The organism is Microbacterium sp. YJN-G, from assembly GCF_015040615.1.
Taxonomy (GTDB): domain Bacteria; phylum Actinomycetota; class Actinomycetes; order Actinomycetales; family Microbacteriaceae; genus Microbacterium.
On sequence record NZ_CP060402.1, the window covers coordinates 1,149,765 to 1,207,047 of the forward strand.

Here is a 57,283-nt window from a genome sequence, read left to right on the forward strand (position 1 = left end):
GTTCGCCGGTGCCGAGATCGCCGGCTGGGTGCCGCTGCTGCTGGCACCGGTCGCACTGCTCGCGCTGCTGTCCGCGGTCTCTCCGCGCTGGCGCGCAGGGTTCGCGCTGCTGGCCACAGCCCTTGCCGGACTTGCGACGGCGATGTTCGCCGTCGGGATCGTCGTCGCATTCTCCGACGGCGTCGGCGTGGCGATCTGGCCCGGCACGGGCCTCAGCCTCGCCTGGCTCGGCACCGTCGGTGCGGCGCTCGTGGCGCTCGACACCCTCGTCGGCCTGTCGTCCCTGCGTGCGGCCGCTGCCGTGCTCGCGGGCGCCGCGATCGCCGTGTGCGCGGTGCCGTCGCTGATCTCGGTGCACGCCGGGCAGGCCGAGGTCCGCAACGGGCCCCGCAGCACACTCCCCGCGCTCGTCGCGGCGCAGCCCGAGGGAGAGGCCGATCGCGGGACGCTGGTGCTGACGGCCCTGAACGACGGCTCGCTGTCGGTGGAGTCGGTGTGGGGCGCGAGCTCCACTCTCAACGGGCAGAGCACGTTGGCGTCGACCGCGACCAGTCCCCGCGGCAAGGACATCTCCGCCACGGCTGTCGACCTCATCTCGGGTCGTGACTTCGACGCGGCGGCCGCGCTGGCGGGTGACGGCATCGGCTTCGTGCTGGTCTCGCAGACACCGCAGGAGAAGGACCGCGCACGCACGCTGCGCGACGAGGCGCTCACCGCCATCGATCAGCGCACCGGCTTCGTCAAGGCGGGAGAGACCAGCCGCGGGATGCTGTGGCGCGTCGAGGGCGACATCACCGCACGAGACCGCCTCTCGTCGAACCAGGCCGCGATCGCGCAGCTGGTCGCCGTCGGACAGCTGGTGATCCTCATCGCCGCGCTGCTGCTGGCGATCCCGACCCGCGCGTCGCGCCGCGCCGCACGCGCACGCTCGCGCATCGTGGGACGCAGCCTGGACGATCCCGTCGCATCGCATCGGCGTCACGACGACGATGACCCGGCGGATGCCGTCGGCGCGCCCGCAGCACCGGCCGCACCCGCGTCCGGGCAGGAGGGCCGTGCTGAACCGGAGGCGTCACCGCCCGAGGGGGAGCGCGAGTCAGGTCCGGACCGCGAGTCAGGCCGGGCGCACGAGTCGGCGCCGGCGGCACGGGCTGCGCGTGAAGCATCCGATGAGACGGGAGCCGCACTCGCAGACGAATCCGCCCGGCCGGAGGTCCCGGAGTCGGGGGATGCATCCCAGGTCACCACCGTCGCGGAGGAGGAACGATGAGGCAGCGGACGATCCGGCTCGCCGCCACCGGCGCGCGCATCGCCACCGGAGCGATCGTGGCAACGGCGTGCGTGCTCGGCGTGATCGCCGGGACCGCGGCATCCTGGCCGGAGATCCGCAACGAGGCGGGCGGGACCACCGTCGCCCCGGTCCCGGGCGATGCGGTGCTGGTCTGCAACGGCTCGTTCCGCGCTCTCGGAAGAGACGCGACGCAGGCAGGGCTGATGGTGTCGGCATCCATCCCCGCACTGCGCGTCGACGGCGCGTCCGACCTGATCGAAGCGGCGTCGCTGGCCATGCCGGATGTCCTGGGCGGGTCGGGTGCGCAGTCGCTCACCGGCCGGGTGCAGGACCGGGAAGCGCCGCTGGTCGCGGCGTCCGAGTCCGTGCGCATCTCCGACGAGGATCTGCGCGGCTTCGCGGCCGCGCCGTGCCGGGAGCCCGCCCTGAGCACCTGGCTCGTCGGCGGCGACGTGTCCACCGGCGCCTCCGACATCATCGTGCTCTCCAATCCGGGAGCGGTGACGGCGACCGTCGAACTCGACGTGTACGGCGAATCGCGCCGGGCATCCACGGTCGTCGTGCCCGCTGCGACGCAGCTGGGCGTGCCGCTGGCGTCCGTCGCGGCGGGCGAACGCAGCCCCGTGGTCCACGTCACCGCGTCGGGGACCCCGATCCGCGCAGCCCTCCAGTCGGCGCTGGTGAGAACGCTCGACCCCGTCGGCATCGACGTGCAGGACGGCGTGGGCGGAGCGCAGACCGAACTGCTCATGCTGGGCGTGCGCTCCTCACCGGTGGCGGAGGGCGACGACTCGACGGGAATCGTGGTGCGGATGCTGGCGCCCGCTGACGATGCGACCGCCACGGTGCGGGTGCGTGCGATCGGTTCGGGGCAGGTCGTCGACGAGTACACGATCGACCTGGCAACGGCCGCACCCGCCGAGATCGCGCTGACCGGTGTCCCCGAGGGCTCGTACGACATCGACATCGAATCCAGTGCGCCGATCGTCGCGGGTGCGCGGCAGACCGTGCGCGCCGCCGCGCAGGAGGATTTCGCGTGGGCGCTGCCCTCGCCCGAGCTGGCTTCCGGAGCCCAGACGATGATCTCCGTGCCCGGTGGCGCCCCGGCCACGCTGTTCCTGCGCAGCGGTGCCGACGAGGAGGTCGTCGTGTCTCTCGGCGGCGCCGCGGAGCAGGAGGTGCGGCTCGCGCCCGGCGCGTCCGCCGTGGTCTCGGTGCGGGCCGGCGCCTACACGCTCACGTCCGACGGTCGCGTGCACGCGGCCGTCGGGATGAACGGCGGCGACGGGGCGGCGGTCATCGCGAGCTGGCCGGTGTGGGCGGGGTCCGCCACGCACCAGCCGATCGTGGTGCGCACCGACGGTCAGTAGTCGCGGCCCTCGGGGCCGAGCTCCCACGGCTCGCGGCCGACGTACTCGGCCGCGGCATGGAACACGGCGCTCTCGATGGCCGCGCGGCGGTGCAGGGCGTCGTCGTGCCCCTTGGGCAGCAGCCGCTCGATGGGGACCCGGTACAGCGACACCCGGCGGGTGGTGTGATCCACGCGCCAGCGCGGGATGCCGTCGTCGCGATCGTGCACGGGCATCGCCGAGATCTCGAAGCGCACGTCACGCAGCTCTTCCCAGGCGCCGCGCAGGAACTCCACCGCGCTGCCGACCGTGACCTCGAACCGGTCGAGGCGGCCGTCCAGGGGCGGGAGGGGTGGACGCACGACCTCACTGCGGCCCAGCCGGCCGTGGCGCCCGTGACGCGTGCCGCGGGTGCGACTGGGGCGATGCGGAGGGCGGCGGGTCATGGGGAGAGTCTAGGACGATTCCGGGCGCTCCCGCCGCGCGGCGCCGCGGCCGAGCCGCACACTCGTCCTAGTGTGGAGGGGATGGATGACTCACTGCGCATCGACGAGCGGCTCTGCTCCAAGGTGGCGTGTGCGCGCGAGGCCGTGGCCACGCTCACCTTCGACTACGGCGACCAGATGGCCGCCCTCGGCCCTCTCGGCCCCGGTGGGGATCCGCACGCCCACGACCTGTGTTCGCAGCACGCCGAGCGGCTGTCCGTGCCCGCCGGCTGGCTGGTCATCCGCCACGAGGCACTGCGCACCTGAGCGCGGGGCGGGCGACACGCGGATCAGGGGCATCCCTGATCCGTTCGAACGCCCCCGTGGCCTAGCCTGAGGCCGGGGGAGTCAGGGCGGCTGCCCCGGAAAGGGCAGCAGCCGTGGTCGTCTGGCGTCGCGTCATCCTCCCGCTCGTCTTCGTGATCGTGATCGGGGTCGCCGCGGCGGCGCTGGTCAAGCTCGCATTCTTCCCCGATTCGGCGGATGCCGCGCCCGCAGGCCCCGTGGCAGGGGTCGCCGAACCGCTGACCACGGTGGAGCGCGGGTCGGTCGTCAACGAGCTCGCCCTCGACGGCAGCATCGCACGCGACGACTCCTACCCGGTGCGCAGCGAGACCGACGGCACCGTGACGGCCGTGCACGTGAGCGACGGCGCCACGGTGCAGAAGGGACAGCTTCTGGTCACGATCAAGCAGGACCACCCGGTCAGGAGCATCGAGCTGCGGGCACCCGAAGCCGGCGACGTGTCGCAGATCGCGCTGGTCAAGGGGCAGATGACCAGCGTCGGCGGCGAGGCGCTGACCCTGACCCCGGCACGTCACCACGTCATGGCCACCGTGCAGCCGGCGCAGCTGTACCGCCTGGTGAACGCGCCCTCCGAGGCGACGGTCACGATCGTCGGCGGCCCCGCGCCCTTCAGTTGCACTGGTGTGCGCGTGCAGATCACCGAGGAGGGCACCGCGAGCGTGCGCTGCGCGGTTCCGGCCGATCAGACGGTGTTCGCTGGGCTCCCCGCGACGGTCGACCTCGCGCTGGGCAAGGTCGACGATGCCCTCGTGATCCCCGTCACGGCGGTCAAGGGCGGAGCGGGCAGCGGCGTCGTCTGGGTGGACGCCGGTGACGGCTCCGAGCCCGAGGAGCGCACCGTGAAGCTCGGCGTCAACGACGGCGAGATGGTCGAGGTCGTCGAAGGACTGGCCGAAGGCGACGCCATCCGGCAGTTCGTTCCCGGCTTCGCCGCCCCGGTGGAAGAGGTCTGCTACGACGACGGCATGGGCGGGGAGATGTGCGAGACGGGAATGAGCTGGTGACCCTCGTAGCCCTGCACGAGGTCACCAAGAGCGTCCTGCTGCCCGACGACACCTCACTCGAGATCCTGCGCGGGGTGACCCTCGAGGTGGACGCGGGGGATCACGTGTCCATCGTCGGTCGCTCGGGATCGGGCAAGTCGACACTGCTCAACATCCTCGGCATGCTCGATGCGCCCACCACCGGCACCGTCACCTTCTCGGGGCGCGAGGTGCGCCGGATGCGTTCGGGGCGGCTGGACCGGCTGCGCGGCGACCATGTGGGCTTCGTGTTTCAGCAGTTCAACCTGCTGCCCGGCCGCACGGCGCTCGACAACGTGATGATGCCGCTGGGCCATGCCACGGGCCGGCAGTTCTGGCGGCGCCGCAGCATCGCGGCCGAGATGCTCGAGCGGGTCGGCCTCGGTCACCGCGTCGATCAGATCGCCGATCGCCTCTCCGGTGGGGAGCAGCAGCGCGTGGCCATCGCGCGGGCGCTCGTGCGCCGCCCCGTGCTCATCCTCGCCGACGAGCCCACGGGCGCACTCGACATCGACACGGGCGCCGGAGTCATGGCGCTGCTGGACGAGGTGGCCACCGAGACGGATGCCGCACTCGTGACGATCACCCACGATCTGCACGTGGCCGCACGTGCCCGGCGTCACTACCGTCTGGACGGCGGTGTGCTCGGCGCAGCAGACCTGCGACGCGCCTTCGAGGCGTCGACGCTGCAGGGCGGCGCAGCGGGTTCGGGGCTCAGCGCGAGCGTGCCGTCCGCCCCTGAGGCGGACCTGGCGGTCGCGGCAGCGGAGGGGATCGCATGAGCGGGTTCCTGGGATCCCTCGCCGACGCCTGGGCCGAGATCCGTGTGCACAAGCTGCGGGTGCTGCTCAGCCTCATCGGCATCGCGGTGTCGGTGGGCGCGCTCACCGCGGTCGTCGCGATCTCGGAGATCGCCGCGCAGGCGCAGACGGAGGAGTCCGACCGCTACGGCGGTCGTGCCGCCACGCTCGCGGTCACACCGATGGGAGATGGCGGCCCGGTCGATGCGGAGGAGTTCCACGCCCGATTCGAGAAGGTCTCCGAGCGATACGGGTTCAGTCATGCCGCCCGCTTCGCGGAGGGGCTGATGGTGCCGGTGCAGTCGCCCGAAGGCCTGCGCGACACGTACGCCCGGCTGATGGACCCCGCGTATGCGGTCATCCATCGTGAGAAGCTGCTCACCGGCCGGGAGTTCCGTGCCGACGACGTCGAGGCCCTCGCACCGCCGGTGATCATCTCCGAGCCGCTGTGGGAGGTCCTCGGCGGTGTGCCCCTCGAGCAGCATCCGACGGTCACACTCGGCGGCGCCGCCGGCGGCATCCACCAGGTAATCGGCGTGCGGCCCCGGCAGGGTCCGTGGGACCAGGAGAAGCGCATCGACCTGCTCTTCGACGCCTACGCCGCGCGCGTGGACCGTCTGCCCGATGAGGCCGCGCTGCGGTACGACATCTGGGTGGGTGAGGAGGACCTGGCGGCAGTGGCTCCGGCCCTGGCGATGGACCTGCGCGCCGGGCTGCCTGCCGGGCAGAGCGTCATGGTCGATCGTCGCGACTGGGGCGCGTCCTCGGGGATCCGCGATGCGCAGGCGATGACCGAGCTGATCCTCGGCGGCATAGCGGGGCTGATCCTCGCGCTGGGCGCCCTGAGCCTGATCAACATCCAGCTCGTCGCCATGCGCCAGCGCGTGCGCGAGATCGGTGTGCGGCGTGCGTTCGGTGCCACCGCAGTGCGCGTCTTCACGGCCGTGCTGCTGGAGAGCCTGGTCGCCACCACCGTCGCCGGCGTGATCGGCATAGCCATCGTGGTCGCCGTGCTGCGTTCGCCGCTGCTGCTCGATTCGATGTTCCCGGCTCTCGTGGACGTGCCGCCGTTCCCGATGCGCGCGGCGATCACGGGTCTCGTCGCCGCGGTCGTCGTCGGCGCGCTCGCCGGGTTCGTCCCGGCGCTGGTGGCGCTGAGAGTCAGGGTGATCGACGCGATCAGGTTCTGAGACCGGATGCCGTCCGCCGGGCCGGTCGCCCGGCCGGGCTCAGATCCGGACGCGGCGGCCCGTGAGCTGCTCGGCGCGATCGTCCGCGAGGGTCAGGGCGCGCTGCTCGCGCTGACGGCGCAGCACGGTGACTCCGCGCAGCAGCTCCTCGGCGGGCACTGCTGGCACCGGTGACACGAAGGGACCGACCTCGGCGGCGAGCTCGTGCGCCACTCGCATGCGTGCGGTCGGAGAGAGGCGTTCCGCGTTCGCGAGGAACTGGGAGACGCGGCGCGCCAGCCGATCGGGCAGGCGGGCGACGTCCGCGACCTGCGCCCACTCGTCCAGAGCCGGCGGCAGCACGGGCGCATGCTGCTCGAGTCGCGGCGTGCGGACGCGCTGCGAATACGTGCCGGCGACCAGATCACCCAGGCGCTGCGAGCGGGCTGTCAGCGCGCCGGTGATCACCGCGCCGCCGCCGAACGTGAGGTAGATCTCGAGCACCCCGATCAGCGCGCGGATGAACGTGTGCCGGAAGGTGATCGCCCCGCCGTCGACGCGCACGATCCGCCCGCCGACCGCGAGCTTGCCGACGCTGCGCCCGCGCGTGGCCATCTCGACCGTGATCGGCAGCACCAGGAAGCTCACCACGGCGGCCCAGATCGAGATCATGGGCATCGTGTGCTGGTCGAGCAGCCCCAGGCCTGCGAGCCAGATCTGAAGGATCAGGAACGCTGTGAAGACGGCGAAGCTGATCAGCATGTCGATGAGGGCGCCGGCTGCGCGCAGGATGAAGCCCACCGGCTGCACGTCGATGGCCACCGCCTCACCGGACAGGATCTCCTGCTCATCCGCGATCGGGGTCGACATGAGTACAGTAAATCAGGTGGATGCCGATGCTCTCGCCGATGCGCGCCGTTCCGAGTGGGAGCGACTGGACGAGCTCAGCCGTAGGCGGCGCCTGAGCGGCGCCGAGGTCGACGAGCTCATCATGCGCTACCGCGCCGCCTCGGCCGATCTCGCCGAGCTGAAGACATCCGTCGGAGACTCACCGCAGGGCGCGTATCTGTCGACGATCCTCGCGGCGGCGCGGCTGCGGTTCACCGGAGCATCCGACAACATCCTCGCGCAGACGGCGCGGTTCTTCGCGCTGCAGCTGCCGGCGGCGCTGTACCGCATCCGCTGGACCACCGGGGTCATCGCCCTGGCCTTCATCGCCCTGGTCGTCATCACGGGCGCGTGGATCGTCGCCGACACGCAGCGCCTCGCGACCCTCGGCACGCCGGAGGCGCTGCGTCAGTACGCGGAGGAGGACTTCACCGGCTATTACCAGCCGATGACCTCGTTCGCCGGCATGGTCTGGACCAACAACGCCTGGATAGCCCTGCAGTGCGTGCTGTTCGGCGTCACCGGGATCTGGCCGCTGTGGATGCTGATACAGAACGCCATGGGCCTGGGGGCGGCCTCTGCGGTGATGACTGCGCATGACCAGCTCGGCACGATGCTGCTGCACATCACGCCGCATGGTCTGCTCGAGCTGACCGCGATCTTCGTTGCGGCGGCTGCGGGCCTGCACATCTTCTGGGCGTGGGCGGTGCCCGGTCATCGCACCAGGCTGGAATCGCTGGCCGCGGGCGGTCGGTCGCTGGCCACGGTCGCCATCGGGCTCGTGTTCGTGCTGCTGCTGTCGGGGCTCGTCGAAGGGTTCGTGACCGGATCGGCGCTGCCCTGGGCGGTGAAGATCGGCGTCGGTGCGCTCGCGCTGGCGGCGTTCCTCTTCTACATGCTCGTCATCGGCCGCAGGGCCGCCAGGCGCGGCGAGTCCGGCGACCTCGTCGAGTTCGAGGCGGGCACGCCCACTCTGACCGCGGGCTGACCCCGGCGAATCCCGCGCCCGCTCAGCTCGCGCGCGGGCTGTCGAAGAGTGCGCGGTAGGCGTATCCGGCGAGCATCGCACCGACGACGGGGAACACGAGGAACACCCACAGCTGCGCCAGGGCGTCGGTGCCGCCATAGATCGCCGCCGCGATGGAACGCGCCGGGTTCACCGAGGTGTTGTCCACCGGGATGGCGATGAGGTGGATGAGCGTCAGTGACAGGCCGATCGCGATGCCGGCGTGCGTGGTGCCCCGCGTCGGATGGGTCGAACCCAGGATGACGAGCAGGAAGAACCCGGTGAGGATGACCTCGATGATGATCGCCGCCATCATCCCGAATCCGCCCGGGGAGTGGGGCCCCCAGCCGTTGCTGGCGAAGCCGGAGTCCTGCGCGGTGGTGAGCCAGTTCTCCGGCCCGAACAGTCCGATGAGCGTGAGCGCGGTGGAGGCGACCACGCCGCCCACGACCTGAGCGATGATGTACGGCACCACCTCACGCCACGCGATGCGCCCGGCGGCGGCTGCGCCCAGGGTCACGGCGGGATTGAAGTGGCCGCCCGAGAGCGGGCCGAAGGCGTATACCCCGACCAGCACGGTCAGGCCGAAGGCGAGCGCGACGGCCACATAGACGCCCGAGAGTGCACCGGGTTCGGTGAAATGGTTCGAGGCGAAGATCGCCGTTCCGACCCCACCGAAGACGAGCAGGAAGGTGCCGAATCCCTCGGCGGCGAGCTTGGCGCCCAGGGATGCGGTCAGCGGGGCACCGGGGTCCGGCGCCGGTTCGATCGATGATTCGGTCATGGTCTCCCTTTCGTCGGTTCGATCGACTCCGATCGGATCCACCGCACATGCTAGTGGGGGTCGGATGCCGAAGCATCCGACCCCCACGCGCGTCGAGGTGGAATCAGACGATCACTCGCCGACGCCGACCGGCTCCTCCAGGTTGCCGGCGCCCGCGGCGACCAGGGCGCGGATGTCAGCTGCGACCTGCTGGTCGACCTGACCCCAGTACCAGAAGAACCGCTCCTGGATGGCTGGCACCGTCAGCGCCTCGTACTGGCCGGCGAGCGTCTGGATGAAGCGCTCGCGCTCCTCGGCGTTGAAGACGTCGTTGATCAGGGTGCGAGCCTGACCGAAGTCGTCGTCCTCGGAGTGCAGGGTGGCAGCCGAGCGCACGAGCTCCCCGTCGCTCTCCCAGCTCGCCTCGACACCGCGCTGCGCGTCGGCCTGCGGGCCACCGGCGACACCGTACGAGTTGGGGGTGTAGACCCGGTGCTCTGCGGTGTTGTAGTGGTACTGCATGTTGCCCTCGTGCATGTAGTTGCTCGTGTGGGCGGCGTGCGGCTGGTTGACCGGCAGCTGGTTGTAGTTCGTGCCGATGCGGTAGCGCTGCGCGTCGGGGTAGGAGAACACGCGGGCCATCAGCATCTTGTCGGGCGAGATGCCGGTGCCGGGCACCTGGTTGCCGGGCGAGAAGGCGGCCTGCTCGATCTCGGCGAAGAAGTTCTTCGGGTTGCGGTTCAGGGTGAACGTGCCCACCTTGATTCGCGGGTAGTCCTTCTTCGACCAGGTCTTGGTGAGGTCGAACGGGTTGAAGCGATAGGTCTTGGCCTCTTCATAGGGCATGACCTGGACGTACACGTCCCAGGACGGGTTCTCGCCGCGCTCGATCGCCTCATACAGGTCGCGACGGTAGTAGTCGGCGTCCTGACCGGCGAGGCGCTCGGCCTCGTCGGCGAACATCGGCTCGACGCCCTGCTGGGAGAGGAAGTGGTACTGCACCCAGAAGCGCTCGCCGGCCTCGTTCACCCACTGGTACGTGTGCGAACCGTAACCGTTCATATGACGCCACGAGCGCGGCAGGCCGCGGTCGCCCATGACGTAGGTGACCTGGTGGGCCGACTCGGGGGAGAGGGTCCAGAAGTCCCACTGCATGTCGGCGTCGCGGAGGCCGGAGCCGGTCAGGCGCTTCTGCGAGTGGATGAAGTCGGGGAACTTCATGCCGTCCCGCAGGAAGAACGTCGGGGTGTTGTTGCCGACGATGTCGAGGTTGCCCTCGGGCGTGTAGAAGCGCAGCGAGAAGCCGCGCACGTCGCGCCAGGTGTCGGGGGAGCCCTGCTCGCCCGCGACCGAGGAGAAGCGGATCAGCGTCTCGCTCTTCGCGCCGGGCTGGAACACCGCCGCGCGGGTGTACTGCGAGACGTCCTCGGTGACGACGAACTCGCCGAACGCGCCGCCGCCCTTGGCGTGCGGGTTGCGCTCCGGCACGCGCTCGCGGTTGAACGACGCGAGCTTCTCGACCAGATAGCGGTCGTGCAGGGCGGTGATGCCGTCGGGGCCGGACGTCAGCGAGTGCGCGTCGCTGGCGACCGGGGTTCCGGTCTGGGTGGTCGTGAAGGACTTGTCGGTCATATCACTTGTTCCTTTCGCAATCGGAGCAGATGGCTCGGTAGGTCACAGAGGCTTCGATGATCCGCATCCCGTGGTCGTGGGACGGATGCAGGCAGGGCGCGGCGCCGACCGCGCAGGCGACGTCTTCGACGCGGCCGCATTCGACGCACTGCAGGTGGTGATGATTGTCGAACTCGTGCTGCACCTCGTACAGCGCGCTCGGCGCGTCGGGCAGGCTCACCCTGCGGACGAGCCCCGCAGCGGTGAGGTCGCCGAGGATGCCGTGAACGGTGGGAAGCGCGACGCCGCTGAGTGTCTCGCGCAGTGCCGAGTGGACGGTGTCCGCCGAGGCGTGCGGTCGAGTGGACAAGGTGTTCAGGACGGCGACCCGCTGCACCGTGACACGAAGGCCCGCGGCGCGCAGGCGCGTGGGTGCTTCGTCGGGTGCGGCGATCGTCATGATTCGATTGTACCTTCTTCTGAATGATTTACAACACCGAATCATTCAGAAGAAATCGCTACAGCCGGCCGGCGGCCTTGAGCTCGAGGTAGCGGTCCGCGATCCGCGGCGGCAGCTCATCCGGGTCGGCGGCGATCGCCTCGCCTCCCACCCGCCGCACGGCATCCGCCACGATCTGCGCATCGCGGATGGTCTGCTCGGCCGCAGCGGCGAGGTAAACGTCCAGGCGCGAGTCGCGGCGGCGGGCGAGCTGCACGATCGAGTCGTCGGTGGCGGATCCGACCAGCAGCGTCGTGGCGCGTGAGGCGTCGGGGAAGGCGCCGAGGAACCCGCGCGCCGACTCGGCGGCATCCTGTGCGGTGAGCACGACCACGAGCGAGGGCCGCGTGGTCAGCGTGCGGACGGCGGCGAAGGCCCCCGTCCAGTCGGTGTCGACCAGACGAGCGTGCACGGGCGCCATGGCATCGGTCAGTGCGGGCAGGAGCCCGGCGCCGTCGACGCCGGTCACCCGGGCGCGGGCGACGCGGTCGTACATCAGCAGGTGCACGTGATCGCCCGCGCGCGAGGCGAGGGCCGCCAGCAGCAGTGCGGCCTCGAGCGCGGCATCCAGCCGTGTGCTGTCGCCCACGCGCGCCGCCGAGGTGCGGCCGGTGTCGATGAGGATCACGACCTGCCTGTCGCGCTCCGGGCGCCAGGTGCGCAGCATGGTCGTCCCCGCCCGCGCCGTGGCCCGCCAGTCGATCGAGCGGATGTCATCGCCGCGCACGTACTCGCGCAGCGAGTCGAACTCGGTGCCCTGGCCGCGCACCTGGATCGACGTGTTGCCGTCGAGCTCGCGCAGGCGCGCGAGCCGCGACGGGAGGTGCTTGCGCGAGGTGAAGGCGGGCAGCACGCGCAGCGCCCCGCGTACATCGTGCCTGGCCTGCCGCCCGGCGAGCCCGAGCGGCCCGCGCGAGCGGATGACCACGAACTCGCTGGAGAGCTCGCCGCGGCGCCGGGGGAGGAGCGGGGTCTGCAGCCTGCGGCGCTCGCCGGGAGGGATGCTGAGTCGCTCGCGCGTGAGGGGCGCGCCGGCGGTGGGCTGCCAGGCGTCGCGCAGCTGCCCGCGCAGCGTGCGCGAGCCGGTGTTCTGCAGCGCCACGCTGGTGACGACCGGCTCACCCAGCCGTGCCCGGGCGGGGATCGACCGGGTGACGACGACCGCGCGCGGGCTGGCCGCGAGGACGACGTCGAGGGTCACGAGCACCGTGCACAGCAGCAGCCACACCCCGAGCACCGCCCACGCCGGAAGCCCCGCCGCGCTCAGCAGCACGATCGGTGCGACGCCCAGCGCGATCAGCGGCGCCAGCAGTGCGGTGACGTACATCTCAGATCGGAACCCGGGTCTGCTGCACGACCGACTGCAGCACGGCATCCGGCGAGACGCCCTCCATCTGCGCGTCAGGACGCAGCTGCAGGCGGTGACGCCAGACCGGCATGAGCATGGTCTGCACGTGGTCGGGGGTGACCGCCGAGGAGGCGTTCAGCCAGGCCCACGCCTTGGCCGCCGCGAGCAGCGCGGTCGAGGCGCGCGGGCTCGCGCCGAGCTCGACGGAGGGCGAGAGCCGGGTGGCCCTGGCCAGGTCGACGACATAGCCGAGCACGTCGTCGGTGACCTGCACGCGGGCCGCGGCATCCTGCGCGGCGCGGATCTCGTCGCCGCCGATCACCGCCTGTACGCCGGTCAGCAGACGAGGGGAGAACCCGCCGGCATGCAGCCGCAGCACCGACACCTCGGCGTCGCGCTCGGGCATCCCGACGACGAGCTTCATCAGGAAGCGGTCGAGCTGCGCCTCGGGAAGCGTGTAGGTGCCCTCGTGCTCGATCGGGTTCTGCGTCGCGGCGACGAGGAACGGATCGGGCAGCGGACGGCTCAGCCCGTCGGCCGAGACCTGGCGCTCCTCCATCGCCTCCAGCAGGGCCGCCTGGGTCTTGGGCGGGGTGCGGTTGATCTCGTCGGCGAGCAGGATGTTCGTGAACACGGGGCCGGCGCGGAATTCGAACTCACCGGTGCGGGCGTCGTACACCAGCGATCCGGTGACATCGCCGGGCATCAGGTCGGGGGTGAACTGCACGCGCTTGGTGTCCAGCCCCACGGCGCGCGCGAAGCTGCGCACGACCAGGGTCTTGGCGACCCCGGGCACGCCCTCGAGCAGCACGTGCCCGCGCGCGAGCAGCGCGACCAGCAGCCCGGTGACGGTTCCGGCCTGACCGATCACCGCCTTGTCGACCTCGGCGCGCACGCGGTGCATCGCCTGGCGCAGCGCGTCGTCGTCGGTGGGGGCGGCAGGCGCGGCGGCGGATGCCGTGGCCGTGGAGGTGGGGGAGGCGAGGTGCTCGTCGCTCACGGGCGGTTCCTTTCGGTGCGGACGGCGTCGTCGACGGCCGTCTCGAGTTCGGAGAGTCGGCGGGCGAGCTCGACGAGCTCGTGGTCGGTGGCGGGAGTGGGGCCCCCGAGCAGGTCGTACAGCGCGGTGCGCGGCACGCGCAGCCGGTCGGATGCGGCATCCGCGACCTCGGCGGCCGACGCACGCGGGCTCAGCGCCAGACGGGCGGCGAGGCGCGTCAGCGTGCCCTCGCGGATCGCGGCACCCGCATGTGCGGCATCCGCCGCTCTGGCGGTCAGCCGTGCGCGGCCCTGCATGGTCTCGGATGCCCGCACCGTGACCGGCAGCGACTCGGCCACGAGCGGGCCGAAGCGGCGGCCGCGCCACCCGATCGCCGCGAGTCCGGCGAGCAGCAGCGTGATGATGACGGGGGTCACCCACTCGGGCGTCAGCTCGGCCAGCGTGCCCGGCTGCTCGCCCGTGATGTCGCTGTCGGCGAAGCTCGGCACGTACCAGACGATCGGCTCGCCCTGAGCGAGCAGTGCGAGGCCGAGCGCGGCGTTGCCGTTCTCGGCGAGGGCGTCGTTCGAGAGCAGGTGGGTGCCCTCGACGAGGGTGATCGTGCGATCGCCGGCTGAACCGCGCAGCACGGCGGCCGCACCGGATTCGGTGCGGAAGCAGCCGTCGACGCTCGCGGCGGGGAGGAACATCCGCTGCGCCTCGATGGTGCCGACCCGCGCGAACTCCGAGAGTGTGCATTCGGCCTCGACGACGCCCGCGTCGCCCGGTGCATCCTCGCCGAGGTCGAGCAGGCGCAGCATCCGGGCGCTGCTGCTGAGCAGCACGGTGCGGTCGGCGCGGTCGATGAGGGCGAGCGCGCCCTCATCGGTCAGGGTGAAGGGGTCGGCCATCACGAGAGTCGCACCGTCGTCGAGTGCATCGACGGTCGCCGCCCTCGTGCGGGTGGTCGTGACCTCGACCCCCTGATCGCGTACGAGCTCGGCGAGGGCCTTCGCGCCCGGCGGCCCCGGGTTCTCGGGGTTCAGGCTGCCGCTGAGATCGGGGGCGGTCACGGCGAACCGCAGTGACAGCAGGGCGATGCCGATCAGCAGCACGATGACGAACAGCCACCCCAGCAGCCGTCTGCCGCGGCCGTGCGGTCGCGGCGCGGCCGTGGACGTCGGCGCCGACACCTCTTCCGTTGTGGCGGACAGTGCCTGCGGCGCGTCGACGACGGTCATGCCGGCACCGCCTCAGCGGACTGGTGGACCTCAGCGGACTGGTGCAGGGGGGTGGTGTGCCGGACGGCATCGTCGGTCGCGGCCAGCGCTCGGTAGCGCGCCTCATCGGCGGGCTCTCGCAGGTAACGGACGGCGTCGAAGGCCGTGGCCGCGCGGTGCAGCCTGTCGTCCAGCCCCGGCAACGACGTGATCGCCTCACGCACGATGCCCTGCGCGGTGGCGCCGGGTGCCGGGTCGATGAGATCCCGTTCGATCAGTCCCCGTGCCAGTGCGCGGAACCTCAGCACGACAGCGCCGTCCCAGTCCTGCTCGCGTGCCCGCCGTTCGGCATCCGTGCGCAGCTGTGCGGCCGTGCGATCGTCGCGTTCGCCGAGCAGATCGGAGTGACCGCGCGTCGAGCGCGACGCCCGAGGGCGGCCCCACACGAGCAGCGCGACGACGAGGGCTGCGATCACCACGATCACGATCGCGACGAGGGCGACCGGCGCGGCGCCGCCCGCGCCGTCCGTCGTGAACAGCGACGTGAACCAGTTCCAGACGCCGGCGGCGAACTCATCGAACCAGGTCGGCTTCGCCGCCTGGTACTCGCGCTCGGCCAGCTCCTCCTCCGCCCGGCGTCTGGCATCGTCGCCATCAGGGATGAAGACGTCGGTGAGGGCGAGGAGCGTCATGCGTTCGAGCCGGGTGCCGTCCACGAATCCGCGGCTCCCGGCGCGCTGGAGGGCGCGGCGGAGGGGGGAGCGGCAGGCTGCGGATTCTGCGGGGCGGGCGGGTACTGACCTGCCGGATACTGGGCCGGCGGGTGCTGAGCGGGTGGATACGGTGCCGGTGGGTACTGGGCCGGCGGGTACTGTGCCGCCGGGTATTGCGCTCCGGGGTACTGACCTGCCGGGTGCTGCGCCGGCGGATAGCCGGCGGGGGCATATCCGGGCGCGTATCCGGGATGTGTGGTCGGCCGCGGAGTCTTGGACACCGCCCGGGCCGGGTCGACGGCGTACGGATCGCCGAGCTGCTCGTCCGGCGTGCCGTGCGAGGCGAGCTCGACGTGGCGGATGAGCGTCTGGTCCAGCGCCTCGTAACGCATCCGGCTGTCGAGATAGATCAGAGTTGCACCGGTGCCCTGCACGACGATGGCGATGGCCTGCACCGCCAGCAGCAGCACCTGCGGCACCACGTTCGCGGCGATGATGGCGATGACCTCGCTCGGGCCCTCGGCGCCGGTGGGCGCCACGATGCCCGTGATCATCGTCGAGACGATCGTGACGGGGAAGGCGACCACCTGCATGGCGAGCCCCATGATCAGGTTGATCAGGACCATGATTCCCAGCGCCGGCCAGAACCGTCCGCGGATCAGGCGCCACGAGCGCACCAGTGCGGCGCCCAGCGTCGCGTGCTCGAGCACGAGCACCGACGGAACCACGAGCAGCTTGGTGGTCAGCCACAGGAACAGCGGGATGCTGCCGAGCAGGAGCACCAGGCCGATGATGACCGACAGCACGATGGATCCGGTGCTGTCGAACCCGCCGAGTGCGAGGACGCCGAAGACGATCCCGAACACGATCGCCGTCCACAGCAGAGCCGCCAGCGCCTGCAGCAGCGTGTAGGAGAACAGCCGCCAGAAGGCGGGCTTGACCCGGCTCCACAGCATCCGCAGTGACGCCTTGCGTGACAGGGCGGCGTACGAGACGTCGGCGGCGACCAGGCCCTGCACCACTGCCGTCAGCGCGACGGTGACCAGCGCCATGACGATGGCGGCGAGGCCGCCGAGCGCGATCGAGCCGGCGACGATCGCGCCGAAGTCGGGCGAGGACGGCGGGACCGAGGCGATGCGCAGCGCGACGAACCAGCCGACGAGCAGCATGACGCCGGCGGTGATGATCCCGACGACGAACTGCACGACCACGGCGAACCCGAAGAGCACCTTCGGGTTGTGTCGCAGGCCCGCGAACGCGCGCCCGAGGATCATCCCGAACTGCATCGGATGCAGCGGGATCGCACCCTTCCTCGGCGCGGGCGTCCAGGTCTGTCCGGTCATTCCGCACTCCCTCCCCATGTGCCCTCTTATCGTGGCACACCGGGTGGCGAGTCCGTCGGCACGCGGCGGCATCCGGGATGACAGCCACATTCTCAAGTAGGCTGATCCGAGTCGCGGTCGCGCGGGGATCCCGCCGACCGCTTCGAAGAGAAAGATGAGGCTGGGCAGAAGATGACCTCTCGAATCCTCGTGGTCGACGACGACACGGCTCTGGCCGAGATGATCGGCATCGTGCTGCGCACCGAGGGATTCGACGTGCTGTTCTGCGCCGACGGGGCACAGGCCGTCGACGAATGGCGCTCGTCCCGGCCCGACCTCGTGCTGCTCGACCTCATGCTGCCCGGCATGGACGGCATCGAGATCTGCACGCGCATCCGCGCGGAATCCGGCGTTCCCGTCATCATGCTGACCGCACGCAGCGACACCGCCGATGTCGTGCGCGGACTCGAGGTCGGCGCCGACGACTACATGGTCAAGCCGTTCAACCCGAAGGAGCTCGTGGCGCGCATCCGCACCCGGCTCCGGCCCGCACCGCAGGCCACCGCCGAGGTGCTGCGCGTGGGCGATCTGACCATCGACGTCGACGCGCACGAGGTGCGCCGCGGCACCGCGCCCATCGCCCTGACCCCGCTGGAGTTCCAGCTGCTGGTCGCGCTGGCGTCCAAGCCGCAGCAGGTGTTCTCTCGCGAGATGCTGCTCGAGCAGGTCTGGGGCTACCACTACAAGGCCGACACCCGGCTCGTGAACGTGCACGTGCAGCGACTGCGCGCCAAGGTCGAGCTCGACCCGGACAACCCCCGGATCGTCATGACGGTGCGCGGGGTCGGGTACCGCGCAGGGAGCGTCAGCTAGGGGATCCGGTGATCGCGACAACCGCGACCCGCGTGCACGCGGGATTCTGGCGATCGCCGCGCAGCTGGCCGGACGCCGTGGTCGCCGACTGGCGGCGATCCATGCGCTTCCGCGCCACGGCCATCACGCTGGCGTTCACCTCGCTCGCCATCCTCATCACCTGCGTCATCATGGGGCTCGTCATCCGCAACGACCTGTTCGAGGCGCGCAAGGACGAGGCGCTGCTCAACGCCCGCGCCGCCGTCGCGCAGGCGCAGAAGGTGCTCGACGCCGGGCAGGCCGGCGATGACCGTGCGAAGCTGTCGAGCCTGTGGCGCGAGGCGCAGAGCGAGCTCGGCCGGGTGGCCTCGTCCGACCGGATCGCCGGCTCGCTCGCCGCGAACGAGGGCGACGGCGACGGATACACGCCGCCGGGGTTCGGCAGCCGGCTGACCGCGGCGCAGCTGAGCACCGAACTGCGCACCCGGGTCGTGCAGGTGCCGGGACGGCAGGCCTGGCAGTCGGTCGTCCTGCCGCACGACGACGGCTCGGTCACCGCGGGCATCGTCGTCGGGCAGCTGCTGACTATCCCCGAGGTCGGCACGTACGACGTGTACATCGCCTACGACCTCGCGGATGCCGATGAGACGCTGCTGTTCGTGCAGCGCACGCTGTGGATCGCCGGTCTCTCGCTGGTCGCCCTGATCGCCGGGATCTCCTGGCTCGTGCTCAGATCGGTCTCCGCGCCCATCATCGAGGCTGCCGAGACGAGCGCGCGCCTCGCATCCGGTGAACTCGGGGTGCGTCTGCCCGTGCACGGCGAAGACGAGCTGGCCAGCCTCGGCACATCGTTCAACGCCATGGCCGACTCCATCGAACGTCAGATCAAGGAGCTCGCCGAGCTCTCGCTCGTGCAGCAGCGGTTCGTCTCCGATGTGTCCCACGAGCTGCGGACGCCGCTGACGACCATCCGGCTGGCGGCCGAGATGATCAACGACCAGAAGGATGACTTCGACCCCACCACCGCCCGCACGGTCGAGCTGCTGCACACCCAGGTGCAGCGCTTCGAGACCCTGCTGGCGGATCTGCTCGAGATCAGCCGCTACGACGCCGGCTCGGTGCAGCTCGAGGTCGAGGCGACGAGCCTCGCGCAGCTGGCCGAAGAGGTCGTCGATCAGCTGCGCCCGCTCGCCGTCACCCACGACACCGAGCTGCGGCTGGTCGCCCCGGGCGGCTACTCGCCGGTCGATCTCGACCCGCGCCGCGTGCGGCGCGTGCTGCGCAACCTGATCGGCAACGCCATCGAGCACGGCGAGGGACAGCCCATCGTCGTCACCGTCGACAGCAACCAGTACGCCGTCGCCGTGGGCGTGCGCGACTTCGGCCTCGGCATGCGTCCCGAGGATGCCGAGCACGTGTTCGACAGGTTCTGGCGCGCGGACCCTTCGCGCAAGCGCACCATCGGCGGGACGGGCCTCGGGCTGTCCATCGCCCTGGGCGACGCGAAACTGCACGGCGGCACGCTGCAGGTCTGGTCAGAGCCGGGTGCGGGCACGAACTTCGTGCTCACGATCCCGCGGGACGGCCGCGATGTCGACGGTCAGGGCCCGGTGCCGCTGGAGCCGCAGGAGACGCTCACCGACCTCGGCAGCGTCACGCAGCCCATCGCGCTGCACAGAGCTTCCGAGGTCAGAGCATCCGACGGCGGGGAGGACGCATGAGATCACGTCATCGCATCCGCCTCGCCGGCCTCGCCGCGGCGATGGTCGTGCTGCTGGCCGGCTGCGCCGGCCTGCCCACGACGGGCACACCGAACGCCGGGCTCGCCGTCGGCGAGGAGAACGAGCTGCCCTCGTTCACCCCGATCGCCCGCGGGCCCGAGCCGGGTGCGAGTCCCGCCCGCCTGGTCGCCGGCTTCCTCGACGCCGCGATGACGCCCGCCAACGAATGGGAGATCGCGAAGGAGTTCCTCACCGACGACCTGCGCCAGAGCTGGAAGCCCGACGCGAGCGTGACCATCGACTCCTCGGCCGTGTTCCGCGACTTCGAGGCCACGCCCCCCGCCGACGACGAGACGGCTGACACCGCAGAGGTGCGGGTGCAGGTGGAGCAGATCGCCAGCGTCGACAAGGAGGGCGCGTACAGTGCGGCATCCGGCGCGGGCACCGCGGCCTACCGGCTCGAACGGCGCGAGGACGGCGAGTGGCGCATCTCCGAGGCTCCGGACGGCATCTTCCTCGATGCCGACACCTTCGGCCAGGTGTACCAGAAGTACTCGCTGAAGTACTTCGACCAGAGCTGGACCCACCTCGTCCCCGATGTGCGCTGGTTCCCTCGGCGCACCGCGATGGCCACGTCCGTGGCCCGTGCGCTGATCTCCGGCCAGCCCAGTCCCTGGCTGGCGCCGGCGGTACGCTCCGCCTTCTCCGACGACGTCTCGCTCTCGGGCGATGCCGTGCTCGTCGATTCCGCGCAGGTGGCATCGGTGGCACTGTCACGGGCCGCCCTGTCGGCATCCTCCACCGTGCTCGCGCGCATGCGCACCCAGCTGGAGTCGAGCCTGGTGGGGGCGGGGGTCACCGAGGTGCGCTTCACCGTCGACGGCACGCCCCTGGATGCCGGCACGGTTCCCGTCGAGGAGGCGATCACCGACCCCGGAGTGCTGATTCTCACCGAAGAGGGCTTCGGCACGGCATCCGGGGGCTCGGTGGCGCCGGTCGGCGGACTCACCGCCCAGCTCGAGAAGCTCGTCGAGCCGATCCGGGCGGTGGACGTGTCGCTGAGCGCCGCGCTCGCCGCCGTGCAGCTGCGCGACGGACGCGTGTACGCCGTGAGCGCGGGCAACACCGATGAGCTCGACAAGCGTCCCGGTCTCATCGAGCCGTCCCTGGATCCGTTCGGCTACACCTGGACCGTCCCCCGCGGCGATCCCGCCGCCCTGGAGGCCTGGGCGGAGCAGGTCGAGAGATTCCCCGTGGCCGGCTCCTGGCCGAGCGCGGAGTCCATCACGCATCTGCGCGTGGCGGCCGACGGCGCGCGTGTCGCCGCGATCGTCGCGGTCGGCGGACAGCGGCGCCTCGTCGTGGCATCGGTGCTGCGCGGCGAGCAGTCCGAGCCGGTGGAGCTCGGCGAGCTTCACGAGGTGGCGCGACTGACCGGGCCCGCGCAGGGCCTCGCCTGGGTGGGAGCCGATTCGCTCGCGGTGCTCTCCGCCGCACCCGACCCTGCCGTCACCACGCACGTCGTCGGTGGCCCTTCGTCCTCATCGCCCGCTCCCGACGGCGCGGTCGCGATCGCCGGAGCGCGGTCGACCACCGGGCTGCGGGTGCTGTCCTCGAACGGGTCGGTCTACGCGCAGCGCGGCACCTCGTGGCAGGTCTCCGTCGAGGACGTCCTCGTACTCGGCACACGCGCCGGGTACTGATCGTCCTGCACATCCCGCATCCGACGCCGGGTTGTGCACGGATGCCGTGACCGGCGGCCTGCGGCCGCCGGCCGGTGCGCCAGGATCGGCGGATGAGATGGGAGCAGGCGACTGCGGTCGCGCGGGAGGCGCTGGCGTTCGTGCTGGCATCGTGCTGTCCCGGATGCGATTGGCCGGGCACTCTGCTCTGTGACGCCTGCCGGGGGATGCTCGCGGCCGACCCGGTCGAGGTCGTCACCCCGGGCGGACTGGCGGTGCATGCCGCGCTGACGTACGAGGGCGTCGCCGCGCGCAGCATCCGCCGGGTGAAGGAGGAGGGCGCGACGATGCTCACCCGGCCGCTCGGGGCGGCACTCGCGACCGTACTCGGGGAGCGGATGCCGCCCGGCGCGCTGGTCGTGCCCGTGCCGACCAGCCGCGCCGCGTTCCGCCGGCGCGGCTACCGGGTGCCCGAGCTGCTGATCCGCGAGGCGGGCTACGACGCGCGCCGGATCCTGCATCCGGCGCGGCGCACCGGCGATCAGCGCGGCCTGGACCGGGAGAGGCGGGCGCGGAACGTCGCCGGGAGCATGCGCGCCTCCTCGGGGTGGGCGGAGGCGCCACCGGTCGTGATCGTCGACGACGTGGTGACGACAGGGGCGACGCTGGACGAGGCCGCACGTGCGCTGCGCGCGGCCGGATTCCGCCCGGTGTGCGGCGTGGCCCTCGCCGCGACGCCGCGTCATCGCGACACGCGGAAATCACGGTGAACGGATAGTGACATGTTCGGTCGCGGCGACTAGCGTAGGGGTTCACAAGGCGACCACGGTCCGCCCTTGGCCGGGTGGACCGGGACAAGGAGGCAGTGATGGAAACGAGCATCGTCGGTGTCGGAGTGAGCATCTCCGATCGGTTCCGGGCGGTCGTCGAGGAGAAGACGGCGCGTATCCAGACTCTCGCACCTCGGGCACTGCGACTCGAGACCAAGGTCACCCACCGCGCGTACCGCAACGGCCGGGTTCCCGACGAGACGGTGGAGCTGACGCTCCTGGGCAAGGGGCCCGTGATCCGCGCGGAGGCCGTCGACGCCGACAAGTTCACCGCGCTCGACCTGGCGCTCGACAAGCTCGCGGAGCAGCTGCGCCGCGCGAAGGAGAAGCGGATCGACGGGCGCAACCAGAACCGCGGCGCTCACTTCGAGAAGGGCAGCGGCGCGCTCGAGGGCATCGACGTCCAGCCGGCATCCGTCGACGTGCTGCAGGCCGTCGCGACCGGCGCCATCCCCGTCCAGGAGGAAGAGGAGGAGGCGTACTCGCCGGTCGTCATCCGCACGAAGAACTTCGACGCGGAGTGGATGACCATCGAGGAGGCCGTCGACCGGATGGAGCTGGTCGGGCACGACTTCTTCCTGTTCGTCGATGCGCGCACCGACCACCCGAGCGTCGTCTACCGCCGCAAGGGCTGGGACTACGGTGTCATCTCGCTGACGACTGCGGCTCCCCCCGCTGAGGCGCTCGCGTCCTGATTCACCCGCAGGGGCGCCCTTCCGATCGGGAGGGCGCCTCTTCTGTGCTCACTCGCGGTGCGTGTCCCAGTTCCTGCGGGTGTACGTCGCAGCCACTCGCATTTTCTGGGACACGCGTCCGGGGGATGTCTCACTTCTGGTGGGCGTGCGCGGCCGCAACTCGCATCTTCTGGGACACGCGGGCGGATCAAACCGGACGCACCGCCGCGGCCGCGGACGGCCCCGCCTGCGGGCGATCACCGCAGCAGGTCAGTCGAAGATGCCGTCCAGGATGCTGCCGATCACGAGACCGCCCAGCACACCGCTGACGATGTCGCCGCCTCCGCCGCGGCGCCCGCCGCCGTTCCAGCCGTTTCCGCCCCAGCCATTGTCGCCGCCCCAGCCCTGCTGCTGCGGGCGGGACGAGTCGATGTCGCGCTGGGCGAGCTGCAGTGCCTCGGAGGCCAGCTGCGCCACGCGGCGGGCCGACGACAGTGCCAGCTCACGGGTGTCCTCGGCCGGAAGCATCGCAGGCACGTCCACGCGCAGGCGCTCGGCCTCGGCGAGTCGGGTGCGCGCATCGGCACCGATCCAGCCGCGGTGACCGGCGATGAGCCCTCGTGCGACGCCCAGCTGACGGTCGGCGTCGTCGAGTGCGTGCTGCACCTGCGCGACCGAGGGCAGCGGGTTCTCGGCGCGGTGACGAGCCTTCGCGACCGCCGCATCCAGCGCGCTGTTCGCCGTGCGCAGCTCGGTGAGCTCGGCGAACGGATCGTTGCGCGAACCCGCAGGCGCCAGCGACATCAGCGCCTTCTCCAGCGCGGTGACCCCGGCGACGACCTCAGGTGTCTGCGGAGCCGTGCGAGCGGCCATGATGTCACCGCGGGAGTCTGCGACGACGTCGGCGAGCGTCGATTCCGCGCGCAGGGCCTGGATCTCGAAGTCCTCGACCGCGTCGAGGATGGCCGCGGCTCGGCGGACGGCCTCGGTCGCCGTCTCGAGCGCGAGATTGGCCTCCTCGTTCTGCTTCGCCGCGCGGCGACGCTCCGACACCTCGGCGCCGTGGGTCGCGAAGGCGATGAGCTGCGCGGCTTCGTCGGCCGAATCGGCGATGCGGTGCATCGCGCTGTCGGCATAGCGCGACGACAGGCGCTGCACGGTGTCACGGGCGTGCGGGATGCGGATGCCGAGGGCCTCGGCATCCCGTCGCACCTGGGCGATGATCTCGGGGGCGCGGCGAACCTTCGCGACGGTCTCGGCGAGCTCGCCGGTCTTCTCGTCGAGCAGGTTCTCGGCCCACTCGCACAGCTGCACGATGCGGGCGTTGCGGGTGCGCAGCTCTTCGACGGTGTCGGGGATCTCGTCGTGGTTGAGCTGGTGCAGCTGGAAAGCCTCGCGCATGTGGGTGCGCACGGCGGAGAGCGCCGCGTGCAGATCCGAGGTCAGCGACTCGCCGAGCTCGGCCTGCGCGAAGACCAGCTCATCCGCGGTGGTGCGGATGCGCTCGTCGGCGGCCACCAGCGCCTGCTCGGCGCGGCGCGCGAGATCCGCATCCTGCGCAGCCAGCGCCTCTTCTTCACGTCTACGTCTGCCCCAGAAACCGGCCATGCTCTCGATCCTACGGTCGTCAGGCGATGCCTGCGCTGTGCATCGCATGCGCCTTCGGCGAACACCTACCGCCGAAACCCCTCCTGAGCGCCCATACCCCTCGTGATTGACGTCATTCAGGTGGGGTTTCGACAATCACGAGGGGTTTCGGCGGAAGGAGTCGGGAAGGAGTCAGGAAGGGAATGGGGCGGGGAGCTTGGCGGGGCGGCCGCGCTTGGGGCGGTCGGTCGCCAGGGACAGAGCGGATGCGGCGTGCGGGCGGCGGCTCAAGCGCTGCTCGACGAGATCGAGCCAGCGCAGCCGGGCCTCGACGTTGACGATCATCGAGTCGACGATCAGCGATCGCGCGAGCTCCTCGGGGCCCGCGGCATCCGCGTCGGAGAGCCCTACCGCCCCGAGCTCCTCCAGCTGCGCGAGAGATGCGCGGCGCTGGCTGCGGATGACCTGCGCGACATCGACGCCGGGAAGCGTCGAGGCGATCGCCAGCTTGATCACCAGTTCGTCCCGCGTGCCCGATCCGCCGGCGGCGGGAGAGCCCAGCCAGTCCCGCACCTCGAGACGGCCGGCATCGGTGATCTCGTAGTAGACGTGCCCCTGCTCGTCGACGTCGCCCTTGGCGACCAGCCCATCGCGCTCCAGGCGCTCGAGGGTGTTGTAGATCTGGCCGACGTTCAGCGGCCAGGTCGATCCGGTGCGGCGATCGAACTCGGCGCGCAGCTGATAGCCGTAGCACGGCCCCTGGTCGAGGATGGCGAGCAGGCTCTGGCGGACGGACATCGTGACTCCTCCATCCGGTTTCCCGGTATTGCGTTTCGCGGTATATGCATATCGGGAAATCCGGCCCGTGCGCAAGGCCCGGCGCGGCGTGTCCGTTCGCGCTCAGCGTTCACGAACCAGCACAGGCACAGCGTGCGCAGGTCACGCGCCGGTAACATGGCAAAGCATGTCCGGTGCAGACCCTTGCGCCGGGACGTATACCCAAGGGAGACATCCGTGGCGAATCCTCTCGAGAAGATGCTGCGCGCCGGCGAGGGACGCATCCTTCGCAGGCTGAAGCAGGTCGTCAAGGCCGTCAACGCGCTGGAGGACGACTTCGAGAAGCTCACCGATGAGGAGCTGCGGGGCGAGACCGCCGAGCTGCGCGCTCGGTACGAGAAGGGCGAGACCCTCGACCAGCTGATGCCCGAGGCGTTCGCCGCGGTGCGCGAGGCCGCGCGCCGCACGCTGGGCATGCGCGCCTACGACGTGCAGATCATGGGCGGCGCGGCCCTGCACAACGGCAACATCGCCGAGATGAAGACCGGTGAGGGCAAGACCCTCGTAGCGGCGTTCCCGTCCTACCTGAACGCCATCGCGGGCAAGGGCGTGCACATCATCACGGTCAACGACTTCCTCGCGTCGTACCAGTCCGAGCTGATGGGCCGCGTGCACCGGGCGCTGGGCATGACCACGGGCACCATCGTCTCGGGCCAGACCCCCGAGGTGCGCCGCGAGCAGTACGCCGCCGACATCACCTACGGCACGAACAACGAGTTCGGCTTCGACTACCTGCGCGACAACATGGCGTGGCGGCGCGAGGACCTCGTCCAGCGCGAGCATTTCTTCGCGATCGTCGACGAGGTGGACTCGATCCTCATCGACGAGGCCCGCACGCCGCTGATCATCTCCGGCCCCTCCTCCGGCGAGGCCAACCGCTGGTTCACCGAGTTCGCCAAGATCGCCCGCACCCTCGAGCCCGGCGTCGACTACGAGGTCGACGAGAAGAAGCGCACGGTGGGCGTGCTGGAGCCCGGAATCGAGAAGGTCGAGGACTACCTCGGCATCGACAACCTCTACGAGTCGGCGAACACCCCGCTGATCTCGTTCCTGAACAACTCGATCAAGGCGATCGCCCTGTTCAAGAAGGACACCGACTACGTCGTGATGAACGACGAGGTCATGATCGTCGACGAGCACACCGGCCGCATCCTGGTCGGACGCCGTTACAACGAGGGCATCCACCAGGCCATCGAGGCCAAGGAGGGCGTGCCGGTCAAGGCCGAGAACCAGACCCTCGCGACGGTCACCCTGCAGAACTACTTCCGCCTCTACGAGAAGCTCGCAGGCATGACCGGAACCGCCGAGACCGAGGCGGCCGAGTTCATGTCGACCTACAACCTCGGCGTGGTGCCGATCCCGACGAACCGCCCGATGATCCGCAAGGATCAGCCCGACCTCGTGTACAAGAACGAGCAGGCCAAGTTCACCCAGGTGGTCGAGGACATCGCCGAGCGTCACGCAAGTGGCCAGCCGGTGCTGGTGGGCACGGTGAGCGTCGAGAAGAGCGAGTACCTCTCGCGTCTGCTGGCGAAGAAGGGCATCAAGCACGAGGTCCTCAACGCCAAGAACCACGCTCGCGAGGCCGAGATCGTCGCGCTGGCCGGAAAGCTCGGCGCCGTCACCGTGGCCACGAACATGGCCGGACGAGGCACCGACATCATGCTCGGCGGCAACGCCGAGTTCCTCGCCGTGCAGGAGCTCAAGTCGAAGGGGCTTGACCCGGAGGAGACTCCGGAGGAGTACGAAGCCGCGTGGGATGAGACCTATGAGGCCATGAAGACGAAGGTCGCCGAGGACGGCGAGAAGGTCGCCGAGGCCGGCGGCCTGTACGTGCTGGGCACCGAGCGCCACGAGTCGCGACGCATCGACAACCAGCTGCGCGGTCGTTCGGGCCGTCAGGGAGACCCGGGTGAGAGCCGCTTCTACCTGAGCCTCACCGACGACCTGATGCGCCTGTTCCAGTCGGGTGCGGCCGAGGCGATCCTCGCGCGCACGAACTTCCCCGACGACGTGCCGATCGAGTCGGGGCTGGTCAGCCGCGCCATCCGCAGCGCCCAGTCGCAGGTCGAGGCGCGCAACGCCGAGATGCGCAAGAACGTGCTCAAGTACGACGACGTGCTCAACAGGCAGCGCGAGGCGATCTACACCGACCGCCGTCACATCCTGCACGGCGACGACATCGCCGACCGGGTGCGTCACTTCATCGAGGATGCGATCAGCGGGATCGTCGACGACCACACCGCCGAGGGCCACACCGAGAGCTGGGACTTCGACTCGCTGTGGACCGAGCTGAAGACCCTGTACCCGATGAACGTCACCATCGACGAGGTCGTCGCCGAGGCGGCGGGCCGCAAGGGCGGCATCAACGCCGAGAGCCTCAAGCGCGAACTGCTCTCGGATGCTCTGATCGCGTACGAGAAGCGCGAGGAGTCGCTCGGTGAGGCCGCGACCCGCGAGCTCGAGCGCCGGGTGGTGCTGCAGGTGCTCGACCGTCGCTGGCGCGACCACCTCTACGAGATGGACTACCTCAAGGACGGCATCGGCCTGCGCGCGATGGCGCAGCGCGACCCGCTGATCGAGTACCAGCGCGAGGGCTACGCGATGTTCCAGTCGATGATGGGCCAGATCAAGGAGGAGTCCGTCGGCTACCTCTACAACCTCGAGGTCGAGGTGCGCCGTGCCGGTGCCGACCAGACCGAGGTCGAGGCGAAGGGTCTCGTCGATGCGCAGCCCGAGCAGAAGCTCGAGTACTCCGCGCCGAACGACTCCGGCGACGTCGAGGTGCGCAACGAGCGCGGTCAGGTGCAGCAGGCGGCCACCGCCCGCCTGCGCAAGGCCGGCCAGGGCGGCGAGGAGCCGGCCCGCGGCTCGTTCGGCCAGCGGACGGATGCTGAGGAGGCGCCCGCCGGCAACCGCGAGCAGCGCCGCGCGCAGAGCAAGAAGCGCAAGTAGGCTTGATCACGAAGAAGGCCGGCCCCGCAGGGGACCGGCCTTCTTCGTGCTGCGGGTGTCAGCCGTTCAGCTTCTGGAACTCGGTCCAGATCGACGCGCAGTCCTCACGGCCCTCGTCCAGGTGGATCATGTCGAGCGTGGAGGTGTCGCTGCCGTCCAGGTAGCGGCGCAGGTGCATGTCGCTGAAGCCGTTGTCGGCGGCGTCGTCGCGGGTCGAGGCGTAGTAGCAGGTGGTGATGCCCGCCCACATCATCACTCCGACGCACATCGGGCACGGCTCGCAGGTCGCGTACATGATGTGACCCGACAGGTCGAGCGTGTCGAGCTTGCGGCAGGCCTCGCGGACGGCGACCATCTCGGCGTGGCCCGAGATGTCGGTGTCCTTGATGACGGTGTTGCCGATCGCCACGACGATCTCGCCGTCGGCGTTGACGAGGGTCGCGCCGAACGGGCCACCGGTGCCGGCGCGCATCCCGTCGATGGTCACCTCGACCGCCGGGCCGAAGTACGAGTCGAGCACTTCGGCGGAGGGGGTGGTGTCAGTCATTGCTCTCTCCTTCTGTGGTTGCGGCGGATGCCGGTCAGTTGCTGCTCTTGGATGCGGACAGCGTCAGGATGGCGTAGCCGACGAAGCCCACGATCAGGCCCGAGAAGAACGCCAGGTTGTTCACCTGCGCCAGGAACTCGACGCTCGAGACTCCGGGCACGCGGCCGATCATGGTGATCACGAAGCTCGCGATCAGTACGCCCAGGGCGCGCCAGTTGTACGCCGGCAGCGATCCCTTCTGACCGCCCTTGTAGTCGGCGTAGATGCCGTCGACGTCGAGGGTCTTCTTGCGCTCCACGAAGTACGAGGCGAGCATGATGCCGACGATCGGGCCGAACATCGAGCCGATGAGCGAGTAGAACAGGAACAGCGCGTCGGTGTTCTCGACGAACTGCCACGGCAGGATCAGCGTGCCGATGACGGCGGCGAGGATCGCACCGCGCTTGAGCGTGAACAGCTTCGGCAGCTGAGCGGTCAGCTGCAGACCGGCCGGCAGCATGTTGCCGAAGACGACGAAGGCGACAGCGCCGACGTTCATCGCCAGGATCAGGAGCACGACGACGAACGGGTTGCCGACGCCCTCGTTGATGGCCTGGATGAAGACGCCGGGACGGTTGATGTCGAAGTCGCCGCCCGAGACGACCTGCAGGGCGGCCACGAACGAGACCGTGACCAGCGCGAACAGGATGTACGAGCCGATCACGCCGATGGGGAACCCGATGGCAGGGGCCTTCATCGAGGTGGCGTTGCGGGTGTAGTCGCCGGTGTTGACGATGGGTCCCGCCCAGTTCGACACCAGGATCGACACGCAGGTGATGAAGATCAGCGGGGTGACGGGGGAGTCGACCACACGGGTGGAGAACACCTCTCCGAGACCGCCCGCGTTGACCACGGCCAGCACCACGGCGATCACGACGAGGATGTAGACCGCCGGGTTCGCCCAGTTGCTGAACTTGCCGAGGAACGCCTGGCCGCCCAGGAACAGGCCGACGGTGATCACCCAGGTGATCAGGTACGAGATGGCGGTCGGGATCGGCAGGCCGAGGATGTCGGCGCCGCCCCCGATGTTCATGTATCCGGGCCAGATGGTCTCGAAGACGACGTCGAAGGCCTGTGCCGACGAGACGCTCGTGATGCCGAAGAACATGAAGCCGGCGATGATGCCGCGCACCCAGGTGGGCACCAGCGCGCCCTTGTGGCCGAAGGCCTCTCGCAGCTGCATCGCGAACGGCACGCCGTACTTGGCGGCGGCCTGTCCGTTGAGGATGTAGCCGATCGAGACGATCACCGCGGCGGTCATGATGGCGCCGACCACCTGCCAGGCGTTCAGGCCCAGCGCGAAGAAGGTCATGACGGTGAAGTAGGACAGGATGTTGTGGATCGGCCCCATCCACACGGTGATGAACTGCGGGGTCTTCCAGGTGCGATCCTTGGGACGGATCGGCAGCACATCATCGGCATAACCGCGCGCCGAATACTCGGCGATGCGCTCGGCGCCGGGGTCGACCAGCTGCGGGTCGATTGCGGGTGCGGACATGGTCATCCGTTTCTCTCTGCACCGGTGTTCGGTGTTGTGGCGGGTCCGGGAGCGGTGCTCTCCCGGACCCGCCGGGGTGATTCAGCCCTTGGAGGACTGGATCAGGGAGGGGGTGACGGCGTGGCTCAGAGTGATCTCGTCGTTGTCGGTGAACGTCACCGACTCCTTCAGGACGCGATCCTGGATCCACTTCGCCAGGAACAGCATGGCCACCATCCCGTACGCGACCAGGAACATCACGTGGGTGTCGGCCAGGGTGAACTCCGCCGGGAGGCTCGGCACCGGGGCGTGGATGATGCCGAACAGCGACAGCAGACCGGCGAGGATGCTGACGATCACACCGAGCATCGGCTTGTTCCGGATCGCGAAGATCGCGATCATGCCCCACAGCAGCGACGACAGCGGTGCGCCGTTGCCGAGCGTGGAGATACCCGCGAAGTAGGTGCCAGCCCCGTTCAGGGCCTCTGCTCCCACCTCGCCGACGTTGGTGCCGGCCGCCTTCAGCGTGTTGCTGACGAGGCTGTTGGCCCAGTTCGCGATCCATGGGAACAGCGCGATGAAGATCACCGGCAGCTCCACCTTCGGCGTCTCACGCACCGACTGCGCGGCGGTGACGATGCCGATGTAGATCAGGATCGGCGCGATCGCGGCCATCGGGACGACCGACAGCAGCAGCGCGCTCATGCCGAACAGGCCGACGGCGAACATCGTGATGCCGTTGAGCATCGTGTAGCCGATGCCGGCGCCCATCTCCTTGTACGCGGTGTGGCCGATGTACACGGTGACAGGGTACGGGTTGCCCATCAGGGCACCGATCATCGTCGCACCACCGTTGACCAGCATGACCGGGCGAGCCTGGTAGTGGTCGCCTGCGGCCTCAGCGGCCTCGATGTTCTCGAGGTCGAACACGTAGTTCGCCAGCGCCAGCGGCACGGCCGAGGCGAGGAACGGACCGGCGTGCTGCAGACCCTCGAAGAAGTTGCCGATGGACACCTGCGGCGGGTGCCAGCCGGCGTGCGCGAGAGCCGACTGCACGGCCTCGGGCGTCTGCAGGCCGAAGGCCCACGCGGCGGCGGTACCGACGATCAGCAGCAGCAGGCCGGTGGGCACCTTGCCCAGGAACGGCGAGCGGCCGAACCAGTTCATGAACACGATCGCCAGCACGACGAACGCGACCACGGGGAACTGGAAGGTCTGCAGCATCGGGTTCATCGCCAGCAGCAGCAGGCCCAGACCCGCCAGACATGCCAGTAGCACGGAGCGCGGCACGGCGCGGCGCAGCAGGTCGCCGAAGAACGATCCGACGAACAGGATCAGTCCCTCCAGGAAGCCCCAGACCAGGCCGATGCCGACCGCGAGCTCGGCATCCTGCGTGGTGGAGTACACCGGCAGGATCACCAGGAACGTCACGGTGAAGATCGACGGGGCGCTGGGCCCGGAGGGCAGGGCCACGACGTCGCCGCGGCCCTCCTTCGCCGCGAGGCGCCTGGCGAACCAGACGTACATCGATGAGGTGATCAGGATCGCCAGGCCGAACGCCGGTGCGATCCGCCCGACGACCATCCCCACCGGGAGCCCTGCCATGGTGAGCAGCGCCGTGAAGGTGATGATGTTGGTCAGGTTGTTGGTGAACAGCGCGAAGAACGCCGCGATATCACCCTTCTTCCACCACTTCAGCTCGGTGCCCGTGCCGACGGGCGCGACGGCGGTCACGGCTTGACCGTGTCTGCAAGGGCGCGCAGCGCCTTCTGGAAGGCCTCGACCGGCGGGTGCGTGATGCCGGCGCCGATCATGCCGATACCGGGATCCTTGTGCGCGATCGCGGTGTTGATGATCGGCAGGATGCCGGTCTCCATGACCTTGCGCACGTCGATGCCGCTGGGCACGCCCATGAAGTCGAGCGCCGGGATCGTGATGTTCGGGTTGTTGCCGGTGGTGATGGCGTTCATCGTGCGCGAGTAGCCCATGGCCTCGTCCACGGTGCCGCCGACCAGGGCGACGATCGCGGGTGCGGCCGCCATGGCGAAGCCGCCGATGCCGAACGTCTCGGTGATGGCCGAGTCGCCCATGTCCAGGCCCGAGTCGGCCGGGGTGTACCCGGCGAACATCGGCCCGATGACCTCCTGTGCGGGGCCGGTGAACCACTGACCGCCGGTGCCGGAGACGCGGATGCCGAAGTCGACGCCGTTGCGTGCCATCGTCGTGACGACGGTGGAGTTCTCGATGCCGTTCGCAGCATCCATCGACGCCTTCGCCGCGACCATCCAGGTCGGCCCGGAGAAGTAGTCCGAGGACGCGACGAAGTCGAAGACCTCGCGCTTCTCCTTGGTGGTGAAGTCCGTCTCGAGGATGTACGGGGCCAGCGCCTGGATCAGCAGGGTGGTGCCTGCGACGTTGCGGTTGTGCGCCTCGTCACCCATGTGCAGGGCTTGCGAGAGCAGCAGACGCAGGTCGAGACCCTCCTCGTTCAGCGCCATGGCGCCGGCGAGGACGGGACCGAACACGTCGCGCATCCAGTTCAGGCGGTCGATGACCGACTGGTCGTTCGCACCGAAGCGCAGGATCTTCGACAGCTGCTCCGACAGGTTCGTGTACGCGGTGTTGCCGTACGCGCGGTTGGTGACCTTGTGCACCCACATGCTCGCACTGGTGACGCCTGCCATCGAGCCGACCGACTGGTGCTCGTGGCAGGGGGCGAAGGTGATCTCGCCGGAGGCGGCGAGCTCGAACGCCTCGTCGACGTCCTTCGCGAGACCCTCGAACACCAGCGCACCGGTGACGGCGCCCTTCATGGGGCCCGACATCCGGGTGAACTCGATCGGGGGACCGGCGTGCAGGATCGTCTTCTTCGTCATGCCAGGCACCGTGTCCAGCGCCTGGCCGAAGCCCTCCAGGAACGGCTGCGAGCCGAGGATGCGCTCCAGCGCGACCTGGTTGGCGGCGTCGATCTTCTCGGCGACCGCCGGGTCCTCGAGGCGGCTGAGCGCGGCGATGACCTCGGGGTCCCCGCCGCCCGGCGGGGTCCAGTCCATCAGCACGGGCGCGACGCCCTGGGCCTTCAGGTCATCGGCGAACATGTCGAGACCGAGGTTCACCGGCTTCAGCTCGGTGGAGAACAGATCGTTGACACTCATCAGTTGTCACCCTTCGCGACGAATTCACGGGCCAGCAGGCCGAGGTTGGTGGAGGAGGAGGCGATGGTCACGCCGGCGGCCTCGAGCTTGGCCACCTGGTCGGCGATCGCCGGGGTGTCCAGGTCGGTGCCGAGGACGTAGCCGAGGATCTCGAGGTGCTGGCCGCGTGCGGCGGCCTTCGCCTTGGCCTCGGTGATCGCCGGGATGGTCACGCCCACGGGGTCCTCGTGCGAGCCGAAGCCGAGCACGAAGTCCATCGCGATGACGCCGACCTCCGGGTCGTCCGCCTCCTGGACGATGCGCTGCAGACGCAGCGACGGGTCGATCATGGGGTGCGGACGGCCGTTGGTGAAGTCGTCGTCGCCCATGTCGAGGAAGGTGTGCTCCTTCGAGTCATCCATCGCGCCGATCCGGTAGGCCGGGTCCTTCTGGATGTTGGAGTACACGTTGTCGTACTTGGCGAGAGCCGCGAACATCGACTCGTCGCACAGCGTGCCGCCGCAGAACAGACCGCGGACGTACTTCTGCTCGGGAGCGAGCTTGGCGCGCACCTCTTCGATCAGCGGCAGGTTCAGCGGGTGCTTGTCGAGGGTCGACTCGTCGATGCCGGACGCCACCACGGCGGCGATGGCGAGCGGCTTGGTGCCCTCGGTGACCATCGTCACGTTGTCGTAGCCCGACTCGGTGCGGTCCGAGCCGAGGAAAGTGACGAACACCGGCTTGGATGCTGCGCCGGCGACGGCGAGCACCTTCTCGGCGACCTCTTCGGCCGGGGGCTTGGAGATGAGCGCGATGACCTTGGTCTCGGGGTCGGCGTCGAGGGCCTTGATGCCGTCGATCATCGAGATGCCGCCGATCTCGGTGGACAGGTCGCGGCCGCCGGTGCCCAGCAGCTGCGAGACGCCGCCGCCGAAGTCATGGATGCGCACCGAGAGCTCCTGGCTGCCGGTGCCCGAGGCCCCGACGATGCCGATGCTGCCGCGGCGCACCGCGTTGGCGAAGGCGAGACCGACGCCGTTGATGATCGCGGTGCCGCAGTCGGGTCCCATCACCAGCAGGCCGTTCTCGTGCGCGAGGTTCTTCAGCGACAGCTCGTCCTCGACCGACACGTTGTCGGAGAAGATCATGACGTTCTTGCCGGCGTTCAGTGCCTTGCGCGCCTCGCGGGCGGCGAAGGCGCCGTTGACCGAGATGAGCACGAGGTTGCTGTCGGGTGCCTCGGCGAACGCGCCGTCGAGCGTGCGGTAGCGCACCTCGGCGGCGCCGCCTGCGCTCTTGCTCTTGCGGGCGAGGATGTCGTCGACGGCCTGCACTGCGGCCTCGATGGTGTCAGCGCTGGCGTCGATGACGATCATGAGGTCGCTGGGCTTGGCCGCGTCGATGGCGGGGTCCTCCACGCCGACGTTGAGCAGCACCTCCTTGTTCATCGGGGTCGCCATGCCGAGCAGCGCCTGCGTGACGCCGTCGACGGCGTTCGCCTTGGTGCTCATCGACATGAGCGAGACCGAATCGATGTAGGTGTTCTTCCTGATTTCGATGTGCCTGGTCATCGTGTTCCTTCCGGGTGGGGTCAGGCCTGGTGGCGCTCGAGGATGGCGACGATCTCGTCGAAGCCGCGCTTGCGCGCGAGTTCGATCGGGGGCACGCCCCATTCGTCGGTCATGCCGGGCTTGGCGCCGTGGGCGAGGAGCAGCTCGACGGTCTGCTGGCGGATCGGACCGCCGTCACCGAGGATGATCGTCTCGATCAGCGCGGTCCAGCCGAGCGTGTTGGTGAGGTTGACGTTGATGTTCGTGTTCTCGAGGAGGTAGCGCACGATCTCGAGGTGCCCCTTCTCGGCGGCCGGCGTCAGGCCGTTCCCGCCGAACCGGGTGAGGCGCTTCAGATCCGCGCCGGCCTCGACCATGACCTTCACGAGCTCGATGTCGTTGAAGATGCAGCCGTGGATGAACGGGTTGAAGCAGGTCTGGTCCTGGGCGTCGATGTCGACGCCCTCGGCGATCAGCGCGCGGACGACATCGAGGTGCCCGCCGCGTGCGGCGCGCAGGATCGCGGTCGCCTCCTCGCGGTCGAGCGCGTTCTTGTCGGCCCCGTCGGCGAGGGCGGCGCGCACGCCGTCCAGGTCGCCGGCGGATGCGGCCTCCAGGTAGCGCTGGTCTGCGCTGTTGTCTGTCATCGGGTGATCTCCTTCTTTCGTGGATGCATGTGGATCGGCGCCGTCGCCCCGCTCCGGGTCGGATGAGGTCTCGTGCGCACCGGCTTCGATCTCGAGAGCGAGACGGATGCCGGTGAGCAGGTCGGCTCCCGAGCTGTGGCCGATGGCGAGGATGCGCGCGGCGGCATCCTCCAGCGCATGCGGGTCGCGAGCCTGCAGGGCGGCGACGAGGTCGTGCATGCTGTGCCGCCCGCGCGCACTCAGGGCGGCGCGGATGGTCGTGGCGCTCAGCAGGGTCGTGCGCGATTCGTGGGCGGCGACGCCGGCGGTCAGCGCGGGCAGCATGCGGTTCAGCCGCATCCCGGGCTGGGCGGCGAGGAATCCGAATCCGGTGAGGATGTCGTCGCCGGATGGGGTGAGCCCCTCACCCAGGCCCATCAGCCTGCCCACGGCGGCTTCGATGGCATCCTCGTCGAGCGCACCGCGCAGCGCCGCGCCGGCGGCTGCGCGCAGTCCGTCGACGCCCGCGTCGAGGAGGGCGGCGCTGGCGCGGCCGAACGGGGTCTGCGGCGCCGGTGCTGCGGCGGCCGCGCCGAGCGCCTCCCGGGCCAGGAGCAGCTCGGCCGAACCCAGTGCGGAGAGGTCTGCGGATGCCGGCACCCAGGGGGTTCCCCCGGCCCAGCGGATCAGCACCTCGCCGTCTGCGGTGCGGATGCGGATGCCGTCGGCGCCGGCCGTCGCGCGTGCGCCCTCATGCAGGGTGAGTCGTGCCCAGTCGGCGGGGGAGAGGCGGATGGTCCACGGTGCGTCGTCGAACTCCGCGCTGATCACGGCCACGAGCAGTCCGCCCAGCAGCACGTTCGCGGCGCGCCGGTGCACGGAATGCACGGAACCGGCCACGGCGGTCGCCGGATGACGGACTGCAGCGCCTGAGAGCGTCTCCTCAAGCGCTGCATCCCATGACACCGCGTTGAGGGCGGTGAGGGCTGCGACGGGGGTCATCGTCTTCTCTCCTGAGCCTTGTGCACGTGGTTCGCGTGCTCGGCTGTGTATTTTCTACGGTATACCATTACGGCTAATGGGATACCATTTGTAAGTCTGGCATACCACGCCGACTTCATCCACCGTGAAAAAAGGGAGAACCCACATGCGCGTCGTAGTCGCTCTCGGAGGTAACGCGCTCGCCCGGCGCGGCGAGCCCATGACCGCCGAATTCCTGCGCTCGAACGTCCGGTCGACGTGCGAGTCGCTGGCCAACCTCGCCCGTGACAACGAAGTGGTCATCACCCATGGCAACGGCCCGCAGGTCGGCCTGCTCGCCCTGCAGAACCTCGCCTACCAGGACGTCGCCGCCTACCCGCTCGACATCCTCGGCGCCGAGACGCAGGGCATGATCGGCTACGTCGTCCAGCAGGAGCTCTCGAACGCACTCGAGGGCAAGCGCGAGGTCGCCGGCATCATCACCACGACCGTCGTCGACGAGTCGGACCCCGCCTTCGACCGCCCCACCAAGCTCATCGGCCCGCAGTATTCCGCGCACGACGCCGCTGAGGCGGCCGCCGAGTACCGCTGGACCATCGCGAAGGACGGCAACGCGTTCCGCCGCGTCGTGCCCTCGCCGAACCCGCTCTCGATCGTCCAGGCGCCGCTGATCCGCCGCCTGCTCGAGGCAGGCAGCCTCGCGGTCTGCGTCGGAGGCGGCGGTGTGCCCGTCCGCATCGACGCGAAGGGCCGCCACATCGGCGTGCAGGCCGTGGTCGACAAGGACCTCGCTTCTGCGGCGCTGGCCGCCGACATCGAGGCCGACACCCTGATCCTGCTCACCGACGGCGACTACGTCAGCGAGAACTGGGGCACCCCCGAGCAGCGCGACATCCACACCGCATCCGCCGACGCCGTCGCCTCGATGCGATTCGCCGAGGGCTCGATGCAGCCGAAGATCGACGCCGCGATCCGCGTGGCGCGTGCCGGCGGCCGCACGCTGATCGGTCCGCTCGACCGCCTCGACGACCTGCTCGCGCGCCGGATCGGCACCGAGATCGTGCCGACCCTCGAGGAGGGCATCCGCTGGGTCGAGAAGACGCCCGCGGGCAAGAAGGCCTGATCGCACACGCGAAGAGGTTGATCGCGTGCGGTCCGCAGCGTGGGAGGATGAGAGCGTGAGCAGAGCAGAAGAACGCGTGCTCGAGTCGACCAGGGTCGCGACGTGGCTGCGCGACGCGATCGTGGTCGGATCACGCGCCCCGGGCAGCAAGCTGATCGAGCGGGATCTCGCCGCCGAGTTCGGCGTCAGCCGTGTGCCCGTCCGCGACGCTCTGAAGGTGCTCGAGTCCGAGGGCCTGGTCGAGCTGCGGCCGCGCACGTGGGCGATAGTCCGGGAGTTCACCGCCACGGATCTCGCCGACCTCGACGAGGTGCGTCAGGTGCTCGAGCCGCTCGCATTCCGTCTCGCCGCGCAGCGTCATCGGCGCGACGGACTCGAGCGGCTCAGCGCCGCCCTCGCCGATGAGCAGGAGAGTGCGCGCAGCGCCGACAGCCTGGTCTCCCGGCGAGCCGCGGCGGATTTCCACGAGATCGTCGTCGAGCTCTCCGAGAACCGGCTGCTCGCCGATGTGATGAGCGGCATCCGCAGCCGGCTGCGCTGGGCTCTGGCCCAGCACGACGACCTGCAGCACATCGCCGAGGAGCACGTCCAGCTTTTCGAGGCCATCCGCGATCGCGACGGTGAGCGGGCAAGTGCGCTCGCGTTCCGGCACGTCGAGAGCAGCCGGCTGCAGCGCATCGCGCATGCCGAGGCGCTGCGCACCGGCCCCGTTCCCTTGCGGGCTGAGCGACCCGCCGGGGCCGGTATCCTTGGCGAATGACACGCCGAACCCTGGACCAGTCCTCCAAGCTCAAGAACGTTCTCTATGAGATCCGGGGCAAGGCACTGGTCGAGGCGGCGCGTCTGGAGGCCGAGGGCCACCAGATCCTCAAGCTGAACACCGGCAACCCTGCGACCTTCGGGTTCGAGGCCCCCCACCAGATCGTGCGCGACATGCTCGCCGCGCTGCCGACCGCGCACGGGTACAGCGACAGCAAGGGAGTGATCTCGGCCCGCCGCGCCGTGGTGAGCCGGTACGAGGAGATCCCCGGCTTCCCGCGCTTCGACCCCGACGACGTGTTCCTCGGCAACGGGGTCTCCGAGCTGATCACCATGGTGATGCAGGCGCTGCTCGACCAGGGCGACGAGGTGCTCATCCCCACGCCCGACTACCCGCTGTGGACGGCCATGACCTCGCTGGCCGGCGGGACGCCGGTGCACTACCTGTGCGACGAGGACAACGGCTGGCAGCCGGACCTCGACGACATCCGCGCGAAGGTGACGCCGCAGACCAAGGCCATCGTGATCATCAACCCCAACAACCCCACCGGAGCCGTGTACTCCCGTGAGGTGCTCGAGGGGCTCGTGCAGATCGCCCGTGAGAACCAGCTGCTGCTGCTCTCCGACGAGATCTACGACCGCATCCTCTTCGACGACGCCCAGCACATCCCCACCGCCACGCTGGCCCCCGATCTGCTCTGCCTCACCTTCAACGGCCTGTCCAAGACGTACCGGGTCGCCGGCTACCGTTCCGGCTGGGTGGTGATCACCGGACCGAAGGCGCACGCCAAGGGGTTCCTGGAGGGCATCACGCTGCTCGCCTCGACCCGGCTGTGCCCGAACGTGCCCGCGCAGCACGCCGTGCAGGCGGCGCTCGGCGGCGTGCAGTCCATCGACGCGCTCATCGCCCCCTCCGGGCGGCTGCACGAGCAGCGCGACATCGCCTGGCAGGGGCTGGAGTCGATCCCCGGTGTGAGCTGCGTGAAGCCCGAGGGTGCCCTGTACGCGTTCCCGCGGCTCGACCCCGAGGTGCACGAGATCCGCGACGACGAGAAGCTCGTGTACGACCTGCTCGTCTCCGAGAAGATCCTGCTCGTGCAGGGCACCGGCTTCAACTGGCCCGAGCCCGACCACCTGCGCGTCGTCACACTGCCCGAGGCGCGGGTGCTCAGCGAGGCGATCGAGCGGCTCGGGAACTTCCTCGCGAGCTACCGGCAGTGACCTCGGGCCTGAGGAGCCCTGCTGCGACGCGCCGCACCGCCGAGACCAGGGCGGACCGCGGCGAGACATCGGCGATCGCCCGCGCGTGCAGCGCGGCGGCGTCGACAGCACGCTGATCGTCGGGGACGAAGGCGACGTCGTCGATCCCGGCGAAGCGGTCGAGCGTCCGTCGGATCTGCCCGCGTGCGTCGATGCCGAGAGAGCCCGGCCGCACGCGGTTCGCGACCACCGTCACCGGCGTCGCGCCGAGGAGGTGGCGCAGTTCGGAATAGCCGCGCAGGAAGCGGCTGACGCCGAGCGGGTCGGCGGAGAGCACGGCGACGACCGCGTCGGCCTCGAGCAGCGCCGCCGTGGTCGCCGCGTGCCGGGCGGGTCCTGCGGCATCGAGGGGGTCTTCGTCCTCGTCGAACTCCGCGGCGACGTCGACGACGGTCTCGTCGAGCCACGACCGGCAGGTGGCGAGCGTCGTCCTCACGCGTGCCGCGCCGAGCTCGGGCCAGCGACGAGGACGGTTCAGCCCGCTGAGCACCTCCACGGCGCCGCCCGAGGTCTCGACCGGCGTCGACAGGCGCGACAGCTCCGCGGCATCCAGGCTGCCGAGCTCCGCGCGGCGGCAGGCGGCGGCCAGCCCGGGGGCCTCATCGCCCAGCCCCAGCAGCAGCGCGATCGATGGCGCGACGCTGTCGGCGTCGACGAGCCCGGTGCGTCGCCCCGCCCGCGACAGCTCGACGGCCAGCTGCACCGCCATCGTCGAGCGGCCGGGTGCTCCGTGCGACCCCCATACGGCGATCACCCGGGACGACCGGCCCGATCCGGTCCGCTCGGAGGCCGGAGCTGACGACAGCGCCTCGACGACCCGCCAGGCAGGAGTGTCCCACGGCAGGGGAGCGGGCAGCGCGAAGCGCGAGACGATATGGGAATCGGCGGAGCCGACGGGCAGGATGCGCACGCCGGCCCGGTCGCAGGCAGCCACGAGATCCGCGGTGAGCACGGTGCGCGTCGGGGTGATCAGCAGGGCGTCGATCCCGTCGAGCGACAGCCCGGGGAGGTCATCCGGATCCACCCGGCGCACCTCGAGCCCCTCGAGCTCGAGATCGGATGCCATCATCGCGGCCTCCTCGCCCGTGGCGACGATGACGACCGAGGTCATGAGCCCGCTCCGGCCGGGATGATCGAGATGATCGACCCGCCGGTGATCGCGGCGAGCACGTCGCCCACATCGGCGCGGTCGATGACCACCTCCACGTCGGTGCGGGTCTGGCTCAGCATCCCCTCGGCTTCGGCGATCGACCCCACGATCGCGTCTCCGACCAGCACGCGCGGCGCGTCGAAGGACCGACCGTCGTCGACGGGAGGGGCATGCCACAGCTCGACGACGGAGCCTGCGCCGAGTCCCTCGGGTATCGAGATGCTGCTCACCACGACCGTCGTGGTCCGCGCGGCGTCCTCGTCGCCGATCGCGGACTGCGGCACCAGCTCGCCTTGCGGCAGGGTTCGCGTGGCGATCGAACCGGGATCGAGGTCCTGGGGTGCGAGGTAGGTCTCGGTGAGGGCGGCGAGGCCGACCTCGACCACCTGGAAGTCGGCGGAGGTGAGGGACTCGCCCGGCAGCACCGTGCGCGTCGCCTGCAGGACCGGCGTCGTCTGGCGCGAGGAGGAGACCAGCAGCCAGACTCCGGCGATCGACACGGCGACCAGCGCCAGCCCGATCAGGAACCTGAGATCACCGAAGAACGGACGACGGGCACGCGGGTGCATCATGCAGCCATGGTCACAGATTCCGCCGCCGTGCCCGAAAAGTTATCCACAGGGCGGATTTCCAGGACTGCGCAGGCGGGTCCCGGGGGACAATTGTCAGCATGCCCGAAGCATCCGACATGGCTCCTCGCTTCCTCGCTCCCGCGCAGGTCGCCGAGCTGCTGAGCATCGAGGTCGATGAGGTCATCCTCCTCGTGCAGGAGGGACGGCTGCGCGGCTCGCAGCTGGGCTCTCCGCCCCGCTGGCGCATCGAGGAGGCCAGCCTCGCCGATTACCTCGACGAGCAGTCCGAGCAGTCCCGCCGCATGGCCCTGTGGCGGCAGGCGAACGAGGCGAGCTTCCCCGAGCTGTGGGGCACGACCCCGTTCCGGCGCGACTGACCCCCACCGGCGACTGACGCCGGCTACAGCGCCGACGAAGACCCGCGTTCGACGCGCACCCAGAGGATCGCCCCGAACGGGATGAGGTGGAACCCGCGCACCGAGCGTGCCCGCCGCGGCTCGTCCGGGTCGTGCACCGCGAGATCGAGATGATCGGCGCCGGCACGATCGATCGTGCCGTGCCGCGGCTCGACGCCGCGCGCGGCCACGGTCACCGCCGCACGGCGGCGGGCGAGATCGCGCAGCACGAATCCGAGCGTCATGCGCTCGCGCAGTCCAGCGGATGCCGTGCCCGTGCCGAGCCCGGCCAGCAGCGTTCCGTGGTCGGCGCCGATGGCCGCGATCGCTTCCACGGGTACGATGCGCAGCCGGGTGTCGTCCTGCGCGACGACCCCGATCCAGTCGGCGCCGACCGCGCGCAGCTCGCTGTTCCACCGCTCGCCGCAGCCGAACTCGAGACGCAGTCTGGCACCGGTGCCCAGCACGCGCAGCCGTTCGTGCAGGGTCAGCTTCGAGATCCGCAGGCGCTCGGCTTCGGCATCCAGCGCGGCGCGCTCGGCCTCCCACTCGGCGGCGAGCTGGCCTTCGAGGTCCTCGAAGAGATGGTCCCATTCCACCCGACAGAGCGTACGGGAGGGTGCCGAAGGCCCGCGTGAGTTATCCACAGATCCGCCGGCGCGTCTTCCGCTCGCCGGTCTCGCGTGCTTCACTGCAATGGTCCGCACACGACTGGACAGCTGCCACGACCGGGGGGATCGCGGAATGACGACGCTGAACGAGTACTTCGCACCACAGCCGACCTCGGCCGATCGTCTTCCCGATCCGGTGCCGCTGCTGCGCAGCCTGACCCAGGGGGCGCTCGAGGTGCTCGCCGGCGTACGGGAGGTCGAGCAGCTGGCGCGGTGGTTCAGCGAGGACGCGTTCCGGGCGCTCGTCACCCGGTCGAATCTGTCGGCCAGGGCGCGCAGCGCCCGCGGTATCGCCCCCGCCCGGCCGACGTTCCAGATCCTGTCCATCCGCGACAGCGCGCCCGCCGACGGCGTCGTCGAGGCAGTGATCGTCGTGGCCGGTCCCGGGCGCACCCGTGCCGTGGCGGTGCGACTGGAAGGGCTGGACGGGCGCTGGCGGGCGAGCTCCTTCGCCGTGCTGTGAACCCGCACGCGCCGCGGTGCACGCAGGGGTGCCCAGTAGGCTGAGGGAGTGTCAACACTCAGTGATCTCGTCCACGCCCAGGGCCGCCTGACCGACGCGGATGTCGAATGGCTGCACCGCCTTGCCGGCGACGGGCAGCTGCTCGCCGACCTCGCATCGGCCGACATCGTGATGTGGATCGAGACGGCGGACTCCTCGTTCGTCGCCGTCACGCACTCCCGGCCCAGCGGCGCGGCCACGCTGTTCTACCGCGACATCGTCGGTGAGAAGGTGCGCCCGCAGTGGCGCACGCAGGTGCAGGCCGCATTCGAGTCCGGTGACATCGTCGACTCATCGTCGCCGGACTGGTTCGAGGAGACGCCGACGCGGGTGCGCGCTGTGCCGATCGTCAGCGGTGACGGCAAGCGCGTACTGGGGGTGCTCACCCGGCACACCAACCTCGGCGAGGCCCGCATGCCCTCGCGTCAGCAGATCAGCTTCGACGAGTGCGCGAACGACCTGTTCCGCATGATCACCTCAGGCGAGTTCCCCGACCTGTCGGCGCCGACCGCGCCGCGTCGCGGTGCCCCGCGGGCCTCGGACGGACTGATCCGGCTCGATGTCGACGGGATCACCACCTTCGCCAGCCCCAATGCGCTCTCGGCCTTCAACCGGATGGGATTCGACGACGAGCTGGAGGGCGAGTCGCTGGCCGAGGTGACCACGCGCATCGTGCCGCCCTCCCGTCAGGTCGACGAGTCGCTGCCCGTGGTGGTCACGGGGCGTGCGCCATGGCGCACCGACATGGAGGCGCGCGGGGTCACCGTGTCGCTGCGTGCGATTCCGCTGAAGGACCACGGCACGCGCACCGGGGCGATCGTGCTGTGCCGCGACGTGTCGGAGCTGCGCCACCAGGAGCAGGAGCTCATCACCAAGGACGCCACGATCCGAGAGATCCACCACCGGGTGAAGAACAACCTGCAGACCGTGGCCTCCTTGCTGCGCATCCAGGCCCGGCGCACCCATTCCGATGAGGCGCGCGAGGCCCTGACGCAGGCCATGCGCCGGGTGGAGTCGATCGCCGTCGTGCACGACACCCTCGCCAGCGGGCTGTCGCAGACCGTCGACTTCGACGAGGTGTTCGATCGGGTGCTCAAGCTGGTCGCCGAGGTCGCCGCCGCGCCCAACACGCGGGCGCGCACCCAGCTGGAAGGGCGCTTCGGCGTGCTGCCCAGCGAGTACGCCACCCCGCTGGCGCTCGCGCTGACCGAGGTGGTCACCAACGCCGTCGAGCACGGCCTTGCAGGCCGCGAGGGCATCGTCCGCATCGAGGCGGCCCGCACGGCGGAGATGCTGCGCGTCACCGTCACCGACAGCGGCCACGGGCTGCCTGAGGGGCGTGTGGGGCAGGGACTCGGCACGCAGATCGTGCGCACGCTCATCCAGGGCGAGCTCAGCGGCACCATCGACTGGAAGGGCATCGAGGGCGAGGGCACGCAGGTGACCATCGAGATCCCGATGCGCTGGATCAACGCTTGAGCGTCAACGCCTGAGCGTCAACGCCTGAGCGAGAACGCCAGACAGACGAGAGCGCCGGCCGGGATCGAATCGATCCCGGCCCGGCGCTCTCTTCAGGTCTGTGCTCAGCCGGCGCGGCGTGCGCGGGCTGCGCGGCGCTTGAGGGCGCGGCGCTCGTCCTCCGAGAGACCGCCCCACACGCCCGAGTCCTGTCCGGACTCGAGGGCGTACTGCAGGCAGATCTCCGTGACGGTGCAGGTGGCGCAGACGGCCTTCGCCTTCTCGATCTGATCCACAGCCGGTCCGGTGTTCCCGACAGGGAAGAACAGCTCGGGGTCGACGGTCAGGCAGGCGGCTTTGTCACGCCAATCCATATGATGGCTCCTCAGAGATGTGGTGTTCGGTGTGGGCGGCCGTCTAAGCGGCGCTCGAAGTCGGGGAGCGGATCGGGATTCAGCTACCCTGGTCATGCGGGCAGAGAACCCGCCCCACTCCGATGTGGGAGCACATGGCTTTGTCCATTCTGTTACAGAAACAATCTGAAATCAAGGGTTTTCTCACGGCTCTTGGGATTTCTCATGGCTCTTGGGAGGAGTCCCCGTGCGCAGGTCCGGACCCGCGGTGATCGCCGCCGTCATCCTCGGTGCCGAGGCGATCGCGCTGAGCGTGGTCTGCGTCATCGAGCTGTTCGCGCTCGGCGCCGGTGACGCCAGCTCCGTCGCCAGCGGCATCGCGCTGATCGTGCTGACGCTGCTCGGTGCGGCCGGTCTCTTCGCGTTCGCGTTCGGAACGCTGCGCGGGGCATCCTGGGCGCGCTCGGGCGGCATCCTGCTCCAGGTGCTGGCCATCGCACTGGCTCTGGCGGCGCTGACCATCCAGCCCACGCCGTGGCCGTTCGCCCTCGCGGTCGGACTGTCCGGCGCCGCCGGCCTGGTCGCGCTGATCGCGACGGTCAGGCGCGACGGCGCCGCCGATCCCCGCCTTCAGCGACCCGCCGCCGACGAGGACTGAGCGACGCGGCGACCCGTGCGGGCCGGCGCGTCGTGCGCCGGGGTCGTCAGGCGTCGATGCCGAGCGTCTTGCGCAGGCGTGCCACGTGGCCCGTGGCCTTGACGTTGTACTGGGCGTGCTCGATGACGCCCTGCTCGTCGATCACGAACGTCGAGCGGATGACGCCCTCGACGACCTTGCCGTAGTTCGTCTTCTCGCCCCACACGCCGTAGGCGCTGTGCACGGCGTGGTCGGGGTCGCTCAGCAGCTCGAAGGTGAGCGCGTCGCGCTCGCGGAACTTGCGCAGCTTCTCAGGCGTGTCGCGGGAGACGCCGATGACGGTGTAGCCGGCGCCCTGCAGCGACGAGATGCTGTCGCGGAAGTCGCACGCCTGCGTCGTGCAGCCGGGCGTCATGGCCGCCGGGTAGAAGTACAGGATGACCTTCTGCCCGCGAAGGCCTGCCAGCGAGACATCCTCGCCGTCCTGGTCACGCAGGGTGAAGTCGGGTGCGGTGCTGCCGGTTTCGAGACGTGTCGTGGTCACCTCACCAGCCTATCCGGCGGGCCGGGGATCAGCCCCCGAACGTCGTCAGCAGCCGCTGCAGCGATTCCAGCCGCGCCCTGCCGGTGTCGCCCAGCGTGCCGTCCGCGGCGGCCTCGTTCAGCGCGCAGTCCTCGGCGCCGGGAAGGTGCGTGCAGCCCCGGGGGCACTCCTCGGCGATCTCGGCGAGTTCGGTGTACGCCGCGAGGATGTTCGCGCGGTCGACATGGCCGAGCCCGAAGGAGCGCACGCCGGGTGTGTCGATCACCCATCCGCTGCCCTGCGGGGTCGCGTACCGCAGCGACACCGTCGATGACGAGGTGTGCCGGCCGCGGCCGGTCACCTCGTTGACGTGGCCCGTCGCCCGCCCCGCACTGGGTACCAGGGCGTTGACGAGGGTCGACTTGCCGACACCTGAGTGGCCGACGAAGACCGTGGAGTGGCCGATGAGCGCGGCGCCGATCTCGTCGACCGGCATGCTGCCGCGGGCGCTGGTGAACACGGTCAGGTCGAGCCCGTCGAAGTGCGACAGGAACTCGGCCGGATCGGCGAGGTCGGTCTTGGTGACCACCAGCAGGGGGCGGATGCCAGCGTCGAGCGCCGCGACGAGATAGCGATCGACGAGTCGTGCCCGCGGCTCGGGGTCGGCCGCGGCGACGACGATGAGCATCTGGTCGGCGTTGGCGACGATCACCCGCTCCACCTGATCGGTGTCGTCGGCGCTGCGCCGCAGCAGCGAGGTGCGCTCGGTGAGGCCGACGATGCGGGCGAGCGAACCCTCATCGCCGGAGGTGTCGCCCACCACGCGGGCCCCGTCGCCGGTGACGATCGGCGTGCGCCGCAGCTCGCGGGCGCGTGCAGCCGTCACCATGCGCTCGTCGGAGCCGCCCTCGCCCAGCAGCACGCTGTAGCGGCCGCGGTCGACGCCGAGGATGCGGCCGATCTCGGCATCCTCGTGGGCGGGGCGGCGTTTGGTGCGAGGACGGTTCGCCTTCGGATTCGGGCGCGTGCGGATGCTCGCCTCGTCGAACTCCTCGAAGTCGTCGAGCTCGTCGTCGTCGCCCAGCCAGCTCACGTGGTGGCGCTCCCCAGCATCCGCTCCCACAGCAGCGTGAACTCGGGGAGCGTCTTCGTGGTCGTGCCGATGTCGTCGACCTCCACCCCGGGGACGCGCAGCCCGATGAGGGCTCCGGTGGTCGCCATCCGGTGGTCGTGGTAGGCGCCCCAGGCGCCGCCGTGCAGCGGTCGTGGGATGATCCGCAGCCCGTCGGGCAGCTCCTCGACCTCGCCGCCCAGCGCACGCAGGTCGCTGATCAGCGCTGCGATGCGGTCGGTCTCGTGGGTGCGGATGTGGCCCACGCCGCGGATCGTGGTCGGCCCGTCGGCGAAGGCCGCGAGCCCGGCGATGGTCGGGGTCAGCTCGCTGGCGGCCGACAGATCGAGGTCCAGCCCCCGGATGCCGTCGCCGGCGCGCACCGTGAGGGCACCGCCGTGCCGGCTGGTGTGCGCGCCCATCGCGTGCAGGATGTCGGGCAGCAGGGCGCCCGGCTGGGTCGAGTGCAGCGGCCAGCCCGTGATGGTGACCTCGCCGCCGGTCACCAGTGCCGCCGCGAGGAAAGGTGCGGCGTTGGAGAGGTCGGGTTCGATCGCCACGTCCTTGGCGCGCGGCACGCCCGCCTCGACGAGCCACTCGCCGACCGCGGGGCGCTCGATGCGGATGCCGCGGCGGCTGAGCGACTCGATCGTCATGTCGATGTGCGGCAGGCTCGGCAGGTGCTCACCGGTGTGCACGAGGTGCAGGCCGACGTCGAAGCGGGGGGCTGCCAGCAGCAGCCCGGAGACGAACTGGCTGGAGCCGGAGGCGTCGACCTCGACGCGGCCGCCGCGGATGCGCCCGCGCCCGCGGATGGTGAACGGCAGCGACCAGGTGCCCTCGTCGTCGATGTCGACCCCGAGGTCGCGCATGGCGGTGATCATGGCGCCCATCGGGCGGTGCAGCGCGGTCTCGTGCGCGGTGAGGTGCACGTCGTCGGAGGCGAGGCCCGCCAGCGGCGCGATGAAGCGCATCACGGTGCCGGCCTGTCCGCAGTCGATCGTCGCGCCGCCGCGCAGGTGTGCGGGGGTGACGAGCAGGTCGGGGCCGAACTCGCCGTCCGATGGCACCTCCTCGATGCCGATGCCCAGCTGGCGCAGCGCCTCGATCATGCGACGCGAGTCGTCGGAGTGCAGCGGGCGCAGCAGCCGGCCGGGGCCGTCGGCGATCGCCGCGATCATCAGCTCGCGGTTGGTGAGGGACTTCGACCCGGGAATCGTCACGGAGGCGTGCACGGGCGCGCCGGCCTCCGGCGCCAGGTACGGGCCGCGGACGGGGGCGGGGGAATACCGATCAGTGCTCATCGGTTCATAGCCTAGTGAAGCCTGCGACACGCGGAGAAAGGAGAGACATGACGACGACGCTGATGCGCACGCCCGAGGTCCTCTCCGCTGTCGATGACCTCGCCAGCCTAGACTGGCCGGTGATGGACGAGACAGCATCCGGCGATCCTCGACGCGACTTCGAGGAGCAGGCGATCCCGTACATGGATCAGCTCTACGCGGCGGCCATGCGCATGACGCGCAACCCCGCCGATGCGGCTGACCTCGTGCAGGAGACGTTCGTGAAGGCCTACGGGGCGTGGTCCTCGTTCTCGCAGGGCACCAACCTGAAGGCGTGGCTCTACCGCATCCTCACGAACACCTACATCAACATCTACCGCAAGCGCCAGCGCGAGCCCTATCAGGGCACCATCGACGAGCTCGAGGACTGGCAGCTGGGCGGAGCGGAATCGACGACGGCCACGCACAGCCGCTCGGCCGAGGCCGAGGCGATCGACCGCATGCCCGCATCCGTCGTCAAGGATGCGTTGCAGGAGGTGCCCGAGGACTTCCGTCTGGCCGTGTACCTCGCCGACGTCGAGGGATTCTCCTACCAGGAGATCGCCGACATCATGAAGACCCCCATCGGCACCGTCATGAGCCGTCTGCACCGTGGCAGACGGATGCTGCGGGAGCTGCTGGCAGACTACGCCGCCGAGCGAGGGATCGCGGCGGCCCGATCGAGGAGCAGGAAATGAGTGACTGCGGCTGTGAGAAAGCCCGCCGGGACCTGGAGGAGTACCTCCGCAACGAGGTGTGCAACACCGAGCACGCCGACATCCGGATGCATCTGGAGAACTGCCCGTCGTGCAAGGACGAGGCGCTGGTCGCCACGACCCTGACCGAGGTCGTCGCCCGAGCGTGCAAGGAGAACGCGCCCGAGGAGCTGCGCGAGCAGGTCTTCGCCCGGCTGCGTGCCGTGCAGGCCGTCTCGCACTGACCCGCATCCGCGAGACCGTCGGCGGCGCCCCCTAGTCTGGAGGCATGACGGTCATCGACGCACGCAACGTCCCCGCCGACCCGCAGTCCCACGACCGTCTGAGAGACGCAGGCTACGACTACCGGGTGGTCGACCTGAGCGTCGACGCGGAGGCCACCGCCCTCAGCCGTGCGACCGCCCGCGGCTTCCTCGGATCCGAACCGAGCGACGCCGAGCTCGTGCGGATGCGCGAGAGCGCCGCGACCAGGCGGAACATCGGCGTGTACGAGCCCGGGGCCGAGGCCGAGACGCTGCCGGTCGCGACGATCAACTCGTGGGTGGCACCCATGACGGCGCCCGGGGGAGAGATCCCCATGTGGGCGATCAGCGCCGTGACCGTCTCGGCGATGCACCGTCGTCGGGGCATCGCGCGGAATCTGCTGGAGGGCGAGCTGCGCGCAGCAGCATCCGCCGGGGTGCCGCTCGCCGGCCTCACCGTCTCCGAGGCGACGATCTACTCGCGGTACGGTTTCGGCCCCGCGGTGCCGGCCGCACGCGTCGAGATCGACACGAGCCGCAGCGGATGGGCGGGCGCCGAGGCGCCGGGGCGGCTGGAGTACCTCGAACGCGAGCAGCTGGTCGACGAGCTCGGCGCGGTGCACGAGCGCGCACGCAGCCGCAGAACGGGACAGATCCCGGGCTGGCGGGGACGCTGGCTGCAGATGGCGGGCCTCGGCGACGAATCCAAGAAGGATGCCGCGGTGCGAGGCGTGCGCTACCTGGATGCGGCGGGCGAGACCCGCGGGGCGATCGCATACACGCTGGAGGATCTGCCGGATGCGTTCCGGAGCACTCTGCGGATCAGGCATCTCGCGGCCGAGACCGACGAGGCGCTGCGCGCCCTGTGGCGGTTCGCCGTCACCCATGATCTCGTGGACAGGGTCGAAGCGGACCTGCGGCCCGTCGACGATCCGATCGTGCATCTGGTGGCCGATCAGCGCGCCGTCCGCTTCACCGTGCACGACCACGGCTGGCTGAGGGTGCTCGATGTCCCGGCCGCGCTGCAGGCGCGCCGGTACGCCGCATCCGCCGATGTCGTGATGCAGGTCGACGACGCGCTCGGGTTCGCGCGCGGCACCTGGCGGGTGCGCATCGGCGCCGACGGCGCCGCCGAGGTGACGGATTCGGATGCCGACCCCGATGTGATGCTGGGCGTCGTCGAGCTGTCGACCGCGTACGCGGGCGCGGTACCGCTCGGCCAGCTCACGGCCGCCGGTCGCGTGCACGGCGACGAAGCCGCGATCGCCGCACTCGGCCGTGCGCTGCGCGTGGACCCGTCGCCCGCACTGGGCATCTGGTACTGACCGGGCGGCATCTGGTACTGACCGGACGGCATCCGGCGCTGACCTGACGGCATCCCGAGGCAGCGGCGGGTGAGCCGCTCGCCGACGCGATCCGGTCGGGTTCCGACGCATTCCCGCCAATCCGGTCCGGCAGACCCGGCACCGGGCGTTCGCCGTGCGTGGCCGGGGCTAACGTGACCGGGTGAGCATCCGTGAATCCTCGGTCGCAGGCGCCTCCGCCGCCGACGCGCGCACCGGCCGACTCGGGCTGGGCCCGGGGATAGCGCTGTACCTGGCATCCGTCCTCGGCACAGGGTTGCTGGTGCTGCCGGGTCTGACCGCACGCACCGCCGGGCCGGCGAGCATCCTGGCCGTGGCCCTCGTGACGCTGCTGGCCGTGCCGCTCGCCGGGGCCTTCGCGGCCCTCGCCTCACGCCACCCCGATCCGGGTGGAGTGGCCAGTTACGCCCGGCGGGCACTCGGTCCCACCGCAGCCAGGGCGACCGGTTACTGGTTCCTGTTCGGCGTCGCCGCGGGAGGACCCGTCGTCGCCATGCTCGGTGCGCAGTACGTCGCCGTCGTGCTCTCCCTGGATGCGGCGGCGGTGCCGCCGATCGCACTGGCCTTCCTGATCGGTCCTTTCGTCACGAACCTGTTCGGGGTGCATGTCACCGGCTGGCTGCAGCTGGCGCTCACCGGCCTGCTCATGGCCGTCGTGGTCACAGTGGTCGCCGTCGCAGCCCCCGCAGTCGACCCCGCGCACCTCACTCCGTTCCTGCCACACGGCTGGGGCGGGGTCGGCACGGCCATCGTCATGTTCGTGTGGGCGTTCGCCGGCTGGGAGGTCGGGACGCACATCTCAGGCGAGTTCCGTGATCCGCGGCGCACCATCCCCATCGCGACGACCGTCACGCTGCTGCTCTCGGGGGCGAGCTACCTGGTGCTGCAGGTGGTGACGGTCGGTGCTCTCGGACCGAGCGCGGGTGACGGCGACGCCGTGCTGCTCGATCTCGCGCGCCTCGGAGACCTGCCCGCCGCACCCGCGCTGATCGGCGCCGCCGCCGGGATCGTCGCACTCGGAGTGCTGAACGTGTACCTCGCCGCGTTCTCGAAGTTGGGTGCGTCGCTGGCATCCACGTCAGATCTTCCTCGCTGGATGGCCAAGGGCGTCGAGAACGGTCTGGTGCCGCGTCGCGCGCTGCTGGTCACCGGGGTGCTGATGCTGGGCTATTTCGCCCTCATGCTCGCGGCCGGGGGAGACCTGCAGCCCTTCATCCTGGTCCACACCGCAAGCATGGTCGCCATCTACGCGGTCGGCATGATCGCGGCGGTGCGCCTGCTGCCGCGGGGGTCGGCCGGGTATCGCCTCGCCGTCGCAGCGACTGTGCTCACGGTCGGGCTGCTGCCGCTGGCCGGTGCCGCCCTGATCGTCCCGGCCGTTCTCGCCGGGGCCGCCGTGCTGGTGACCCTGCTGAGGCGCCCCCCGCCGGACCGCCGGCACCGGCTGACGCGGCGGCATCCGCTCCTGGGTGCAGAGCCGACGCTTCCCGGCGGCAGCACGCGCGCCGGCCCGGCGTCGGCACGCACGCAGGCCCGGCGACGGTACGCGCGCCGGCCTCAGACGCAGGATGCCGCCTCCCGGCGGGAGACGGCATCCTGATTCCGGCGGTGTTCTCAGTCGAGCGTCAGCGCGGCCTTGAGCAGGTTGACCTGCTCGGTCGCGTGCACCTTCGACGACCCGGTGGCGGGAGAGGCCGCGGCGGGACGCGAGACCACGCGGAAGCCGCGGTCGCGGACCTTGGCGAACTCCAACGCCAGGAACGGCCAGGCGCCCTGGTTCTCGGGCTCGTCCTGCACCCACACCAGCTCGGCGTTCGGGTACGAGTCGGTGATCTCGCGCAGCGCGTCGATCGGCGTCGGGTAGAACTGCTCGAGGCGCACCAGGGCGATCTCGGGGTTCGGGTTCTTGTCCAGCTCGCTGCGCAGATCCCAGTGGATCTTGCCCGCGTGCACGAGCACGCGCTTGACGGCGTTGCGGTCGACACCGCGATCGTCGTCGAGCACCGGCTCGAACCGGCCCTGGGTGAAGTCCTCGACCTGGCTGGTGGCCCCGCGCAGACGCAGCATCGCCTTCGGGGTGAAGACCACCAGCGGCTTGCGCGGGCGGGAGTACGCCTGGCGGCGCAGCAGGTGGAAGTACGACGCCGGGGTCGACGGGCGTGCGACGATCATGTTCTCCTGCGCGCACAGCTGCAGGAAGCGCTCCATCCGGGCCGACGAGTGGTCAGGACCCTGACCCTCGTAGCCGTGCGGGAGCAGCATGACCACACCGGACTGCTGGCCCCACTTCTGCTCGGCAGCCGAGACGTACTCGTCGATCACCGACTGGGCGCCGTTGACGAAGTCGCCGAACTGCGCCTCCCAGAGCACCAGCGCCTCGGTGTTCTCGACCGAGTAGCCGTACTCGAATCCGAGCGCGGCGTACTCGCTGAGCAGCGAGTCGTACACGAAGAACCGGCCCTGGCTGTCGGACAGGTTCGTCAGCGGCAGCCACTCCTGTCCATTCCGCCGGTCGTGCAGCACGGCGTGGCGCTGCACGAAGGTGCCGCGGCGCGAGTCCTGACCTGCCAGGCGCACCGGGGTGCCCTCCACGAGCAGCGAGCCGAACGCGAGCAGCTCGCCGAAGCCCCAGTCGATGCCGCCCTCGCGGCTCATCGAGACACGCTTGTCGAGCTGCTGCTGCAGCTTGGAGTGCACGGTGAAGCCGTCCGGCTTGTTGGCATGCGCATCTCCGATGAGGTGGATGACCTCGAGCGGCACGCCGGTGACCTCGGGCGAGCCGATCTGGTCGTCGACCGGTGCCAGGTCGGGGGCGATCGGGGTCGCACCGGTCTCGGCGGCGTGCGTCTCGGCGAAGGCGATCTCCAGGCGGTTCTGGAAGTCGGCCTTGGCCTGCTCGTACTCCTCCTCGGTGATGTCGCCGCGACCGACCAGCGCCTCGGTGTACAGCTTGCGCACCGAGCGCTTGGCCTGGATCAGGTCGGTCATCAGCGGCTGGGTCATCGACGGGTCATCGCCCTCGTTGTGACCGCGGCGGCGGTAGCAGACCAGGTCGATGACGACGTCGCGGTGGAAGCGCTCGCGGTACTCGAAGGCGAGCTGGGCGACGTGGATCACCGACTCGGGGTCGTCGCCGTTCACGTGGAAGATCGGCGCCTGGATGGTCTTGGCGACATCGGTGGCGTACACCGAGGTGCGCGAGTCGGTCGGCAGCGTGGTGAAGCCGACCTGGTTGTTGACCACGACGTGCACGGTGCCGCCGGTGCGGTAGCCGCGCAGCTGCGACATCTGCAGCGTCTCGACGACGACGCCCTGGCCCGCGAAGGCCGCGTCGCCGTGCACGAGGATCGGCAGCCAGGCGAACGTGCCGATGGGCTTGCGATCCTGCTTGGCGCGCACGATGCCCTCGAGCACGCCGTCGACGGTCTCGAGGTGCGACGGGTTGGCGGCCAGGTACACCGGCAGCTCGGCCCCGTCCTGCGCCACGAAGGTGCCCTCGGTACCGAGGTGGTACTTCACATCGCCCGAGCCGCGCTGGTTGCCCGGCGTCAGCGAGCCCTCGAACTCGCGGAACACCTGCCCGTACGTCTTGCCGGCGATGTTGGTGAGCACGTTGAGCCGGCCGCGGTGCGCCATGCCGATCGCGGCGCCGTCGAGGCCCGCGGACGCCGCACCCTGCAGGATCTCGTCCAGCAGCGGGATCAGCGACTCGCCGCCCTCCAGCGAGAAGCGCTTCTGGCCGACGAACTTCGTCTGCAGGAAGGTCTCGAACGCCTCAGCCTCGTTGAGCTTGCTCAGCACGCGCAGCTGCTCGTCGTGGCCGGGCTTGACGTACTTGATCTCGACCTTCTCCTGGAACCAGCGACGCTGCTCCGGATCCTGGATGTGCATGTACTCGATGCCCAGGGTGCGGCAGTACGAGTCGCGCAGGACGCCCAGGATCTCGCGCAGCTTCATCACCCGTCGTCCGCCGAAGCCGCCGGTGACGAACTCGCGGTCGAGGTCCCAGAAGGTGAGGCCGTGGCTCTCGATCTCGAGGTCGGGGTGCGAGCGCTGCACGTACTCGAGCGGGTCGATGTCGGCCATCAGGTGACCGCGGACGCGGTACGAGTTGATCAGCTCCTGCACGCGCGCCTGCTTGTCGACGCGCTCGGCGAGGTCGACGGCGATGTCGGCGTTCCAGCGGATGGGCTGGTAGGGGATGCGCAGCGCGGCGAAGATCTCCTCGTAGAACTCGCGTTCGCCGATGAGCAGCTCGTGCACCTTCTTGAGGAACTCGCCCGAGCCGGCGCCCTGGATGACGCGGTGGTCGTAGGTGCTGGTCAGGGTGATGGTCTTGCCGATGCCGAGCTCGGTGAGCGTCTTCTGGCTGGAGCCCTGGAACTCGGCGGGGTAGTCGAGGGCGCCGGCGCCGATGATGCAGCCCTGGCCCTTCATCAGGCGCGGCACCGAGTGCACCGTGCCGATGCCGCCGGGGTTGGTCAGCGAGACAGTGGTGCCCGCGAAGTCGGCGGCCGTGAGCTTGTTGCTGCGTGCGCGGGCGATGAGGTCCTCGTACGCGGCGAGGTACTCGCCGAACGTCATGGTGTCGGCGCGCTTGATGCTGGGCACCAGCAGCGCACGGGTGCCGTCGGGCTTGGGAATGTCGACGGCGATGCCGAGGTTCACGTGTGCGGGGGCGACCACCGAGGGCTTGCCGTCGATCTCGGCGTAGAAGACGTTCTGGCTCGGGAACTCCTTGAGCGTCTGGATCAGGGCCCAGCCGATCAGGTGCGTGAAGCTCACCTTGCCGCCGCGGGTGCGCGCCATGTGGTTGTTGATGACGATGCGGTTGTCGATCATCAGCTTCGCGGGGATGGTGCGCACACTCGTGGCGGTGGGGACGGTCAGCGACTGGTCCATGTTCGCCGCGAGCGTCTTGGGCATGCCGCGCAGCGTCGTGACGGTCTGCTCGTCGCCCGTGGCGTCTTCGCTCTTCGCCTCGTCCTTCGCCGCCGGCTTCGGGGCCTGAGCGGGGATCGGCGTGCGCTTGGCGGGCTTCGCGGTGGTGCGTGCGACAGGCTGGGCGCCGATGACCGGGACGGGCGCGGTCACAGGGTGGGCGGGTTGCGCGGGTGCGGCAGCGGCGTCAGTGCCGGGGGTGTAGTTCTCGAGGATCGGCCACCACTCCTTGTCGACGGAGTTCCTGTCCTGCTTGAACTGCTGGTAGAGCTCGTCGACGAGCCAGGAATTGGCTCCGAACCCTCCGTCGCCCCCGCCGGTCACCTGGTTCGACACGCTTTATCGCCCTCTTCCGTCACTGAAGCTATGCATGCGGCTCGACAGCGAGAGCGCGTCGGGTCCGCACGTCTGTAACAGTGATCAAGCCTAATGCCATTCGCTCAGGAGAATCGCCCGCAGCCAGTGGTTTCGGCGGGTCGCAGGGGTACCGTGGCGACATGAGGTTCTCCGGCGAGCGACCCGCAGTGGATCTGACCTATTCCGATGTCTTCCTCGTGCCGCGCAGGTCGGGCATCGCGAGCAGGCTCCAGGTCGATCTGGCACCGGATGACGGCACTCCGGCGACCCTTCCGCTGGTCGCGTCGAACATGAACTCCGTCACGGGTCCTCGCCTGGCTGCCGCCCTCGCCCGGCGCGGCGGGCTCGGCGTGCTGCCGCAGGATGTGCCGCTGCAGGAGCTGGATGCCGCGATCCGGTGGGTCAAGCGCCAGCCCGTTCGCTGGGACACGCCGCTGGTGATGTCCCCGGCGGCGACGGTCGCCGAGGCGCTGCGGATGCTGCCGCCCACGCCTGGACACGGCATCGTGGTCGCCGAGGCGACGGGGGACGAGCCGCTGCGCCGTGAGGAGGTCATCGGGATCATCCCGGCACCGAGGCTCGCGACGGCGCTGCCGGATGCCGTCCTCGGGGATCTCGTGCACGCCGAGCCGCTCGCGGTCGCCGCGGAGGACATCGGGGAGGGACGTGCCGCGTACGACACGATCGACGCGGTGGATGCCGAGATCGTGCTCGTCCTGGAGCACGGCAGGCTGGTCGGCACCCTCACCCCGCGCACCGCGCTGCGCTCGAGCCTGTACCGGCCGGCCGTCGATGCATCGGGCCGGCTCGCGGTCGCGGCGGCGGTCGGTATCAACGGCGATGTGGCCGAGAAGACACGCGCCCTGGCCGCCGCGGGCGTGGACGTGCTCGTGGTCGACACCGCGCACGGGCATCAGGACGGGATGCTGCGGGCGCTGGAGACCGTCGCACGTCTGGAGCTGGACATCCCGCTCGTCGCGGGCAACATCGTCACCGCAGAGGGCGTGCACGACCTGGTGCGGGCGGGCGCATCGATCCTCAAGGTGGGCGTCGGCCCCGGCGCGATGTGCACCACCCGGATGATGACCGCAGTGGGACGCCCGCAGTTCTCCGCAGTCCTCGAGACCGCAGAGGCCGCGCGCTCGCTCGGCGCGCACGTCTGGGCGGACGGGGGAGTGCGCTACCCGCGCGACGTCGCCCTCGCGCTCGCCGCAGGAGCGGCCTCGGTGATGATCGGGTCGTGGTTCGCCGGCACCATCGAGTCGCCGGGCGAGCTGCATCACGACACCGCGGGCCGCGCGTACAAGGAGTCGTGGGGCATGGCATCCACGAAGGCCGTCCAGGCTCGCTTCGAACGGCTGGACGCCTACGAGCGTGCCCGCCGTGAGCTGTTCGCCGAGGGGATCTCGTCATCCATGATCCGCCTCGATCCGCTGCGGCCGGGTGTCGAGGACCTCATCGACATGATCACCTCCGGCCTGCGCTCCTCGTTCGCCTACACCGGTGCGTCGACGCTGGCCGAGTTCCACGAGCGCGCGGTCGTCGGGCTGCAGTCCGCGTCGGG

At 70.2% G+C, this 57,283-nt stretch carries 51 protein-coding genes (2 of these 51 only partly in view); 25 read left to right on the forward strand and 26 right to left on the reverse strand.

What is annotated here, in order from left to right:
• Both H7694_RS05330 and H7694_RS05335 read left to right on the forward strand, forming a co-directional pair.
• On the forward strand, positions 1-1,270 hold the end of the coding sequence (locus H7694_RS05330) for a glycosyltransferase (protein WP_193598497.1). Its footprint begins 1,844 nt before the window's first position; only the last 1,270 of its 3,114 coding nucleotides appear in the window; its start codon lies beyond the left edge, outside the window; the stop codon is at positions 1,268-1,270.
• Entirely contained in the window at positions 1,267-2,661 is a 1,395-nt protein-coding gene (locus tag H7694_RS05335; RefSeq protein ID WP_193598498.1) for a DUF5719 family protein, read from the forward strand. The genes H7694_RS05330 and H7694_RS05335 overlap by 4 nt, the downstream gene beginning before the upstream one ends.
• Here the strand turns inward: H7694_RS05335 and H7694_RS05340 are convergent.
• Positions 2,655-3,086, reverse strand: a complete 432-nt coding sequence (locus tag H7694_RS05340; RefSeq protein WP_227468306.1) for a hypothetical protein — start codon at positions 3,084-3,086, stop codon at positions 2,655-2,657. The genes H7694_RS05335 and H7694_RS05340 overlap by 7 nt on opposite strands.
• Positions 3,087-3,185: 99 nt before the next feature.
• Between H7694_RS05340 and H7694_RS05345 the strand changes: the two genes are divergently transcribed.
• The 4 genes from H7694_RS05345 to H7694_RS05360 all read left to right on the forward strand — a co-directional run bounded on the left by H7694_RS05345 (position 3,186) and on the right by H7694_RS05360 (position 6,443).
• Entirely contained in the window at positions 3,186-3,392 is a 207-nt protein-coding gene (locus H7694_RS05345) for a DUF3499 family protein (protein WP_193599091.1), read from the forward strand.
• A gap of 113 nt (positions 3,393-3,505) precedes the next feature.
• A complete protein-coding gene (locus H7694_RS05350) occupies positions 3,506-4,435 on the forward strand; it encodes an efflux RND transporter periplasmic adaptor subunit (protein ID WP_193598499.1) in 930 nt (309 codons plus the stop codon).
• Positions 4,432-5,235, forward strand: coding sequence for an ABC transporter ATP-binding protein (locus H7694_RS05355; protein WP_193598500.1), 804 nt, complete (start codon positions 4,432-4,434; stop codon positions 5,233-5,235). The genes H7694_RS05350 and H7694_RS05355 overlap by 4 nt, the downstream gene beginning before the upstream one ends.
• On the forward strand, positions 5,232-6,443 hold the full coding sequence (locus H7694_RS05360) for an ABC transporter permease (RefSeq protein WP_193598501.1): 1,212 nt from the start codon (positions 5,232-5,234) through the stop codon (positions 6,441-6,443). Before H7694_RS05355 ends, H7694_RS05360 begins: the two co-directional genes overlap by 4 nt.
• 39 nt (positions 6,444-6,482) lie before the next feature.
• On the opposite strand, the gene H7694_RS05365 is transcribed toward H7694_RS05360, so the two are convergent.
• On the reverse strand, positions 6,483-7,292 hold the full coding sequence (locus H7694_RS05365; RefSeq protein ID WP_193598502.1) for an RDD family protein: 810 nt from the start codon (positions 7,290-7,292) through the stop codon (positions 6,483-6,485).
• A 16-nt stretch (positions 7,293-7,308) separates the two neighbouring features.
• Between H7694_RS05365 and H7694_RS05370 the strand changes: the two genes are divergently transcribed.
• Entirely contained in the window at positions 7,309-8,298 is a 990-nt protein-coding gene (locus tag H7694_RS05370) for a stage II sporulation protein M (RefSeq protein WP_193598503.1), read from the forward strand.
• A gap of 22 nt (positions 8,299-8,320) precedes the next feature.
• Here the strand turns inward: H7694_RS05370 and aqpZ are convergent, their stop codons facing one another.
• From aqpZ to H7694_RS05410, 8 genes are all read right to left on the reverse strand, one after another.
• Positions 8,321-9,100 (reverse strand): aquaporin Z, encoded by a 780-nt coding sequence (aqpZ, locus tag H7694_RS05375; RefSeq protein ID WP_193598504.1) that lies wholly within the window; start codon positions 9,098-9,100, stop codon positions 8,321-8,323.
• 111 nt (positions 9,101-9,211) lie between these two features.
• Positions 9,212-10,711: a catalase gene (locus H7694_RS05380; protein WP_193598505.1), complete on the reverse strand. Its 1,500-nt coding sequence runs from the start codon at positions 10,709-10,711 to the stop codon at positions 9,212-9,214.
• Between the two features lies 1 nt (position 10,712).
• Entirely contained in the window at positions 10,713-11,150 is a 438-nt protein-coding gene (locus H7694_RS05385; protein ID WP_193598506.1) for a Fur family transcriptional regulator, read from the reverse strand.
• A 58-nt stretch (positions 11,151-11,208) separates the two neighbouring features.
• Positions 11,209-12,516 (reverse strand): DUF58 domain-containing protein, encoded by a 1,308-nt coding sequence (locus H7694_RS05390; protein WP_193598507.1) that lies wholly within the window; start codon positions 12,514-12,516, stop codon positions 11,209-11,211.
• Position 12,517: 1 nt separating this feature from the next.
• A complete protein-coding gene (locus H7694_RS05395) occupies positions 12,518-13,441 on the reverse strand; it encodes an AAA family ATPase (protein WP_193599092.1) in 924 nt (307 codons plus the stop codon).
• 92 nt (positions 13,442-13,533) lie between these two features.
• A complete protein-coding gene (locus H7694_RS05400; protein WP_193598508.1) occupies positions 13,534-14,757 on the reverse strand; it encodes a DUF4350 domain-containing protein in 1,224 nt (407 codons plus the stop codon).
• Complete coding sequence (locus H7694_RS05405; RefSeq protein WP_193598509.1) at positions 14,754-15,428, reverse strand: DUF4129 domain-containing protein; 675 nt, start codon at positions 15,426-15,428, stop codon at positions 14,754-14,756. The genes H7694_RS05400 and H7694_RS05405 overlap by 4 nt, the downstream gene beginning before the upstream one ends.
• Positions 15,425-16,792 (reverse strand): hypothetical protein, encoded by a 1,368-nt coding sequence (locus H7694_RS05410; RefSeq protein WP_193598510.1) that lies wholly within the window; start codon positions 16,790-16,792, stop codon positions 15,425-15,427. Before H7694_RS05410 ends, H7694_RS05405 begins: the two co-directional genes overlap by 4 nt.
• 171 nt (positions 16,793-16,963) lie before the next feature.
• Between H7694_RS05410 and mtrA the strand changes: the two genes are divergently transcribed.
• The 5 genes from mtrA (at position 16,964) to hpf (ending at position 22,551) form a co-directional block, all read left to right on the forward strand.
• The gene (gene mtrA, locus H7694_RS05415) at positions 16,964-17,644 is read left to right on the forward strand and encodes an MtrAB system response regulator MtrA (protein WP_193598511.1); all 681 of its coding nucleotides are present in this window, start codon (positions 16,964-16,966) and stop codon (positions 17,642-17,644) included.
• An 8-nt stretch (positions 17,645-17,652) separates the two neighbouring features.
• A complete protein-coding gene (gene mtrB, locus H7694_RS05420; RefSeq protein WP_413782928.1) occupies positions 17,653-19,344 on the forward strand; it encodes an MtrAB system histidine kinase MtrB in 1,692 nt (563 codons plus the stop codon).
• Positions 19,341-21,047 (forward strand): LpqB family beta-propeller domain-containing protein, encoded by a 1,707-nt coding sequence (locus tag H7694_RS05425; RefSeq protein ID WP_193598512.1) that lies wholly within the window; start codon positions 19,341-19,343, stop codon positions 21,045-21,047. The genes mtrB and H7694_RS05425 overlap by 4 nt, the downstream gene beginning before the upstream one ends.
• A 92-nt stretch (positions 21,048-21,139) precedes the next feature.
• Positions 21,140-21,796 carry a ComF family protein gene (locus H7694_RS05430; RefSeq protein ID WP_193598513.1) on the forward strand — a complete coding sequence of 219 codons (657 nt, stop codon included), beginning with the start codon at positions 21,140-21,142 and terminating at the stop codon, positions 21,794-21,796.
• Between the two features lie 98 nt (positions 21,797-21,894).
• Complete coding sequence (hpf, locus tag H7694_RS05435) at positions 21,895-22,551, forward strand: ribosome hibernation-promoting factor, HPF/YfiA family (protein ID WP_193598514.1); 657 nt, start codon at positions 21,895-21,897, stop codon at positions 22,549-22,551.
• Between the two features lie 249 nt (positions 22,552-22,800).
• Here hpf and H7694_RS05440 read toward each other — a convergent pair whose 3' ends face one another.
• On the reverse strand, positions 22,801-24,138 hold the full coding sequence (locus tag H7694_RS05440) for a hypothetical protein (RefSeq protein WP_193598515.1): 1,338 nt from the start codon (positions 24,136-24,138) through the stop codon (positions 22,801-22,803).
• Between the two features lie 171 nt (positions 24,139-24,309).
• The gene (locus tag H7694_RS05445; protein WP_193598516.1) at positions 24,310-24,915 is read right to left on the reverse strand and encodes a PadR family transcriptional regulator; all 606 of its coding nucleotides are present in this window, start codon (positions 24,913-24,915) and stop codon (positions 24,310-24,312) included.
• Positions 24,916-25,131: 216 nt separating this feature from the next.
• Between H7694_RS05445 and secA the strand changes: the two genes are divergently transcribed.
• Complete coding sequence (gene secA / locus H7694_RS05450) at positions 25,132-27,909, forward strand: preprotein translocase subunit SecA (protein WP_193598517.1); 2,778 nt, start codon at positions 25,132-25,134, stop codon at positions 27,907-27,909.
• 58 nt (positions 27,910-27,967) lie between these two features.
• Here secA and H7694_RS05455 read toward each other — a convergent pair whose 3' ends face one another.
• The 6 genes from H7694_RS05455 to H7694_RS05480 all read right to left on the reverse strand — a co-directional run bounded on the left by H7694_RS05455 (position 27,968) and on the right by H7694_RS05480 (position 36,284).
• Positions 27,968-28,456: a nucleoside deaminase gene (locus H7694_RS05455; protein ID WP_193598518.1), complete on the reverse strand. Its 489-nt coding sequence runs from the start codon at positions 28,454-28,456 to the stop codon at positions 27,968-27,970.
• A gap of 34 nt (positions 28,457-28,490) precedes the next feature.
• A complete protein-coding gene (locus tag H7694_RS05460) occupies positions 28,491-29,993 on the reverse strand; it encodes a cytosine permease (RefSeq protein ID WP_193598519.1) in 1,503 nt (500 codons plus the stop codon).
• An 81-nt stretch (positions 29,994-30,074) separates the two neighbouring features.
• Positions 30,075-31,706, reverse strand: a complete 1,632-nt coding sequence (locus H7694_RS05465) for a hypothetical protein (protein ID WP_227468307.1) — start codon at positions 31,704-31,706, stop codon at positions 30,075-30,077.
• Positions 31,703-33,127 carry a DUF1116 domain-containing protein gene (locus H7694_RS05470; RefSeq protein WP_193598520.1) on the reverse strand — a complete coding sequence of 475 codons (1,425 nt, stop codon included), beginning with the start codon at positions 33,125-33,127 and terminating at the stop codon, positions 31,703-31,705. The genes H7694_RS05465 and H7694_RS05470 overlap by 4 nt, the downstream gene beginning before the upstream one ends.
• On the reverse strand, positions 33,127-34,677 hold the full coding sequence (fdrA, locus tag H7694_RS05475; protein WP_193598521.1) for an acyl-CoA synthetase FdrA: 1,551 nt from the start codon (positions 34,675-34,677) through the stop codon (positions 33,127-33,129). Before fdrA ends, H7694_RS05470 begins: the two co-directional genes overlap by 1 nt.
• A 20-nt stretch (positions 34,678-34,697) precedes the next feature.
• A complete protein-coding gene (locus H7694_RS05480; RefSeq protein WP_193598522.1) occupies positions 34,698-36,284 on the reverse strand; it encodes a DUF2877 domain-containing protein in 1,587 nt (528 codons plus the stop codon).
• A gap of 145 nt (positions 36,285-36,429) precedes the next feature.
• On the opposite strand from H7694_RS05480, the gene H7694_RS05485 reads away from it, so the two are divergent.
• From H7694_RS05485 to H7694_RS05495, 3 genes are read left to right on the forward strand one after another with little or no spacing between them, the layout of a single operon-like run.
• Positions 36,430-37,386, forward strand: a complete 957-nt coding sequence (locus H7694_RS05485; RefSeq protein WP_193598523.1) for a carbamate kinase — start codon at positions 36,430-36,432, stop codon at positions 37,384-37,386.
• A 55-nt stretch (positions 37,387-37,441) separates the two neighbouring features.
• Entirely contained in the window at positions 37,442-38,146 is a 705-nt protein-coding gene (locus tag H7694_RS05490) for a GntR family transcriptional regulator (protein ID WP_193598524.1), read from the forward strand.
• The gene (locus tag H7694_RS05495) at positions 38,143-39,366 is read left to right on the forward strand and encodes a pyridoxal phosphate-dependent aminotransferase (RefSeq protein WP_193598525.1); all 1,224 of its coding nucleotides are present in this window, start codon (positions 38,143-38,145) and stop codon (positions 39,364-39,366) included. Before H7694_RS05490 ends, H7694_RS05495 begins: the two co-directional genes overlap by 4 nt.
• On the opposite strand, the gene H7694_RS05500 is transcribed toward H7694_RS05495, so the two are convergent.
• The gene (locus tag H7694_RS05500) at positions 39,314-40,516 is read right to left on the reverse strand and encodes an AAA family ATPase (RefSeq protein WP_193598526.1); all 1,203 of its coding nucleotides are present in this window, start codon (positions 40,514-40,516) and stop codon (positions 39,314-39,316) included. The two genes, H7694_RS05495 and H7694_RS05500, sit on opposite strands and share 53 nt — an antisense overlap.
• A complete protein-coding gene (locus H7694_RS05505) occupies positions 40,513-41,127 on the reverse strand; it encodes an SAF domain-containing protein (RefSeq protein WP_193598527.1) in 615 nt (204 codons plus the stop codon). Before H7694_RS05505 ends, H7694_RS05500 begins: the two co-directional genes overlap by 4 nt.
• 98 nt (positions 41,128-41,225) lie before the next feature.
• Between H7694_RS05505 and H7694_RS05510 the strand changes: the two genes are divergently transcribed.
• Positions 41,226-41,504, forward strand: a complete 279-nt coding sequence (locus H7694_RS05510; RefSeq protein ID WP_193598528.1) for a helix-turn-helix domain-containing protein — start codon at positions 41,226-41,228, stop codon at positions 41,502-41,504.
• Between the two features lie 23 nt (positions 41,505-41,527).
• Here the strand turns inward: H7694_RS05510 and H7694_RS05515 are convergent, their stop codons facing one another.
• Positions 41,528-42,121: a hypothetical protein gene (locus tag H7694_RS05515; protein ID WP_193598529.1), complete on the reverse strand. Its 594-nt coding sequence runs from the start codon at positions 42,119-42,121 to the stop codon at positions 41,528-41,530.
• Positions 42,122-42,266: 145 nt separating this feature from the next.
• Between H7694_RS05515 and H7694_RS05520 the strand changes: the two genes are divergently transcribed.
• Both H7694_RS05520 and H7694_RS05525 read left to right on the forward strand, forming a co-directional pair.
• Positions 42,267-42,656, forward strand: coding sequence for an Rv3235 family protein (locus H7694_RS05520; RefSeq protein ID WP_193598530.1), 390 nt, complete (start codon positions 42,267-42,269; stop codon positions 42,654-42,656).
• Between the two features lie 48 nt (positions 42,657-42,704).
• On the forward strand, positions 42,705-44,174 hold the full coding sequence (locus tag H7694_RS05525; protein ID WP_193598531.1) for a sensor histidine kinase: 1,470 nt from the start codon (positions 42,705-42,707) through the stop codon (positions 44,172-44,174).
• Between the two features lie 104 nt (positions 44,175-44,278).
• Here H7694_RS05525 and H7694_RS05530 read toward each other — a convergent pair whose 3' ends face one another.
• A complete protein-coding gene (locus tag H7694_RS05530; RefSeq protein ID WP_071641453.1) occupies positions 44,279-44,527 on the reverse strand; it encodes a WhiB family transcriptional regulator in 249 nt (82 codons plus the stop codon).
• Positions 44,528-44,753: 226 nt separating this feature from the next.
• Between H7694_RS05530 and H7694_RS05535 the strand changes: the two genes are divergently transcribed.
• Positions 44,754-45,164, forward strand: a complete 411-nt coding sequence (locus H7694_RS05535) for a hypothetical protein (RefSeq protein WP_193598532.1) — start codon at positions 44,754-44,756, stop codon at positions 45,162-45,164.
• 46 nt (positions 45,165-45,210) lie between these two features.
• Here H7694_RS05535 and bcp read toward each other — a convergent pair whose 3' ends face one another.
• The 3 genes from bcp to aroA are packed head-to-tail and all read right to left on the reverse strand — an operon-like array spanning position 45,211 to position 48,081.
• Positions 45,211-45,687, reverse strand: coding sequence for a thioredoxin-dependent thiol peroxidase (gene bcp / locus H7694_RS05540; protein WP_193598533.1), 477 nt, complete (start codon positions 45,685-45,687; stop codon positions 45,211-45,213).
• Positions 45,688-45,715: 28 nt separating this feature from the next.
• Positions 45,716-46,759 carry a ribosome small subunit-dependent GTPase A gene (rsgA, locus tag H7694_RS05545; RefSeq protein WP_193598534.1) on the reverse strand — a complete coding sequence of 348 codons (1,044 nt, stop codon included), beginning with the start codon at positions 46,757-46,759 and terminating at the stop codon, positions 45,716-45,718.
• Positions 46,756-48,081: a 3-phosphoshikimate 1-carboxyvinyltransferase gene (gene aroA / locus H7694_RS05550; protein ID WP_193598535.1), complete on the reverse strand. Its 1,326-nt coding sequence runs from the start codon at positions 48,079-48,081 to the stop codon at positions 46,756-46,758. Before aroA ends, rsgA begins: the two co-directional genes overlap by 4 nt.
• Positions 48,082-48,128: 47 nt before the next feature.
• Here aroA and H7694_RS05555 point away from each other — a divergent pair, with 47 nt between their 5' ends.
• The 4 genes from H7694_RS05555 to H7694_RS05570 all read left to right on the forward strand — a co-directional run bounded on the left by H7694_RS05555 (position 48,129) and on the right by H7694_RS05570 (position 52,021).
• Complete coding sequence (locus H7694_RS05555; RefSeq protein ID WP_193598536.1) at positions 48,129-48,797, forward strand: sigma-70 family RNA polymerase sigma factor; 669 nt, start codon at positions 48,129-48,131, stop codon at positions 48,795-48,797.
• Entirely contained in the window at positions 48,794-49,039 is a 246-nt protein-coding gene (locus H7694_RS05560; RefSeq protein WP_193598537.1) for a zf-HC2 domain-containing protein, read from the forward strand. The genes H7694_RS05555 and H7694_RS05560 overlap by 4 nt, the downstream gene beginning before the upstream one ends.
• A 44-nt stretch (positions 49,040-49,083) precedes the next feature.
• The gene (locus tag H7694_RS05565; RefSeq protein WP_193598538.1) at positions 49,084-50,382 is read left to right on the forward strand and encodes a GNAT family N-acetyltransferase; all 1,299 of its coding nucleotides are present in this window, start codon (positions 49,084-49,086) and stop codon (positions 50,380-50,382) included.
• Positions 50,383-50,563: 181 nt separating this feature from the next.
• A complete protein-coding gene (locus H7694_RS05570; protein WP_227468308.1) occupies positions 50,564-52,021 on the forward strand; it encodes an APC family permease in 1,458 nt (485 codons plus the stop codon).
• Between the two features lie 14 nt (positions 52,022-52,035).
• On the opposite strand, the gene H7694_RS05575 is transcribed toward H7694_RS05570, so the two are convergent.
• A complete protein-coding gene (locus H7694_RS05575) occupies positions 52,036-55,698 on the reverse strand; it encodes a multifunctional oxoglutarate decarboxylase/oxoglutarate dehydrogenase thiamine pyrophosphate-binding subunit/dihydrolipoyllysine-residue succinyltransferase subunit (protein WP_193598539.1) in 3,663 nt (1,220 codons plus the stop codon).
• A 161-nt stretch (positions 55,699-55,859) separates the two neighbouring features.
• Here H7694_RS05575 and H7694_RS05580 point away from each other — a divergent pair, with 161 nt between their 5' ends.
• Positions 55,860-57,283, forward strand: partial view of a GuaB1 family IMP dehydrogenase-related protein gene (locus H7694_RS05580; protein ID WP_193598540.1) — the 5' portion only. It continues 34 nt past the right edge of the window; 1,424 of the gene's 1,458 nt are visible here — the first part of the coding sequence; it begins with the start codon at positions 55,860-55,862; the stop codon falls past the right edge of the window.

Excerpts from the sequence above, each read along its gene's own strand:
- H7694_RS05335 (WP_193598498.1), top strand. The coding sequence starts at position 1,267 with ATGAGGCAGCGGACGATCCGGCTCGCCGCCACCGGCGCGCGCATCGCC.
- H7694_RS05340 (WP_227468306.1), bottom strand. The coding sequence starts at position 3,086 with ATGACCCGCCGCCCTCCGCATCGCCCCAGTCGCACCCGCGGCACGCGT.
- H7694_RS05360 (WP_193598501.1), top strand. The coding sequence starts at position 5,232 with ATGAGCGGGTTCCTGGGATCCCTCGCCGACGCCTGGGCCGAGATCCGT.
- H7694_RS05365 (WP_193598502.1), bottom strand. The coding sequence starts at position 7,292 with ATGTCGACCCCGATCGCGGATGAGCAGGAGATCCTGTCCGGTGAGGCG.
- aqpZ (WP_193598504.1), bottom strand. The coding sequence starts at position 9,100 with ATGACCGAATCATCGATCGAACCGGCGCCGGACCCCGGTGCCCCGCTG.
- H7694_RS05380 (WP_193598505.1), bottom strand. The coding sequence starts at position 10,711 with ATGACCGACAAGTCCTTCACGACCACCCAGACCGGAACCCCGGTCGCC.
- H7694_RS05385 (WP_193598506.1), bottom strand. The coding sequence starts at position 11,150 with ATGACGATCGCCGCACCCGACGAAGCACCCACGCGCCTGCGCGCCGCG.
- H7694_RS05390 (WP_193598507.1), bottom strand. The coding sequence starts at position 12,516 with ATGTACGTCACCGCACTGCTGGCGCCGCTGATCGCGCTGGGCGTCGCA.
- H7694_RS05395 (WP_193599092.1), bottom strand. The coding sequence starts at position 13,441 with ATGCACCGCGTGCGCGCCGAGGTCGACAAGGCGGTGATCGGTCAGGCC.
- H7694_RS05400 (WP_193598508.1), bottom strand. The coding sequence starts at position 14,757 with ATGACCGTCGTCGACGCGCCGCAGGCACTGTCCGCCACAACGGAAGAG.
- H7694_RS05405 (WP_193598509.1), bottom strand. The coding sequence starts at position 15,428 with ATGACGCTCCTCGCCCTCACCGACGTCTTCATCCCTGATGGCGACGAT.
- H7694_RS05410 (WP_193598510.1), bottom strand. The coding sequence starts at position 16,792 with ATGACCGGACAGACCTGGACGCCCGCGCCGAGGAAGGGTGCGATCCCG.
- mtrA (WP_193598511.1), top strand. The coding sequence starts at position 16,964 with ATGACCTCTCGAATCCTCGTGGTCGACGACGACACGGCTCTGGCCGAG.
- H7694_RS05425 (WP_193598512.1), top strand. The coding sequence starts at position 19,341 with ATGAGATCACGTCATCGCATCCGCCTCGCCGGCCTCGCCGCGGCGATG.
- H7694_RS05430 (WP_193598513.1), top strand. The coding sequence starts at position 21,140 with ATGAGATGGGAGCAGGCGACTGCGGTCGCGCGGGAGGCGCTGGCGTTC.
- hpf (WP_193598514.1), top strand. The coding sequence starts at position 21,895 with ATGGAAACGAGCATCGTCGGTGTCGGAGTGAGCATCTCCGATCGGTTC.
- H7694_RS05440 (WP_193598515.1), bottom strand. The coding sequence starts at position 24,138 with ATGGCCGGTTTCTGGGGCAGACGTAGACGTGAAGAAGAGGCGCTGGCT.
- H7694_RS05445 (WP_193598516.1), bottom strand. The coding sequence starts at position 24,915 with ATGTCCGTCCGCCAGAGCCTGCTCGCCATCCTCGACCAGGGGCCGTGC.
- H7694_RS05455 (WP_193598518.1), bottom strand. The coding sequence starts at position 28,456 with ATGACTGACACCACCCCCTCCGCCGAAGTGCTCGACTCGTACTTCGGC.
- H7694_RS05460 (WP_193598519.1), bottom strand. The coding sequence starts at position 29,993 with ATGTCCGCACCCGCAATCGACCCGCAGCTGGTCGACCCCGGCGCCGAG.
- H7694_RS05470 (WP_193598520.1), bottom strand. The coding sequence starts at position 33,127 with ATGAGTGTCAACGATCTGTTCTCCACCGAGCTGAAGCCGGTGAACCTC.
- fdrA (WP_193598521.1), bottom strand. The coding sequence starts at position 34,677 with ATGACCAGGCACATCGAAATCAGGAAGAACACCTACATCGATTCGGTC.
- H7694_RS05480 (WP_193598522.1), bottom strand. The coding sequence starts at position 36,284 with ATGACCCCCGTCGCAGCCCTCACCGCCCTCAACGCGGTGTCATGGGAT.
- H7694_RS05485 (WP_193598523.1), top strand. The coding sequence starts at position 36,430 with ATGCGCGTCGTAGTCGCTCTCGGAGGTAACGCGCTCGCCCGGCGCGGC.
- H7694_RS05495 (WP_193598525.1), top strand. The coding sequence starts at position 38,143 with ATGACACGCCGAACCCTGGACCAGTCCTCCAAGCTCAAGAACGTTCTC.
- H7694_RS05500 (WP_193598526.1), bottom strand. The coding sequence starts at position 40,516 with ATGACCTCGGTCGTCATCGTCGCCACGGGCGAGGAGGCCGCGATGATG.
- H7694_RS05505 (WP_193598527.1), bottom strand. The coding sequence starts at position 41,127 with ATGATGCACCCGCGTGCCCGTCGTCCGTTCTTCGGTGATCTCAGGTTC.
- H7694_RS05510 (WP_193598528.1), top strand. The coding sequence starts at position 41,226 with ATGCCCGAAGCATCCGACATGGCTCCTCGCTTCCTCGCTCCCGCGCAG.
- H7694_RS05520 (WP_193598530.1), top strand. The coding sequence starts at position 42,267 with ATGACGACGCTGAACGAGTACTTCGCACCACAGCCGACCTCGGCCGAT.
- H7694_RS05530 (WP_071641453.1), bottom strand. The coding sequence starts at position 44,527 with ATGGATTGGCGTGACAAAGCCGCCTGCCTGACCGTCGACCCCGAGCTG.
- aroA (WP_193598535.1), bottom strand. The coding sequence starts at position 48,081 with ATGAGCACTGATCGGTATTCCCCCGCCCCCGTCCGCGGCCCGTACCTG.
- H7694_RS05555 (WP_193598536.1), top strand. The coding sequence starts at position 48,129 with ATGACGACGACGCTGATGCGCACGCCCGAGGTCCTCTCCGCTGTCGAT.
- H7694_RS05560 (WP_193598537.1), top strand. The coding sequence starts at position 48,794 with ATGAGTGACTGCGGCTGTGAGAAAGCCCGCCGGGACCTGGAGGAGTAC.
- H7694_RS05565 (WP_193598538.1), top strand. The coding sequence starts at position 49,084 with ATGACGGTCATCGACGCACGCAACGTCCCCGCCGACCCGCAGTCCCAC.